The 57,342-nt window shown below is 67.6% G+C and carries 47 protein-coding genes (1 of these 47 only partly in view); 29 read left to right on the plus strand and 18 right to left on the minus strand.

Annotated features, from left to right (window positions below):
• Together AC3WQZ_RS10795 and AC3WQZ_RS10800 are read left to right on the plus strand one after the other, a co-directional pair.
• Positions 1-2,186 (plus strand): VCBS domain-containing protein (locus AC3WQZ_RS10795; RefSeq protein WP_492300529.1); only part of this gene is annotated, 2,186 nt, incomplete at its 5' end.
• A gap of 166 nt (positions 2,187-2,352) precedes the next feature.
• Positions 2,353-3,705 (plus strand): TolC family outer membrane protein, encoded by a 1,353-nt coding sequence (locus AC3WQZ_RS10800; protein ID WP_492300530.1) that lies wholly within the window; start codon positions 2,353-2,355, stop codon positions 3,703-3,705.
• A gap of 74 nt (positions 3,706-3,779) precedes the next feature.
• Here AC3WQZ_RS10800 and AC3WQZ_RS10805 read toward each other — a convergent pair whose 3' ends face one another.
• Positions 3,780-4,952, minus strand: a complete 1,173-nt coding sequence (locus AC3WQZ_RS10805; RefSeq protein ID WP_492300531.1) for an AraC family transcriptional regulator — start codon at positions 4,950-4,952, stop codon at positions 3,780-3,782.
• A gap of 321 nt (positions 4,953-5,273) precedes the next feature.
• Here AC3WQZ_RS10805 and AC3WQZ_RS10810 point away from each other — a divergent pair, with 321 nt between their 5' ends.
• The 8 genes from AC3WQZ_RS10810 (at position 5,274) to AC3WQZ_RS10845 (ending at position 16,511) form a co-directional block, all read left to right on the plus strand.
• Positions 5,274-6,281, plus strand: coding sequence for a tripartite tricarboxylate transporter substrate binding protein (locus AC3WQZ_RS10810; RefSeq protein ID WP_492300532.1), 1,008 nt, complete (start codon positions 5,274-5,276; stop codon positions 6,279-6,281).
• 34 nt (positions 6,282-6,315) lie between these two features.
• The gene (locus AC3WQZ_RS10815) at positions 6,316-8,028 is read left to right on the plus strand and encodes a long-chain fatty acid--CoA ligase (protein ID WP_492300534.1); all 1,713 of its coding nucleotides are present in this window, start codon (positions 6,316-6,318) and stop codon (positions 8,026-8,028) included.
• Positions 8,029-8,062: 34 nt separating this feature from the next.
• Complete coding sequence (locus AC3WQZ_RS10820) at positions 8,063-9,046, plus strand: Bug family tripartite tricarboxylate transporter substrate binding protein (protein WP_011616760.1); 984 nt, start codon at positions 8,063-8,065, stop codon at positions 9,044-9,046.
• A gap of 23 nt (positions 9,047-9,069) precedes the next feature.
• Positions 9,070-9,849, plus strand: coding sequence for an enoyl-CoA hydratase/isomerase family protein (locus AC3WQZ_RS10825; RefSeq protein ID WP_010811720.1), 780 nt, complete (start codon positions 9,070-9,072; stop codon positions 9,847-9,849).
• 136 nt (positions 9,850-9,985) lie between these two features.
• Positions 9,986-11,173 (plus strand): acyl-CoA dehydrogenase family protein, encoded by a 1,188-nt coding sequence (locus AC3WQZ_RS10830; RefSeq protein WP_037024190.1) that lies wholly within the window; start codon positions 9,986-9,988, stop codon positions 11,171-11,173.
• 426 nt (positions 11,174-11,599) lie between these two features.
• Complete coding sequence (locus AC3WQZ_RS10835; RefSeq protein WP_010811718.1) at positions 11,600-13,522, plus strand: PrkA family serine protein kinase; 1,923 nt, start codon at positions 11,600-11,602, stop codon at positions 13,520-13,522.
• 37 nt (positions 13,523-13,559) lie between these two features.
• Entirely contained in the window at positions 13,560-14,822 is a 1,263-nt protein-coding gene (locus tag AC3WQZ_RS10840) for a YeaH/YhbH family protein (RefSeq protein WP_010811717.1), read from the plus strand.
• A gap of 135 nt (positions 14,823-14,957) precedes the next feature.
• On the plus strand, positions 14,958-16,511 hold the full coding sequence (locus tag AC3WQZ_RS10845; RefSeq protein WP_010811716.1) for a SpoVR family protein: 1,554 nt from the start codon (positions 14,958-14,960) through the stop codon (positions 16,509-16,511).
• Between the two features lie 31 nt (positions 16,512-16,542).
• Here the strand turns inward: AC3WQZ_RS10845 and AC3WQZ_RS10850 are convergent, their stop codons facing one another.
• Genes AC3WQZ_RS10850 through AC3WQZ_RS10870 form a run of 5 tightly spaced genes read right to left on the minus strand, consistent with a single transcriptional unit; the run spans position 16,543 to position 21,503 of the window.
• Positions 16,543-17,541, minus strand: a complete 999-nt coding sequence (locus AC3WQZ_RS10850; RefSeq protein WP_010811715.1) for an acyl-CoA dehydrogenase family protein — start codon at positions 17,539-17,541, stop codon at positions 16,543-16,545.
• A 39-nt stretch (positions 17,542-17,580) separates the two neighbouring features.
• The gene (locus tag AC3WQZ_RS10855) at positions 17,581-18,741 is read right to left on the minus strand and encodes an acyl-CoA dehydrogenase family protein (RefSeq protein WP_010811714.1); all 1,161 of its coding nucleotides are present in this window, start codon (positions 18,739-18,741) and stop codon (positions 17,581-17,583) included.
• 40 nt (positions 18,742-18,781) lie between these two features.
• Positions 18,782-19,771, minus strand: coding sequence for a tripartite tricarboxylate transporter substrate binding protein (locus tag AC3WQZ_RS10860; RefSeq protein ID WP_010811713.1), 990 nt, complete (start codon positions 19,769-19,771; stop codon positions 18,782-18,784).
• A gap of 50 nt (positions 19,772-19,821) precedes the next feature.
• On the minus strand, positions 19,822-20,283 hold the full coding sequence (locus tag AC3WQZ_RS10865; protein WP_010811712.1) for a MaoC family dehydratase: 462 nt from the start codon (positions 20,281-20,283) through the stop codon (positions 19,822-19,824).
• Positions 20,280-21,503, minus strand: a complete 1,224-nt coding sequence (locus AC3WQZ_RS10870) for a CaiB/BaiF CoA transferase family protein (RefSeq protein WP_010811711.1) — start codon at positions 21,501-21,503, stop codon at positions 20,280-20,282. The genes AC3WQZ_RS10865 and AC3WQZ_RS10870 overlap by 4 nt, the downstream gene beginning before the upstream one ends.
• A gap of 106 nt (positions 21,504-21,609) precedes the next feature.
• Between AC3WQZ_RS10870 and AC3WQZ_RS10875 the strand changes: the two genes are divergently transcribed.
• Positions 21,610-22,500, plus strand: coding sequence for a LysR family transcriptional regulator (locus tag AC3WQZ_RS10875; protein WP_010811710.1), 891 nt, complete (start codon positions 21,610-21,612; stop codon positions 22,498-22,500).
• Between the two features lie 19 nt (positions 22,501-22,519).
• On the opposite strand, the gene AC3WQZ_RS10880 is transcribed toward AC3WQZ_RS10875, so the two are convergent.
• Complete coding sequence (locus AC3WQZ_RS10880) at positions 22,520-23,716, minus strand: helix-turn-helix transcriptional regulator (RefSeq protein ID WP_010811709.1); 1,197 nt, start codon at positions 23,714-23,716, stop codon at positions 22,520-22,522.
• 427 nt (positions 23,717-24,143) lie between these two features.
• On the opposite strand from AC3WQZ_RS10880, the gene AC3WQZ_RS10885 reads away from it, so the two are divergent.
• Both AC3WQZ_RS10885 and AC3WQZ_RS10890 read left to right on the plus strand, forming a co-directional pair.
• Positions 24,144-24,398 carry a FitA-like ribbon-helix-helix domain-containing protein gene (locus AC3WQZ_RS10885; protein ID WP_010811708.1) on the plus strand — a complete coding sequence of 85 codons (255 nt, stop codon included), beginning with the start codon at positions 24,144-24,146 and terminating at the stop codon, positions 24,396-24,398.
• A complete protein-coding gene (locus AC3WQZ_RS10890) occupies positions 24,395-24,829 on the plus strand; it encodes a type II toxin-antitoxin system VapC family toxin (protein ID WP_492300536.1) in 435 nt (144 codons plus the stop codon). Before AC3WQZ_RS10885 ends, AC3WQZ_RS10890 begins: the two co-directional genes overlap by 4 nt.
• Positions 24,830-24,856: 27 nt before the next feature.
• On the opposite strand, the gene AC3WQZ_RS10895 is transcribed toward AC3WQZ_RS10890, so the two are convergent.
• Complete coding sequence (locus AC3WQZ_RS10895; protein WP_492300538.1) at positions 24,857-27,226, minus strand: mechanosensitive ion channel domain-containing protein; 2,370 nt, start codon at positions 27,224-27,226, stop codon at positions 24,857-24,859.
• A gap of 264 nt (positions 27,227-27,490) precedes the next feature.
• Here AC3WQZ_RS10895 and AC3WQZ_RS10900 point away from each other — a divergent pair, with 264 nt between their 5' ends.
• The 3 genes from AC3WQZ_RS10900 to AC3WQZ_RS10910 all read left to right on the plus strand — a co-directional run bounded on the left by AC3WQZ_RS10900 (position 27,491) and on the right by AC3WQZ_RS10910 (position 31,319).
• A complete protein-coding gene (locus AC3WQZ_RS10900) occupies positions 27,491-28,273 on the plus strand; it encodes an SDR family NAD(P)-dependent oxidoreductase (RefSeq protein ID WP_011616767.1) in 783 nt (260 codons plus the stop codon).
• Positions 28,274-28,349: 76 nt separating this feature from the next.
• Positions 28,350-29,933, plus strand: a complete 1,584-nt coding sequence (locus AC3WQZ_RS10905; RefSeq protein ID WP_492300540.1) for a fatty acid--CoA ligase — start codon at positions 28,350-28,352, stop codon at positions 29,931-29,933.
• A 147-nt stretch (positions 29,934-30,080) separates the two neighbouring features.
• Positions 30,081-31,319, plus strand: coding sequence for a TetR/AcrR family transcriptional regulator (locus AC3WQZ_RS10910; protein ID WP_010811703.1), 1,239 nt, complete (start codon positions 30,081-30,083; stop codon positions 31,317-31,319).
• Positions 31,320-31,333: 14 nt separating this feature from the next.
• On the opposite strand, the gene AC3WQZ_RS10915 is transcribed toward AC3WQZ_RS10910, so the two are convergent.
• From AC3WQZ_RS10915 to AC3WQZ_RS10945, 7 genes are all read right to left on the minus strand, one after another.
• The gene (locus AC3WQZ_RS10915; RefSeq protein ID WP_037024202.1) at positions 31,334-32,344 is read right to left on the minus strand and encodes an ABC transporter ATP-binding protein; all 1,011 of its coding nucleotides are present in this window, start codon (positions 32,342-32,344) and stop codon (positions 31,334-31,336) included.
• 46 nt (positions 32,345-32,390) lie between these two features.
• Complete coding sequence (locus AC3WQZ_RS10920) at positions 32,391-33,392, minus strand: ABC transporter ATP-binding protein (RefSeq protein ID WP_058697848.1); 1,002 nt, start codon at positions 33,390-33,392, stop codon at positions 32,391-32,393.
• Between the two features lie 24 nt (positions 33,393-33,416).
• A complete protein-coding gene (locus AC3WQZ_RS10925) occupies positions 33,417-35,084 on the minus strand; it encodes an ABC transporter substrate-binding protein (protein ID WP_492300557.1) in 1,668 nt (555 codons plus the stop codon).
• A 127-nt stretch (positions 35,085-35,211) separates the two neighbouring features.
• A complete protein-coding gene (locus AC3WQZ_RS10930) occupies positions 35,212-36,129 on the minus strand; it encodes an ABC transporter permease (protein WP_010811699.1) in 918 nt (305 codons plus the stop codon).
• Complete coding sequence (locus tag AC3WQZ_RS10935; RefSeq protein WP_011616772.1) at positions 36,129-37,085, minus strand: ABC transporter permease; 957 nt, start codon at positions 37,083-37,085, stop codon at positions 36,129-36,131. The genes AC3WQZ_RS10930 and AC3WQZ_RS10935 overlap by 1 nt, the downstream gene beginning before the upstream one ends.
• Before the next feature lie 297 nt (positions 37,086-37,382).
• Positions 37,383-38,522, minus strand: coding sequence for an acyl-CoA dehydrogenase family protein (locus AC3WQZ_RS10940; protein ID WP_010811697.1), 1,140 nt, complete (start codon positions 38,520-38,522; stop codon positions 37,383-37,385).
• A gap of 54 nt (positions 38,523-38,576) precedes the next feature.
• Positions 38,577-39,761, minus strand: coding sequence for an acyl-CoA dehydrogenase family protein (locus tag AC3WQZ_RS10945; protein ID WP_011616773.1), 1,185 nt, complete (start codon positions 39,759-39,761; stop codon positions 38,577-38,579).
• A 533-nt stretch (positions 39,762-40,294) separates the two neighbouring features.
• Here AC3WQZ_RS10945 and AC3WQZ_RS10950 point away from each other — a divergent pair.
• Positions 40,295-41,680, plus strand: a complete 1,386-nt coding sequence (locus tag AC3WQZ_RS10950; protein WP_439669771.1) for an MFS transporter — start codon at positions 40,295-40,297, stop codon at positions 41,678-41,680.
• Positions 41,677-43,755 carry a 3-hydroxyacyl-CoA dehydrogenase NAD-binding domain-containing protein gene (locus AC3WQZ_RS10955; RefSeq protein ID WP_492300541.1) on the plus strand — a complete coding sequence of 693 codons (2,079 nt, stop codon included), beginning with the start codon at positions 41,677-41,679 and terminating at the stop codon, positions 43,753-43,755. Before AC3WQZ_RS10950 ends, AC3WQZ_RS10955 begins: the two co-directional genes overlap by 4 nt.
• A 49-nt stretch (positions 43,756-43,804) precedes the next feature.
• Here the strand turns inward: AC3WQZ_RS10955 and AC3WQZ_RS10960 are convergent, their stop codons facing one another.
• The 3 genes from AC3WQZ_RS10960 to AC3WQZ_RS10970 form a co-directional block, all read right to left on the minus strand.
• Entirely contained in the window at positions 43,805-44,296 is a 492-nt protein-coding gene (locus AC3WQZ_RS10960; protein WP_010811693.1) for a DUF421 domain-containing protein, read from the minus strand.
• A gap of 161 nt (positions 44,297-44,457) precedes the next feature.
• Positions 44,458-45,450 carry a Bug family tripartite tricarboxylate transporter substrate binding protein gene (locus tag AC3WQZ_RS10965; RefSeq protein WP_010811692.1) on the minus strand — a complete coding sequence of 331 codons (993 nt, stop codon included), beginning with the start codon at positions 45,448-45,450 and terminating at the stop codon, positions 44,458-44,460.
• Positions 45,451-45,562: 112 nt separating this feature from the next.
• Complete coding sequence (locus tag AC3WQZ_RS10970) at positions 45,563-46,657, minus strand: porin (RefSeq protein WP_010811691.1); 1,095 nt, start codon at positions 46,655-46,657, stop codon at positions 45,563-45,565.
• A gap of 314 nt (positions 46,658-46,971) precedes the next feature.
• On the opposite strand from AC3WQZ_RS10970, the gene AC3WQZ_RS10975 reads away from it, so the two are divergent.
• From AC3WQZ_RS10975 to AC3WQZ_RS11025, 11 genes are all read left to right on the plus strand, one after another.
• Positions 46,972-47,856 (plus strand): alpha/beta fold hydrolase, encoded by an 885-nt coding sequence (locus AC3WQZ_RS10975; protein ID WP_010811690.1) that lies wholly within the window; start codon positions 46,972-46,974, stop codon positions 47,854-47,856.
• A 250-nt stretch (positions 47,857-48,106) separates the two neighbouring features.
• Positions 48,107-48,412: a recombinase-like helix-turn-helix domain-containing protein gene (locus AC3WQZ_RS10980; RefSeq protein ID WP_010811689.1), complete on the plus strand. Its 306-nt coding sequence runs from the start codon at positions 48,107-48,109 to the stop codon at positions 48,410-48,412.
• Between the two features lie 40 nt (positions 48,413-48,452).
• Positions 48,453-49,514 (plus strand): aromatic ring-hydroxylating dioxygenase subunit alpha, encoded by a 1,062-nt coding sequence (locus AC3WQZ_RS10985; RefSeq protein ID WP_011616776.1) that lies wholly within the window; start codon positions 48,453-48,455, stop codon positions 49,512-49,514.
• Positions 49,507-50,280 carry an SDR family oxidoreductase gene (locus AC3WQZ_RS10990; protein ID WP_010811687.1) on the plus strand — a complete coding sequence of 258 codons (774 nt, stop codon included), beginning with the start codon at positions 49,507-49,509 and terminating at the stop codon, positions 50,278-50,280. The genes AC3WQZ_RS10985 and AC3WQZ_RS10990 overlap by 8 nt, the downstream gene beginning before the upstream one ends.
• A gap of 34 nt (positions 50,281-50,314) precedes the next feature.
• Positions 50,315-50,851 (plus strand): cupin domain-containing protein, encoded by a 537-nt coding sequence (locus tag AC3WQZ_RS10995; RefSeq protein ID WP_058697854.1) that lies wholly within the window; start codon positions 50,315-50,317, stop codon positions 50,849-50,851.
• 38 nt (positions 50,852-50,889) lie between these two features.
• Positions 50,890-51,744 carry an IclR family transcriptional regulator gene (locus AC3WQZ_RS11000; RefSeq protein ID WP_058697875.1) on the plus strand — a complete coding sequence of 285 codons (855 nt, stop codon included), beginning with the start codon at positions 50,890-50,892 and terminating at the stop codon, positions 51,742-51,744.
• Positions 51,745-51,749: 5 nt separating this feature from the next.
• Entirely contained in the window at positions 51,750-52,553 is an 804-nt protein-coding gene (locus tag AC3WQZ_RS11005) for an SDR family oxidoreductase (protein ID WP_011616778.1), read from the plus strand.
• Complete coding sequence (locus tag AC3WQZ_RS11010) at positions 52,546-54,261, plus strand: thiamine pyrophosphate-binding protein (protein WP_010811683.1); 1,716 nt, start codon at positions 52,546-52,548, stop codon at positions 54,259-54,261. Before AC3WQZ_RS11005 ends, AC3WQZ_RS11010 begins: the two co-directional genes overlap by 8 nt.
• Positions 54,262-54,273: 12 nt before the next feature.
• The gene (locus tag AC3WQZ_RS11015; RefSeq protein WP_010811682.1) at positions 54,274-55,074 is read left to right on the plus strand and encodes an aspartate dehydrogenase; all 801 of its coding nucleotides are present in this window, start codon (positions 54,274-54,276) and stop codon (positions 55,072-55,074) included.
• Positions 55,075-55,115: 41 nt separating this feature from the next.
• Positions 55,116-56,594 (plus strand): aldehyde dehydrogenase, encoded by a 1,479-nt coding sequence (locus tag AC3WQZ_RS11020; RefSeq protein ID WP_058697857.1) that lies wholly within the window; start codon positions 55,116-55,118, stop codon positions 56,592-56,594.
• A 23-nt stretch (positions 56,595-56,617) separates the two neighbouring features.
• On the plus strand, positions 56,618-57,342 hold the 5' portion of the coding sequence (locus AC3WQZ_RS11025; RefSeq protein ID WP_011616780.1) for a VOC family protein. It continues 250 nt past the right edge of the window; 725 of the gene's 975 nt are visible here — the first part of the coding sequence; it begins with the start codon at positions 56,618-56,620; its stop codon lies off the right edge, out of view.

Below are 57,342 nucleotides of genomic sequence, written 5' to 3' on the forward strand. Positions count from 1 at the left end.
ATGCGCTGATCGCGGGCCAGCAGGTCAGTGATTCGCTGACGGTGGCTTCGGCCGACCACACGGCGCAGCAGACCATCACCGTCAACATCACCGGCGCAAACGACTACGCTACGATCACGGCTTCAGCCAGCGAGGACACCTCAGTGACCGAAGCCGGCGGGGCAGGAAATGCCATTCCCGGCGACCCCTCCGCCCGCGGCACGTTGACGGTCAACGATGTCGATACCGGCGATGCGCACTTTGCCGCCGTGCCGCCAGCGAGCCTGGTCGGCCAATACGGCGCCTTCACCTTCGATAGCGGCACCGGCGCCTGGACCTACACGCTGGACAACAGCAAGGCGCAGTCCCTCGCCGCGGGCCAGCATGTGACCGACTCGCTGTCCGTACAGTCGGCCGATCTCAGTGCCACCCAGGCGATCACCGTCAACATCACAGGTGCCAACGATGCTGCGGTGAATGCCGTTCCCCTTGCGCAGGTGGTCAACGAAGATACGCCATTGGTGTTCCGTACGGCCAACGGCAATGCACTCAGCATCTCTGACGTGGACAACGCGAGCCACACCGTGACGCTGAGCGCAAGCCACGGCGCGATCACGCTGAATGGCGTTGCCGGGCTGCAGTTCCTGTCGGGCGACGGCACCGCGGACAGCACCATGACATTCACGGGCAGCGATGCGGCAATCAATGCTGCGCTGAATGGAATGAGCTTCCTTGGCGAGAAGGATTATGCGGGCGCCGCGTCGGTGCAGATCCAGACCAGCGATGGCGCTTTGGTCGATACCGATACGGTGGCGATTACGGTCAATCCCGTCAATGACGCGCCGGTGGCAGCCGAGGACGTTGTCTATGTTTCGACTAACACCGACAACATCCTGATTCCGGTGAGCGCGCTGCTCGGCAACGACGTCGATATCGACGGGCGGGCCTTGTCCATAAACCCGCTCAGTCTGACCTCAAGCACGCTTTCCGGCCTGAGGCTTGTCACCGAAAGCAATTACAGCTTCGTCGCGTTCGACAGTCCCAACAGCAAGGGGGTGGCAACCTTCAGCTATACCGTCGAAGACGGGGCAGGTGGCAGCAGCACGGCGACGGTGACCGTCAATGTCGTGGACAAAAACGGCTTTTCGCTTGATCAGGCCAGCTACCAGGCTTCCTATCTGGAGGGTGGCAGCAATCCCGACAGCATGACTGGTGCCGTTGCGGGTGACATCTTCATTGGCGGACGTGGTACCGACATCCTCAACGGCGGGAACGGCGACGACGTCTTGAGAGGGGGCGCCGACAACGACACCCTCAACGGCGGGATCGGCGACGACGTCTTGAGAGGTGGCGCCGACAACGACACCATCGACGGGGGGGTGGGCATAGATATGCTGGATTTCTCCGATGCCACCGGCGCGGTCTCCTTCACGTTGATCCAAAGTAGCACCCTCGTCAAGGTGCTTGTGGGCGCGACGCCCGGACTAGGTACCGACAGCTACGCGAACATGGAGGGCGTGATCGGCTCGGCGTTTGTCGACACGCTGACCGGCAGCTCCGCCAACGACGTCATTCGCGGTGGCGCGGGCGATGACACCATCAACGGCGGCGACGGCATCGACCTGCTTGATTTCTCCGATGCCACCGGCGGGGTTGTGTTCACGCTGACGCAGAGCGGCAGCCCCACCACGGCAGGCCCGGGCGTGACTGGCCTCGGTGCCGACAGCTACAGCAACATGGAAGGCGTCATCGGCTCCGCCTTCAACGACAACCTCACCGGCTCTGCCGGCAACGACGTGCTGCGTGGCGGCGCGGGCAACGACGTGTTGGTCGGAGGCGCCGGCAACGACGTATTGACCGGCGGCGCCGGCGCCGACACACTGACCGGCGGCAATGGCAGCGACACCTTTCGCTTTCTGCGCGCGGACCCCGCTTCGGTCGACACCATCACCGACTTCGGTGCGGCTCCCGTGGCTTCCGGTGGCGATGTGCTGGATCTTTCCGATCTGCTTTCCGGTGTTGGCGTGAACCCTGCCAATGCGGCGCAGTTCGTCCGCCTTTCGGAGGTGGGTGGCAACACCGTGGTCAGCCTGGATCGTGACGGCAGTGGCACGGCGGCTGCATTCCAGGACGTGGCGGTGCTGCAGGGCGTGGTCGGGCTCGATCTCAACACGCTGCTGAGCAACGGCAATCTCCACACCGCCTGAGGCGGGCGATCGGTGGCGGATTCAGAGAGGGAAATGCAGGGCGGCAGTAAAGCCGGAATCCGGCGCAGTTGAAAACCATAATAAACGGGTAGCGCACCGCTTCCCGTATCGCGCAGGCGCCGGCCAGCGCGATGCGCGGCAGCGGGTGCGCCCGAGCGGGGGAAGCATGACAACGACATGGTGCCGGCTGGCACATGTACTGCTATGGGCCGCCATGGTGGTGCCGCATCACGCGGCAGCCCAGGTGCTGCGCCAGGCAGTCGAGCAAGCCGTGCATACCAATCCCGAAGTGCTGGCGGCGGGCAGCCGCCGGCTGGCCGCGGACGAGGGGCTGACGCAGGCGCGCGCCGGTTACCTGCCGCGGGTCGATGTCAATGCCGCCACCGGTCGCGTACGCCTGGACAGCCACAGCACCCGGCTGATGGGCCTGTCCGACTCTTCCTATGCCAGCCACGCCGCCGGCGTGACGATCTCGCAGATGCTGTTCGACGGCTTTGCCACCAGCAGCGATGTGGAGCGCCAGGGCGCACGGATCGACGGCGCGGCCTATCGGGTCGGCGCGACTGCCGAAGACATCGCGCTGCGCACGGTCGGCGTTTATGTGGAGGTCCTGCGGCGTCAGGAAACCGTGGCCATCGGCCTGGCCAATCTGGAAGCGCACCAGCACATCTATGACCAGATCCGGCTTGGCGCCGACAACGGGGTGCTGCGCCGCGCCGATCTCTATCAGGTCGAAAGCCGCCTGGCGCTGGCCAAGGCCAGCCTGCGGGCGGAGCAGGGCAGCTTGCAGGACGCCATGACAGCCTATTTACGCGTGGTCGGCGCGCCGCCGGAGGTCTTGTCCAGGCCGGACTCGCTGTCGACGCTGCTGCCTGCCACCGAACGGGAGGCGCAGCAGGTGGCAAACGCCAATCACCCCGCGCTGGGTGCCGGGCAGGCCGATATCGCCGAAGCCCAGGCCGGGCGTTCGCTGGCCAAGGCCGCGTTGTGGCCAAGGCTGGATCTCGAGGTCGGCGTGGCGCGCGACCGCGACCGCGTGCTCGGCACCACCGACGAGCGCAGCGTGATGCTGCGCGTGCGCTACAACCTGTTTCGCGGCAACGCCGACAAGGCGCGCATCAACGAGGCCGGCTACCAGGTCCAGGAAGCAGAGCAGAATCTGGACCGTCTGCGCAGACAGGTGCAGGAGGCCGTATCGCAGGCCTATAACGCCCACCTGACGGCGAAGGACCGTCTGGTGAGCCTCAAGCAATACGTGGAGGCCAGCGATGCCACGCGCGTCAGCTACGGCAAGCAATTCCGGATTGGGCAGCGCAGCCTGCTTGACCTGCTGAATGCCGAGAACGAGTACTTCAGCGCCAGCACGGCCTACGTGACCGGCAAGTACAACGAACTGGCCAGCCAGTACCGCATCCTTGCCGGCATGGGCTTGCTATTGGCGACCCTGCAGGTGCCGCCGCCCCAGACGGGGATGGTGCAGGTAGGGCAGCGGGCAGCGCCGCCGGTGGCACAGAGGTAGCGGGGGGACGGTGCCGGGCAAGCCGGCAGCCATGCTTCAGCCGCCGGCCACTGGAGATCCTGACCCGGCCCGCATCAGCGCGGCAAAGCCTTTCCCCGCAATCCCCGCATCCGATACTCTCCCGGCGCCACGCCCGTCCATTTCTTGAAGGCCCGGTGGAACGTGCTCGGTTCTGAGAAGCCAAGCCGCAGCGCCACGTCCTGCAGCGTCATGCCGGGGCGCTCCATCATGCCGATGGCCACGTCGCGGCGCAGGCTGTCCTTGATGCTCTGGTAGCCGCTGCCCTCGTCGCGCAGCCGGCGGCGCAGGGTCTGGGGCGTGAGCCGCAGCATCTGCGCCATCTGCTCCAGCGACGGCAGTTCGTCATCCAGGTGGGAGCGCAAGTGCTGCCGGATGCGCTCGGCCAGGCAGCTGTTGTCGCGGTAGCGGATCAGCAGGTTGCGCGGCGTCTCGCGCAGGAACTCGCGCAGGCTGGCGGCGTCCTGCATCACCGGCAGGCGCAGGCTGGCGCCATCGAAATGCAGCACGGAGACAGGCTGGCCGTAATGCACGGCGGCCTTGAAGACGCGCTCGGTCTCGGGGCCGCCCTGCGACGGCGCCGCGCTCAGGTCGACCCGCGCCAGCGGGATATGGCCGGCCACCAGCCAGCTGAGCAGCGCGTAGGCATGGAACACGAAAGTCGATTCGGCAAAGCTGCGGCAGGCCGAGGCCGGCGCACGCGGATGCAGCACCACGGAGGCGGCCTTGCCGTCGGCGCTGACATGCAGGCGTGGCGCGAAGGCGTCGATATGGAGCCGGTACAGCCGCAAGCCGGCTCGGATGGCGTCTTCCAGCGTGGCGCAATGGATCAGGTTGCGGCACGCCTGCGCAAACACGCCCGGGGTCACGGGCCGGTCCAGCAGCCCCCATAGTTCATCGCGCATGACGCGGCGCAGCGTGCGGATCAGCGCCGCGTACTGGCCCTGGGTGACGCGCGCATTGGGCGAGGCCAGCAGCGCCGGCGAAATCCCGGCCCGGCGCAGCAGCGCGGCAATGTCGTGGCCCAGCCGGCGCGGGCCCAGCAGGATGTGATCCACATGCTGGATCGCAATGGTGTGGCGCGCCGAGGCCTGCGGCGCCGTGCCGGCCGGGGCCTCGGTGCGGCCCGGGACACGGCCGTGCCCGGGCGCCGGCGGCAGTGCGCTGCCGGCGAGGTGCAGCTTGCCTGGCACGGGCGGGCGCGGCGATGACAGGACAGCGGTATGCATGGGTCTCCTCATCACGGTGGCGCGTCGGCGCCGGCACCGCGGAACGGCTGGCTCCGCGGGCGTTCCAGGACGTTTCGCCACATCGTCCCGGCACCTTAGCAAGCCGCGGCCGCACCGCACAATCGGGATTTGCCAAAGGCTGCCTTCCATCTGAGCGATTCGGCCAATCATTTTGGCTTGTCTGGTCATTGTCCACGCACCGCAGCATCGCGCACTCTCCGGCTGATACCGATACAAGGCCGGCGCACCGGCCCGGACGGGACCAGAAACGGGGCAACCACCCGTTCCCCGCCTCAGGAAAAACAATGGAGACAACAACACATGCAGGCAGATCGTCGTAGTGCGCTGTGGCGCTTTGGGGCCGGATTGCTGGCGTGGAGCGGCGTTGCCGCCGGGATGCTGGGGGCGGGCGCCGCGCTCGCGCAGAGCGAATTCCCGGCGCGCACCGTGCGCATGGTCGTGCCCTTCCCGGCAGGTGGCGCCACCGATGTGCTGGCCCGCGCCATTGCCGAAGGGCTGGGCAAGGCCTGGAAGCGCCCGGTGGTGGTGGAAAACCGCCCGGGTGCGAGCGGCATGCTCGGCGCCGAGGTGGTCGCCCGTGCCGAGGCCGACGGCTACACCGCGCTGCTGACGATCACGCCGCTGGTGCAGGCGCCAAGCCTGTATGCCCGGGCGCCCTATGACCCGGTGAAGGATTTCGCCGCGGTGTCCGAGCTCGGCACGACCAACCTGGTGTTCGCCGTCAACAGCAATGCGGTGCCTGCCACCAACCTGAAACACTTCATCGCGCAGGTTCGCGCCAAGCCGAAGCAGTTCTCCTACGGCTCGTTCGGGGCCGGCTCGAGCGGCCACCTGTACGGCGAGGTCTTCAACGAGGCCGCCAAGATCGACATGCTCCATGTCTCATACAAGGGCGAGGCTCCGGAGCTGAACGACCTGCTGGGCGGCCAGGTGCCGGCGGCGGTGATCTCGGTGATGGGCGCCAAGCCCCACGTCGCCACCGGCCGCCTGCGCGCCCTCGCGGTGACTGGCCCCGCGCGCGCGCCGCAACTGCCGGATGTGCCGACTTTCCGCGAAGCCGGCATTGAAGGCATGGATGCGATGGGCTGGTTCGGGCTGCTGCTGCCGGCCGCCACGCCGCGGCCGATCGTTGAGAAGTTCTCGGCGGACGTCAACCGCGTGCTGGCCCAGCCCGACGTGCGCAAGCGCATGAACGAGCTTGGCGTGATCCTGACCGGCAGCACGCCGGACGCGTTTGCCCAGACCATCCAGGCCGACTATGTCCGCTGGGGCAAGGTGATCCGCACCAGGAACATCCGCCTGGATTAAGTCATTCCCGTTTGACCTGCATCGATTGCTGCATATGAAGCCTGCTACAAGTACCCGCGAGCCGTTCCGCTCCCCCGCCTGGCCGCCCGGCCTGCCGGCCACGCTGCAAACGCCTCGCACCAGCCTGTTTTATAACGTCGAGGCGGCGGCGCACCGCTATCCGGACAAGACCGCGATCCAGTATTTCGGCACCGCGATTTCCTACGGCCAGCTGCAGGACGAGATCGAACGGATGGCCGGCTACCTGCAGCAGGCCTGCGGCATCGAGCCGGGCGACCGGGTGCTGCTGTTCAGCCAGAACTGCCCGCAGTTCATCATTGCCTACTACGCGATCCTGCGCGCCGAAGGCGTGGTGGTCCCGGCCAACCCGATGTGGCTGGAGGCCGAACTTGCCCACGTGGTCCAGGACAGCGGCGCGGTCGCCGCCTTTGCCGGCAGCGAGCTGTACCAGCGCGTGGCACCGCTGCACGGCCCGGCGCTGCGCCATGTGATCCTGCACGACTACGCCGGCATGCTGCGCGACGACGGCGGCCTGGCGGTGCCGGCCTGGCTGCGCGAAGCGCCGCCCGCGCCGCAGGCCGCGCCCTCCGGCGCCATGCCGGTGGCCTGGGACGCGGCCAGCGCCGCCGGGCACCGGCCGCTGCCGCACCAGGCCGGCTACGACACGCTGTGCATGCTGGCCTATACCTCCGGCACCACCGGCCATCCCAAGGGCTGCATGCATAGCCACGGCACGCTGATGACCGCGGCGGCCGGTGCGGTGATCTGGCGCGGCGCCACGCCCGAATCCGTGGTGCTGGCCGTGGCGCCGATGTTCCACCTGCTGGGCATGCAGAACTGCATGAACTCGCCGCTCTACCTGGGCGCCACCGTGGTGCTGATGCCGCGCTGGGACCGCGCGCTGGCCGCGGACCTGCTCGAGCGCTACCGCGTCTCGGTCTGGGGCGCGCCGCCGGCGATGATGGTGGACTTCTTCTCGCAGCCGGGAATCGACGCGCGCGACCTGTCGAGCCTGGCCTACGTCGGCGGCGGCGGCGCGGCCATGCCCGAAGCGGTGGCGAATATGCTGCAGGAACGCTTCGGCCTGCCCTACGTCGAGGCCTACGGCATGACCGAGACCGCGGCCTTCATCCTGTCCAACCCGCGCAACCAGCCCAAGCGCGAATGCCTGGGCATCGCCACCTTCGGCGTGGACGCACGCGTGGTCGATCCCGAGACGCTGCAGGAACTGCCTTGCGGCGAGACCGGCGAGATCGTGGTCCACGGCGGCCAGGTGATGCTGGGCTACTGGAACAACCCGGAAGCCAACGCGGCCACCTTCATCGAGCTTGGCGGCAAGCGCTTCCTGCGCACCGGCGACCTCGGCTTCATGGACGAGCAAGGCTACTTCTTCATGCGCGACCGCCTCAAGCGCATGATCAACGCGTCCGGCTACAAGGTCTGGCCGGCCGAGGTGGAGAACCTGCTGTACGGGCACCCGGCCATCCACGAAGCCTGCGTGATCGCCGCCCGCGACCAGCGCCGCGGCGAGACCGTCAAGGCCGTGGTGGCGCTGCGCCCGGAAGCACGCGGCACGGCCGACGCCGACCCCGAACGCATCATGGCCTGGTGCCGTGAGCATATGGCCGCGTACAAGGTGCCGCGCATCGTCGACGTGGTCGATGCGTTGCCAAAGTCGGCCACCGGCAAGATCCTGTGGCGCGCCCTGCAGGAGCGCGAGATGCAGGCGGACCACCCGAGCGCCTGACACCAGCGGCGAATTCAGCAAAGAGAGAGACAGCATGCAGCAAAGCAGACGCAACTGGCTGGCACAGGCCGGCACCCTGGCCGGCGCGGCCATCCTCGGCGGCGCGGGCAGCGCCTTCGCGCAGCAATCGTATCCGAGCAAGCCGATCCGCATGATCGTGCCGTACCCGGCCGGCGGCGGCACCGACACCGTGGGCCGCCTGATCGGCCAGCGCCTGGCCGAAAGCCTGGGCCAGCCGGTGGTGGTCGAAAACAAGCCCGGCGCCAGCGGCATGCTGGGCAACGACACCGTCGCCAAGGCGCCGGCCGACGGCTACACCATCCTGCTGGCGATCACGGCCCTGATCCAGGCGCCGGCCCTGTACAAGCGCACGCCATACGACGTGGCCAGGGACTTCACGCCGGTCTCGCAGATCGCCAAGTCGTCCGACCTGTTCGTGGTGCCCAACCGCGTGCCCGCCAGCAATATGCGCGAGTTCCTGGCGCTGGCCAAGGCGGGCAAGCTCAGCTATGGCTCCTACGGCAACGGCACCTCGTCGCACCTGCACGGCGAGCTGCTCAAGCAGCAGGCAGGCATCGAGCTCGCGCATATCCCTTACAAGGGTGCGGCGCCGCTGATGAGCGACCTGCTCGGCGGCCAGGTGGACAGCGCCTTTGTCGACGTGACCTCGGCCAACGCCTACCTGGGCAGCAACAAGTTCAAGATCCTCGGCATCACCGGCACCCAGCGCTACAAGGCGCTGCCCAATGTGGCGACCTTCACTGAACTGGGCCTGCCGGGGTTCGAGCCCAACGGCTGGTACGGGCTGTTCCTGCCGGCCAATGCGCCCAAGGATGTGACGGCGAAGCTGGCGGCAGAGACCGCGCGCATCGTGCGCCTGCCCGAAGTGACGCAGAAGCTGGCCGGCATGGGCCTGCAGCCGGTCGGGTCCACGCCGCAGGAACTGGCGGCCGTGGTCGCCGGCGACACACCCAAGTGGGCCAGGATCGTGCGCGACGCCAATATCCAGCTCGACTGAAACCCGCCTCCCGGAGCCTACCGATGGAAACCATCCGCTTCGCCGTCGAGGACGGCATCGCCACGCTGACGCTGGACTCGCCGGCGCGCAAGAACGCGCTGTCCTTGCCGATGCGCGACGAGATCGGCGAAGTGATTCGCCGGGTACGCGCCGACGACAGCGTGCGCGCGCTGATCCTGACCGCCGCCGGCACCGATTTCTCGTCGGGCGGCGACATCAGCTCGATGCAGGTCGAGATCAATGCCGAGCAGGGCCGCAAGCGCCTGCACAAGGTGCACGGCTGGCTGGAAGACCTGATCCAGCTCGACGTGCCGGTCATCGCCGCGGTGGACGGCGCGGCCTATGGCGCGGGCTTCAGCCTGGCGCTGACGGCCGACATCATCCTGGCCACGCCGCGCGCGCGCTTCGGGCTCCCGTTCCTGCGCATGGGGCTGGTCCCCGACTGTGGCGTGTTCTACACGCTGCCGCGGATGATCGGCCTGCAGCGGGCCAAGGCGCTGATGTTCTCGATGCGCGAGCTGAACGCCCAGGCCGCGCAAGACCTTGGCATCGTCATGGAAATCGTGCCGGCGGACAGCCTGCAGGAACGTGCGCGGACGCTGGCGCAGGCCTTCACCGAGGCCTCGCCGGTGGCGGTGGGCCTGACCAAGCAGGCGTTGAACGCCTCGCTGAACCAGGACCTGCACACCATGCTGGCGATGGAAGCGGACGGGCAGGGCATTGCCTTCTCCACTGCCTATCGCCGCGAGGCTGCCGACCGCTTCATGGCCAAGCAGCCGCTGCGCTACCGCTGGCCGGACTGAGCGGCGGCGCCGGTCATGCTGCCCCGCAGCATCCGGCTGCCTCGCCAGTCTGTCGTTTACGTATACAGGCGGGTGCTGGCCGGACAGTACCGGTCGCCTGTTCATTTTCTCGTTTACCCTGATACCAGCACACCATATGGGATCCCACGACCAGCACACGGCGCCCGCCGTACGCCAGACCCCCTGGATGACCGAAGACCTGGGGATGTTCCAGGAAACCGTGCGCCGCTTCATCGAGCGCGAACTGGCGCCCAACGAGGCCCGCTGGGCCGACCAGGGCTATATCGACCGCGAGGTCTGGCGCCGCGCCGGCCAGATCGGGCTGCTGTGCGCCAGCATCCCCGAGGAATACGGCGGCGGTGGCGGCACCTTTGCCCACGAGGCCGTCATCACCCAGGAAATGTCGCGCGCCGTCTGCACCAGCCTTGGCAATAATGTGCACAGCGGCATCGTGGCACATTACCTGCTCAACTACGGCACGGAAGCGCAGAAGAAGAAATGGCTGCCGCAAATGGCCAGCGGCGAAATGGTGGCGGCCATTGCCATGTCGGAACCTGGCGCCGGTTCCGACCTCAAAGCGATACGCACCCGCGCGGTGCGCGAACAGACCGAAAACGGAGACTGCTATCGCATAAACGGTGCAAAGACCTTCATCACGAACGGGTATCACGCCGACCTGGTCTGCGTGGTGGCCAAGACCGATCCGGAAGCCGGTTCGCGCGGCGTGTCGCTGGTCATGGTGGAGACGCGCGACCTGCCGGGTTTCCGTCGTGGCCGCATTCTCGAGAAGATCGGGCAGAAAGGGCAAGACACCGCCGAGCTCTTCTTCGACGACGTGCTGGTGCCGTGCGACAACCTGCTGGGCACGCAGGAAGGTCAGGGTTTCTACCAGCTTATGCAGCAGCTGCCGCAAGAGCGCATGATCATTGCGCTCGGGGCCGTGGCGACCATGCAGCGCGCCATCGAGCTGACCACCGAATACGTGCGCGAGCGCAAGGTGTTTGGCCAGCCGCTGGCCGATCTGCAGAACACGCGCTTCAAGCTGGCGGAGTGCAAGACGGTCGCCACCATTGCCGCGACCTTCGTCGACGATTGCATGCTGCGCCTGATGGACGGCAAGCTCGACGCTGCCACGGCCGCCATGGCCAAGTGGTGGTGCACGCAGCAGAACTGCCAGGTCATCGACGAGTGCCTCCAGTTGCACGGCGGCTACGGCTACATGCTTGAATACCCGATCGCGCGTATGTATGCGAATGCACGCGTGAGCAAGATCTTCGGCGGCTCCAACGAGATCATGAAGGAGCTGGTCGCGCGCACGCTTTGACGCGCCTGCTATCAGCAGTGTGCGCGTGCTAGTGCGCGCAAACGCGTAAGAAAATGCGGAAAAACGAAAGCCGACACCAGTGCCGGCCTTCGTGCGTATGGTTACAAAACCGGATGTGCACGGATGGCGGGAAAGGTGTAAGGTGTTTCACAAGCATGGTCAATGGCCCGTCGCGTGCGGGGGCAAGGCCCGAGCGGAATGCAGCCAAAAGCTGAAGCGAATTCATGCAGAAAATGCAGCAACGAAACAGACGTTGCATCGATGCGAGATTTGTCAACTCGGATTCCACCATCGCCGTTATTTGACTATGATGAAGTAAAGACTTCGCAACATGACAGGTCGCCAGGCCGGGGTGGTGTGCCGCGAACGTTGCGCGAAGCCTTAGGGGTAGCACGCCTCGGACGTGAACTCTGACGGGAGTGAGGTATGGACATTTTTGGCCATTACGCTACGCGCTTCGAAGCTCGCAAGGAAGAGGAATACAGCATCCAGGAGTACCTGGAGATCTGCAAGAAGGATCCGACTGCCTACGCGACTGCTGCAGAGCGCATGCTTGCCGCCATCGGCCAGCCTGAGCTGGTGGATACCCACCATGACCCCAGGCTGTCCCGCCTGTTCTTCAACAAGGTCATCCGCATCTATCCGGCCTTCCGCGACTTCTATGGCATGGAGGACACGATCGAACAGATCGTCTCGTTCTTCAAGCACGCGGCGCAGGGCCTGGAAGAGCGCAAGCAGATCCTCTACCTGCTCGGGCCTCCGGGTGGTGGCAAGTCCTCGCTCGCTGAAAAGCTCAAGGCGCTGATGGAGGAGATCCCCATCTACGCGCTCAAGGGTTCGCCGATCCATGAGTCGCCGCTGGGGCTGTTCGCGCCAGAGGAGGACGGCAAGATCCTGGAAGAGGACTACGGCATTCCGGTCCGGTATCTGAACACCATTGCCTCGCCATGGGCGGTCAAGCGCCTGCACGAGTTCAACGGCGATATCACCAGGTTCCGGGTGGTCAAGCTGCGCCCTTCGGTGCTGTCGCAGATTGCGATCTCGAAGACCGAGCCTGGCGACGAAAACAACCAGGATATTTCCTCGCTGGTCGGCAAGGTCGACATCCGCAAGCTGGAAGATTTTCCGCAGGACGATCCGGACGCGTACTCCTATTCCGGCGGGCTCTGCCTGGCCAACCGCGGCCTGCTCGAGTTCGTTGAAATGTTCAAGGCGCCGATCAAGGTCCTGCACCCGCTGCTGACGGCAACACAGGAAGGCAACTACAAGGGCACCGAAGGCTTCGGCGCGATCCCGTTCGACGGCATCATCCTGGCGCACTCGAACGAGGCCGAGTGGACGACCTTCAAGTCGGACAAGAACAACGAGGCTTTCCTGGACCGGATCTATATCGTCAAGGTGCCGTACGTGCTGCGCGTGTCCGACGAGGTGAAGATCTACGACAAGCTCTTGCGCAGCAGTTCGCTGTCGGCCGCGCCGTGCGCGCCCAACACGCTGAAGATGATGGCGCAGTTCGCGGTGCTTACGCGCATCAAGGAGCCCGAGAACTCCAATGTCTTCTCGAAGATGCGCGTCTATGACGGCGAAAGCCTGAAGGACGTGGATCCGAAAGCGAAGTCGTACCAGGAATACCGCGACTACGCCGGCATCGACGAAGGCATGAACGGGCTGTCGACGCGCTTTGCGTTCAAGGTTCTGTCCAAGGTCTTCAACTTCGACAACACCGAAGTGGCGGCCAACCCGGTGCACCTGCTGTACGTGCTCGAACAGCAGATCGAGCGCGAGCAGTTCCCGCCGGAACAGGAAGCCAAGCTGCTGTCGTACATCAAGGAGTACCTGACCACTCCGTTCGTGGAGTTCATCGGCAAGGAGATCCAGACCGCCTACCTGGAGTCGTATTCGGAGTATGGGCAGAACATCTTCGACCGCTATGTGGTGTTCGCCGACCTGTGGATCCAGGACCAGGAGTACCGCGATCCCAATACCGGCGAGATCCTCGACCGCAACGCGCTGAACGACGAGCTTGAGAAAGTGGAGAAGCCCGCGGGTATCTCGAACCCGAAGGACTTCCGCAACGAGATCGTCAACTTCGTGCTGCGGGCGCGAGCCAACAACAGTGGCAAGAATCCGGTCTGGACCAGCTATGAAAAGCTGCGGATGGTGATCGAGAAGCGCATGTTCTCCACCACGGAGGACCTGCTGCCGGTGATCTCGTTCAATGCCAAGTCTTCGCGCGAAGACCAGGATAAGCACGAGAACTTCGTCAACCGCATGGTCGAGAAGGGGTACACGCCCAAGCAAGTGAGACTTCTGGTGGAGTGGTATCTGCGCGTAAGAAAGTCATCGTAACGGCGCCGCGGAACAGGTCTCTCAACGAGGGCAACATATGGCTACGGTCATCGATCGGCGCGAGAACGGCGGCAACAAGAGTGCCGTCAACCAGCAACGTTTCATCAAGCGCTACCGCGAGCAGATCCGGCAAGCGGTGGCAAAGGCGGTGTCCGGCCGGAAGATCATGGACATCGAGCAGAGCGGCCAGGTGTCCATTCCGGTCAAGGACATCTCCGAACCGATCTTCCACCACGGCCCGGGCGGGCGGCGCGAGTGGATTCACCCTGGCAACAAGAAATTCGTCAAGGGTGATTCCTTCGACCGCCAGCAGCAGGGCGGTGGCGGGACCGGTTCGCGCGCCAGCGACAGCGGCGAAGGCGAAGACGATTTCGTCTTCACGCTGTCGCGCGAGGATTTCCTGAACTTCTTCTTCGAGGACATGGCGCTGCCGGACCTGGCCAAGCGCCACCTCGCCAAGATCGCCGAGGTGCGCAAGGTGCGCGCCGGCTTTTCCATCGACGGCACGCCGTCCAACCTGTCGATCCTGCGCACCATGCGCAGTTCGCTGGGGCGGCGCATCGCCTTGTCCAGCCCTTACCAGAAGCGCCTGCGCGAGCTGGAGCTGGACTACAGCGAGGCGCTGGAAAAGGACGGCCCCTACGCCGAAGGCACGCTCGAGCTGATGGAGAAGATGCGGCACCTGCGTGCCTGCATCGACCGCGTGCCGTTTATCGAGAAGCTCGACCTGCGCTACAACAACCGCGTGCTGAAGAAGCGCCCCCAGGCCCAGGCGGTGATGTTCTGCCTGATGGACGTGTCCGGCTCGATGGACGAGAGCCGCAAGGACCTGGCCAAGCGCTTCTTCATGCTGCTGTACCTGTTCCTGAAGCGCAACTACGAGCGCATCGACGTGGTGTTCATTCGCCATCACACGGTGGCGAAGGAAGTCGATGAGGAAGACTTCTTCCACTCGCGCGAGTCCGGTGGTACCGTGGTATCCAGTGCGCTGAAGCTGATGGTGGAAGTGATCCACGACCGCTATCCGCCCAGCCAGTGGAATATCTACTGCGCGCAGGCGTCAGACGGCGATAACTGGGCCGGTGATTCCGAGTTGTGCGGACGCCTGCTGCGCGATTCGATCCTGCCACTGGTCCAGTACTATGCATATGTTGAAGTCGCATCGGAAGAGCCGCAGAACCTCTGGGAAGAGTATCTGACGGTCAAGGGACAGTTCGATCACTTTGCGATGCAGCGCATCATCGGTGCGGACGAGATCTACCCGGTGCTGCACGACCTGTTCCAGAAGCGCGCAGCATAGGTTGGCGCCGATCCTGGCCTTCCTCGCGGGGGGCCACAGTGAAGGCAAATGGCGAGGCAACGCGGACCACGCGGCGCGGCGATGCCGTGCGCGCCGGACGGGTCTGGCGCCTTGCCCGGGCAACAAGGGGCGAAGATGGCTTATCTCTCCACGGGTTCGGAATGGACCTTCGAGCTGATCAAACGGTATGACCGCGAGATCGCCCGCATCGCCGGCGAATTCGGGCTGGATACCTATCCCAACCAGATCGAGATCATCACCGCCGAGCAGATGCTCGACGCCTACGCGTCGGCGGGGCTGCCGGTCGGCTACAGCCACTGGTCCTACGGCAAGCACTTCCTGGCGTCCGAGCGCAGCTACCAGCGCGGCCACATGGGGCTGGCCTACGAGATCGTCATCAACTCCAATCCCTGCATCGCCTACCTGATGGAGGAGAACACCATGCCGATGCAGGCGCTGACGATCGCGCACGCCTGCTACGGCCACAACTCCTTCTTCAAGGGCAACTACCTGTTCCGCACCTGGACCAACGCGGACGCCATCGTGGATTACCTGCTGTTTGCCAAGAACTACGTGGCCGAGTGCGAGCAGCGTTACGGCGAGCGTGAGGTTGAACTGCTGCTGGACTCTTGCCACGCCTTGCAGAACTATGGCGTGGACCGCTACAAGCGGCCCAAGAAGCTGTCCATCACCGAGGAAAAGGCGCGCCAGGCCGATCGCGAGAACTACCTGCAGATGCAGGTCAACGACCTGTGGCGCACCCTGCCCAAGCACCGGCCGCATGCGCTGGCGTCGGAGGACGAGGCGTCCGAGGGGGAAATCATCTTCCCGCCCGAGCCGCAGGAGAATCTGCTGTACTTCATCGAGAAGAACGCGCCCAAGCTGGCCTCGTGGCAGCGCGAGATCGTGCGCATCGTGCGCAAGATCGCGCAGTATTTCTATCCGCAGCGCCAGACCAAGGTCATGAACGAAGGCTGGGCCACGTTCTGGCACTACACCATCATCAACCAGCTGTACGAGGAAAAGCTGGTCAACGATGCGTTCATGATGGAGCTGCTGCAGGCGCATACCAACGTGATTTACCAACCGCCGTACAACAGCCCCTATTACAGCGGCATGAACCCCTACACGGTCGGTTTCCTGATGTTCCAGGACCTGCGCCGCATGTGCGAGAACCCGACCGAAGAGGACTACCGCTGGGCCCCGGAGTTTGCCGGCAGCGACTGGCGCAAGACGCTGGACTTTGCCATGCGCAACTTCAAGGACGAGAGCTTCCTGCTGCAGTTCCTGTCGCCGCGCGTGATCCGCGAGCTGAAGCTGTTCTCGGTGCTGGACGATGACCGCGAAGGCAAGCTGCGCGTCACCGCGATCCACAACGATGAAGGCTACCGCGCGATCCGCCAGCTGATGGCGGCGCAATATGACCTCTCCAGCATGGAGCCCAATATCCAGGTCACCAATGTCGACGTGGGCGGCGACCGCTCGCTGACGCTGCGGCACCTGCAGAACGACCGCCGGCCGCTGGCGCACAACTTCGACGAGGTGATCCGGCACGTGACCCGGCTGTGGGGCTTCACCGTGCGGCTCGAGGTCGCCTACGAGGACGGCCGCACCGAGCTGAAATATGAGTGCAAGCCGGAGCGGCGCCACCGCCGCCCGCACGGCGGCGGCCTCAGCCTGGCCGCCTGATCCCGCGATTGCCGGGGTTAGGCCCGGCCGCTCAGGCGGCGGGCGCGGGCTCGCACCATTCGCGCACCAGCTCCACCGCGTTGCGGCCGGCGCTGGCGCATACCTGCTCGCCCAGCATCCGGCTCCACCAGCGCTCTGACCCGTCCGCCACGCGCCACGCATGCAGCCGGCGCGTATAGAGTTGCAGGTCGTATTCCTCAGTGATCCCGATGGCGCCGTGCACGGCGTGAGCGATGGCGGCCACCGGCGTGACCGCGTCGCTGGCGCGCAGCTTGCCGATGGCCGCGCGCAGCCGGTCGGGCGTGCCGGTGCCGCTGTCGCAGGCCAGCTGTGCGGCCACGCGTGCGGCGGCGACATGCTCGGCCATCTCGCTGACCTGGTGCTGGATCGCCTGGAACTTGCCGATGGCGCGCCCGAACTGCTGGCGGTCGTTGGCGTACTGCAGGGTCAGGTCGAGCACGTGCGACAGCGCGCCGGCCAGCTGCGCCGTGTGCAGGCAGGCGCCCAGCGTGCGCAGGGTGCCGGCGGGCAGTGAAAACGCCGCTGGCGCCGAGGCGTCAGGGCGCGGCACGCGCAGCGTCAGGTCGTGATGGGCGCCGGTCGCTTCGGCGCGGGCATCGGCCGCCGACAGCAGCAGGCAACGCTCGCCGTCCTGCAGCAGGAACCACTGCGCATGGCGGGCGTCGGCCATCAGCGCCGCGCCGGCGCCGTCTTCAAAGCCGGCGAGTGCGACCGGGCCGGCGGGCAGGGCGATGCCATGCGCCTGCAGCAGCGCGCGCGCAAAGATGGTCTGCGCCAGCGGCAACGGCAAGGCGTGGCGGCCGGTGGCAAAGAGCACCGGCGCCAGCTCGCGCAGCGGCAGCGCGGCACCGCCGGCTGATTCGGGCAGCAGGCAATCGGCAAAGCCGCTTTCCAGCAGCGCTTGCCACAGCGGCTGCGGGTCGGCCTGCTGTTCCAGCGCGCGCACGGTGGCGGGTGGGCAGCAGTCGCGCAGCAGCGCGTCGAGGGCGTCGGAATAGGCGTTATGCATGGGGTATCTCGTTCAGGATGGCGGTCGACGGGGGCGGATTCAGCGCAGGCCGAGCCCGCGCGCGATCATGCCGCGCAGGATTTCGCGGGTGCCGCCGCGCAGCGAGTACGACGGCGCGATCTGCGTGACATAGGCCAGGGTGCGGTACAGCGCCCCATCGGCCGCCAGGGCGGGTTCATCACCGAGCGCGGCTTCCACCAGCGCGGGGATCGACTGCTCGAAGGTCGTGCCCAGGTCCTTCACCAGCGCGGCCTCCACCACCGGGCTTTCACCGGCGGCCAGCCGCGACGTGACGGCCAGCGACATGGCGCGCAGCACCGCCAGGTGGCCGGCGAGCCGGCCCGCGGTCACCGTGTCGCGGCGTGCCGGCGGCAGCCGGCGCATGGCGTCGAGCCAGGTGTCGAGCAGCACCACGCTGGAGTAGAGGCGCTCCGGGCCGCTGCGCTCGAACGCCAACTCGGCGTTGACCTGCTCCCAGCCGCTGCCTTCCTGGCCGACCAGCGCGTCCGGGGCCAGCGCCGCGTCGTCGAAGGTGACTTCGGAGAAGTGCGCGTCGCCCGCCAGGTCGTGGATCGGCCGCACCGTCACGCCCGGTGCGTGCAGATCGACGATGAACTGCGACAGTCCGGCCTGCCGGTCCTGCGGCGTGCCCGAGGTGCGCACCAGCGCGATCATGAAGTGGCAGCGGTCGGCATTGGTAGTCCAGATCTTGCGGCCGTTCAGGCGCCAGCTGCCGTCCGCCTGGCGCACCGCGCGCGTGGCCACGCTGGCCAGGTCCGAGCCGGAGTTGGGCTCGCTCATGCCGATGCAGAAGAAGGCCTCGCCGCGGCTGATCGCGGGCAGGTAGCGCGCCTTCTGCGCGTCGTTGCCGTAGCGCAGGATCAGCGGGCCGCTCTGGCGGTCGGCGATCCAGTGCGCCGACACCGGCGCGCCGCAGGCCAGCAGTTCTTCCACCAGCACGAAACGCGAAAACGGGTCCAGGCCCGCGCCGCCGAACTGCGCCGGCAGCGTGATGCCGACCCAGCCGCGCGCGGCCAGCGCCCGGCTGAAGGCGGCGTCAAAGCCCATCCACGAGCGCGCGCGCGTTTCCGGCGGCAGCGCGGGCAGGTGTTCATCGAGAAAGGCCCGCACCTCGCCGCGGAACGCCACGGCGTGCGGCGGCAGGGAGGTCAGGCCGAAAGTGGAAAGCAATGCGGTCACGGTGAAATCCTGTGTCTGGTATTGGCTGGTGCCAGCGGTCTCAGTCCAGCGTCGCGCCTGAATCCTTCACGACCTTCTGCCAGCGCGTCATTTCCGCGCTGAGGTAGGCGGCGTAGGCCTCCGGGGTCGATCCGCGCGGCTCCGCCCCCTGCGCGGCCAGGCTTGCGCGCGTCTCGGGGTGGGCCAGCGCCTTGGTGGCGGCGGCATTGAGCTTGCGCACGATCTCGGCCGGTGTCCTGGCCGGCACCATCATGCCCTGCCAGGCGCCGACCTCGAAGCCCGGCTGCACGGTTTCGGCAAGGGTGGGCACGTCCGGCAACTGGGCGCTGCGCGTGGTGCTGGTGACGGCCAGCGCGCGCATGCGCTTGTCGCGGATGAAGGGCAGCGATGAATTGATGGTGTCGGCCATGAACTGCACCTGTCCGCTGGCCAGGTCGGTCAGTGCCGGCGCGCTGCCCTTGTAGGGCGCATGCACTGCCGACAGACCGTTGGCCTGCAGGAACATGAAGGCCGCCAGGTGCGTCACGTTGCCGTTGCCGGCCGAGCCGTAGGTGAGCTTGTCGGGGTTGGCCTTCAGGTACTGGATGAACTCTTTCACGTTCTGTACCGGCAGCTGCGCGTTGACCTCCAGCACCAGCGGCACCATTGCCGTCAGCGCCACCGGCGCGAAATCGCGTTTCACGTCGTAGCTGAGCTTGCGGTAGAGCGCCGGGCTCAGCGCGATCGACGAGGTGTTGTACAGCACCGTATAGCCGTCGGCCGGCGCCTTGGCGACGATCTCCGCGCCGATATTGCCGTTGGCGCCGGGCCGGTTGTCGACCAGCACCTGCTGGCCGAGCGTCTCGCTCATGCGCCGTGCGATCACGCGCGACACCAGGTCGGTCGGGCCGCCCGGCGGGAACGGCACCACCATGCGGATCGGGTGCGACGGGTAGGCGGCATCGGCCGCCGCCGCCGGCTGCGCCAGCATCGCCGGCAATACGATGGCTGCCGCGGCAGCCAGTGTCGTGATGAAAGTCTTTGCCTTCATGTGCTTGTCTCCTCCATCCATGCAGCCACGCGGCGGATGCCGCCGTGGGTTCAGCGTCCCGCCAGCAACCGGCGCGCGGTGTAGGTCATGACCTGCTCCCCGCGCTGGTTGAACACCTCGATGCGCGAATCCACCACCGCCCGGCCGTTGCGCGAAGTGGGGCGGATGCCGGTCACGGTCACGGTGGCGTGGATGGTGTCGCCCACCACCACCGGGGCGTGGATCTGCTGCGTGAGTTCCAGCATGGCCAGCCCGGTGCCCTGGATCATGGTCTGCAGGATGAAGCCCTCGATCAGCGTGTAGGTCAGCGCCGCCGGCACCGGCCGGCCCTGGATGGCGCCACCGTCATAGCCGGCTTCGATGAAGATGGCCTCGACCATGCCGGTGACGGAGATGAAATTGACCAGGTCGGTCTCGGTCACGGTACGGGCGAAGGTGCGGAAGGCCTGGCCCTCCTGCAGGTCCTGCCAGTAGAAGCCCTGGCCGAGGCGGGGCAGTTCTGCATGCTTCATGGTGTCTCCTTGGCGGGTGCGCAGCGTGCGGCACCGCTTAGTTGCAATTGCGCGATCGCTTCTGCGGACAGTCCCGCCTGGGCCAGCACGCTCGCGGTGTGCTCGCCCAGCCGCGGCGGGATGCCCAGCGGCGCGCGCTGGCTGTCGAAACGCACCGGCGCGCCGGGAAAACGCAGCGTGCCCATGGCCGGGTCTTCGACGGTTTCGAAGAAGCCAGTGGCGGCCAGGTGCGGATCGGCCGGCAGGTCGTCGAGTTCATTGATGCGCGCCACCGGGATCTGCAGGCGTTCGCACAGCTCAACCCAGTGCGCGGTGGTCTGTCCGTGCACGATTTCGCCGGTGAGCTCGTACAGCGTCTCGATATGCCGCGTGCGTGCCGCGATGTCGGCAAAGCGCGCATCGGCGGCCAGCTCGGGGCGCCCGGCGGCGTGGAAGAAGTCGCACCAGTGCGCGTCGGTGTACGGCATCATGCAGACATAGCCGTCGGCGCTGCGGTACGGGCGGCGCAGCGGTGCCAGCACGCGCGGATAGCCGCTGGGGCCGCGCGGCGGCTCGAAATGGCGGCCGTAGAAGTGCTCGACCAGGTTGAAGGCGACCATGGATTCGAACATCGGCACTTCGACCAGCGTGCCGTGGCCGCTGCCGCCATCGGCATTGCGCCGCGCGCGCCCGGCCAGCGCCGCGCAGACCGACAGCGCGGCCACCAGCCCGCTGGTCTTGTCCGCGGCGATGGTAGGGAAGTAGCGGCTGTCGCCGGTTTGCGCCGCCATCAGCGCGGCATTGCCCGACAGGCCCTGGATGATGTCGTCGTACGCCGGGCGGCCGCCATAGGGGCCTTCCTCGGCAAAGCCGAGCAGGCTGACAAAGACCAGCTCCGGGTGGCGCGCCCGCACGTCGTCGGGTGCCAGCCCCAGTGCGGCCAGCTTTTGTGGGCGCATGCTGTGCATCAGCACGTCGGCGCCGGCCAGCACGCGGTCCAGCGCGGCCTGCGCGGCCGGCTGCTTCAGGTCCAGCACCACGCTGCGCTTGCTGCGGTTCACGCCCAGGAAAATGGCCGCCATGCCGGGCTCGGCGGCGGGGCCGGTGCGGCGGGTGGAATCGCCTTCGGGCGGCTCGACCTTGATCACCTCGGCGCCAAGGTCGGCCAGCCACTGGCTGGCATACGGCCCCATCACCACGGTGGACAGGTCGACCACGCGGATGCCTGCAAGCGGCAGCATGTTGTCTCCGATCTTGTTGACTGTGGGGCACAGGGTAGATCAGCAGGCGAGGCTTGGTCTAATATTAGTTTTTTAGAAATCGATATTCACAGGATATTAACGAGCCATGGACTTCCGCCAGCTGCAGCAGTTCGTCGCCCTGGCCGAGACGGGCAACTTCCACCGCGCCGCTGAACGCCTGCACATGGCGCAGCCGCCGCTTTCCATTTCCATCCGCAAGCTCGAAGGCCAGCTTGGCACGGCGCTGTTCGTGCGCACCTCGCGCGGGGTGAGGCTGACGCAGGCGGGCGAGGCTGCGCTGCACGATGCGCGCCGTGCACTGTTCCATGCGCAGCAGGCACGTGCCGCCGCGATCGCCGCGGGGCAGGGCGAGCGCGGCGCGCTGCGCATCGGCTTTATCGGCTCGGCGACGTATGCGCTGCTGCCCAAGCTGATCCCGGCGTTCCGCGCGGCGCATCCCGGCATCGAACTGATCCTGCATGAATCCACCACCGCCGCGATCCTGGACCGCCTGGAAAAGCACCAGATCGACGCCGGCCTGGTGCGCTTTCCGATCCTGAACACCGGCAACTATTCGCTGACGCCGCTGGAAAACGACGTCTTTGTCGCGGCAGTCCCGGCTGACAGTCCGCTGGCAGGCGCAGACGCCATCCCGCTGCGCGCGCTTGCGGACGAGCCCTTCATCATGTATCCGGCGGCGCAGGTGCCCAACCTGCACGCGGTGGCAATGCTGCTGTGCCAGCAGGCGGGCTTTGTGCCGCGTGTCACGCAGGAGGCGGTGCAGGTGCAGACCCAGGTCAGCCTGGTCGAGAGCGGGCTTGGCGTGGCCCTGGTGCCGAGCGTGGCGGCGCGCTACGCCAACCGGCGCGTGCGCTTCCTGCCATTGTCCAGCCCGCGGCCGGCCGGGCGCATCGGCATTGCGCTGGCGGCGCGGCCCGATGACGGCGACCGCCAGGTGCAGCGCTTCCTGGCGGCGGCGCAGGCGGCAGTGAACTGATGCGGGGTGGTGCGGCGCCTCAGGCGGCGCGCGGGCGCGGCGCGCGCGGCCGCACAGCCGGGGTCACGCTGGCGCGCTCCAGGTTCACGCCCGGCAGCAGGTGCAGCAGCCGCACCAGCTCTGACTGGCGATGCGTGCCGGTCTTGCGCAGCGTGTCGCGGATATGCACGCGCACGGTGTGGGGAGAGAGAAATTCGCGCTCGGCAATCTCGTTGAGGGTTTCGCCGGCAGCCAGGCGGACCGCGATAATGCTCTCCTTGCGCGACAGCCCGAACAGCGAGGTCAGCACGCCGGCATCCAGCACCGAGCGCGATTCCGAGTTGCCGAACAGCATCATCGCGGCCGGCAGCTGCCACGGGCCCTCCACCGGCTGGCGCGAGACCAGCGGCGTGACGATGATCGGCACCGGCTGTCCGCCGGAGGTGATGTGCATCCACGAGCCGGAGGCCGCCTCAGTGCCGCGCGCGCGCATGGCACCGTCAAGCAGCTTGCGCAGCACCGCCTGCAGGGTCTCGCTGTGGGCGCGCAGCACGCCGCCCTGCAGCGACAGGTGGCCGTCGGCCTGCACCAGCGCCTCGGCCCAGCTGTTGGCATAGCGCACGCGCAGGTCGGCCTGCAGCACCATCACGCCGAAGTCCAGCGTATCCAGCCCGGCCAGTCCCAGGCTGGCCAGTCCGCTCAGCTCGAAGTTGCGCTGCTGCATCCGTGCCGCGCGCACCCAGTGCGGCATCACGTGGGCCAGGCGCCGCTCGCGCTGGCCCACGCTGATGCTGCCCGCGCTGGTGCCGCTCATCAGCACGCAAACCTCGGCGTTCTCGATCAGGCGGATGCCTTGTTCCAGTCCGCTGCAGGCCAGCGCAGCCGTGGCCGCATCCGCCATGCCGCCATGGTGCGAGGCCACCAGCGCGGCGGCACCGTCGCAGGCCAGCGCGGGGGCGTCATTGGGGGCGCAGCAAGCGCCCGCATGGGGCAGGTCGAGCGGACCGGGCAGCCAGTCGGGCATGCTGGCGCCGCTGGTGAAGCAGCCGTGCGGGGTCACGCCAAGGCGGGCGTGGCCGGCCAGCTTGTCCCAGATCAGGTAACGCGGGCTGCCTGTGCAGGTGTATCGGGAAAATAGGTCGAGGGCGGCGGGCATGGCCGCAACGTCCAGCGCGGACTCGTAGATTGAGTCGACCAGACGATGGAAGTCCTCGTCCGTAGTCGGGTGTTCGCCCATGTTCAGATCCCCCCGGTGGCAAACGCCTATTGCTCTGTGCCACGGCAAGTGGCTACATCTTTTTGTGTTATCGGTTCCGTTCTGGCGTTCTGTATCTGCGCCGATACGGATGCTGCTGGCGGCGCGCATTGTCCCGTCATGTCCGCCGTAACGCAATCATGCCAAACAATGTTGTTTGTTTTATCCCCCGCATCGGGGGGGAAAATACGGATTGCACGGCGTAACTCCCCGCCAGGCCAGGCAGGGACGTGATCATGCCGCAGCGCGATGGTAGCGCCCCGGAAAAAAGGAATTTTCAGCACTGAAATAGTGCGCGACGTTCCACATGCGCCACGATTCTGTTGGCGCTTGTGCCACAGGTTCAACGCAGCAAGAGCACAGTACTTGCTTGGGTGACAGCGTTGGCACTGCATTAATGAGGGCAATCATGCCGATCCTGACCGTTAGAAATGTGCCCGACGACGTGCATCGTGCGCTGCGGGTCCGTGCCGCCCGGAACGGACGCAGTACCGAGGCTGAGGTGCGTCAGATCCTGGCCAGCGCGGTGATGCCGCAGAAGCGCGTGCGCCTGGGCGATGCGCTGGCGATGCTTGGCCGCGAGATCGGCCTGTCGAATGCGGACGTTGAAGCGATCGGGCAGGGCAAGGACAAGGCAGCGGCCGAGCCGGTGAGGTTTGAATGATCGTCCTGGATACCAACGTTATTTCCGAGGCCATGAAGCCGGAACCGGCCGACGCCGTGCGCGGCTGGCTCAACGACCAGGCCGCCGAGACCTTGTACCTGTCCAGTGTGACGCTGGCCGAACTGCTTTTCGGCATCGGCGCGCTGCCGGCGGACAGGCGCCGCGCCATGCTGGCCGCTGCGCTGGACGGCCTGGTGACGCTGTTCGAAGGGCGCATCTTGCCGTTCGACACGAATGCGGCCCGGCACTATGCGGAACTCGCCGTTGCCGCCAGAAGCCGTGGCCGCGGCCGCGGCCTTCCCACGCCGGATGGCTACATCGCCGCGATTGCCGCGGCCAACGGCATGATGGTCGCGACACGGGACGTGTCGCCCTTTGAAGCGGCCGGGCTGCAGGTGCTCAATCCGTGGCAGGCGCCGCCTCCGTCGTGAAGAGGAACGCCTGCGCCAACCGCGTTGCTACTGTCCCTGAATTGTCGGATCAGCCGCCCGTTGGGTGGCTTTTTCGTTGGCGGTTTCCGGATCCAGCAGTTGCGCCGCGCCGCCATCCACCTGGATCGTCAGGCTCGGCGATGCCATGCGGATGTCGTTGGCGTCGAAATTGCGCTTGAGCCGCGCATTGAAGGCGCGCGTGATCTCGGCCTGCATCAGCGGCCGGGTCTTGAACTGTGCCATCACCACCGGGCCGTTCGGGTCGAACCGGTCCAGCCCCAGGACGTCCAGCCCCGACATCAGGTTGCGCGCGTAGCGATGGTCACGCGCCAGTTCGGCGCCGGTGGTGCGGATCAGCTCCAGCGCCTGGTCCAGGTCGCTCTGGTAGGTGATGCCGATGTTGAACACCGCGTAGCCATAGCCGCGCGACAGGTTCTTGACTGCCTTGATCTGGCTGTACGGCAGCGTGTGCAGCGCGCCGCGGCCGTCGCGCAGCTTGACCGTGCGGATGGTCATGGCTTCGACCACGCCGGCGTGGTCCGGCAGCTCGATCGAGTCGCCGATGGCGATGGAGTCCTCGACCACGATGAACAGCCCCGTGATCAGGTCCTGCACCAGGCTTTGCGCGCCGAAGCCGATGGCCAGGCCGACCACGCCCGCGCCGGCCAGCAGCGGCGTCACGTTGACGCCCAGGTTGGCCAGCACCGCGATCACCGTGATCACCAGCAGGCCGATGAACGAGGCGTTGCGCACCAGCGGCAGGATGGTCTTGGCCCGCAGGCTGGGCTGCGCGCCGCGCCCGTGTGCCGGCGACAGTGATTGCATGATGGCGGTGTCGATCAGCAGCCAGACCAGCCAGGCCAGCAGCACGGTGCTGGTGACGCTGAAGACCGTCTCGGTGAGATGGCGGCCCGCGGCGGACGACTCGGCCAGGCGCACCAGCGACGTGCCCCAGACGCGCATCACCATCTCGATGAAGACCGCCCAGATCAGCACGCGCACCAGCGCCAGCGCAAAGCGCCCGAAGCGCTGCAGGTAGGCCGAGCGGCGGCGGTCGCGGATGCGCGGCGCGCGCGCGGTGGCCTTGGGCGAGTGCCCCACCACCATCGTCAGTAGCAGCCCGGCGAGGAACAGCGCCACCGACGCCACCGTGCGGCGCAGGAACACATCCGCATTGCCGGTGGCCAGGATGGTGCCGACCACCGATGCCACCACCACTGCCAGCACCGGCAGGTGCCAGGCCTGGCCGGCCAGCCGCAGCAGGTCGGTCACGGCCGGGCGCGCCTGGCGGAAGGCCAGCGGCCGCAGCCCGATCAGCTGGCCAATCTGCCGGCGGAAACACAGCGCGAACGCGCCGATGCCCAGGGCCGTGGCGATATTGGCCACGGTGGCCACCAGCGCGCACAGGTTGGTGCCGAGCACGGCGATCACGCGGCTGTCGGTGGCGCCGTCGCCCAGTGCTGCCAGCGCCCCTGTGCAGAACAGCAGCCACGGTGAGTGCGCCAGCAGTTGCCGCACCGCCAGCTGCCGGTGCGCGGTGCGGAACAGCGTGAAGATGACCTGGCACACCGCTGCCGCGATCGCACCGGCCACGATCGCATACGCCACCAGCACGGCGGCGACGCTGGCTGGCGATTGGGCAAACATGTGTTGGGCCAGCAGCAACGTCAGCCCGAATGCCACCACCCACGGCCCGATATGGCGCAGCATGAAGACGCCGACGTCGACCCACGATGGCAGCTCGGGCAGCTTGCCGCGCTCGGCGCGCGTGGGTTTGCCCGCGCGCCGGCGCCGGATGCGGTGGCCGATCTCCCACAAGGCCCCGCCGCTCACCGCCCAGACTGCCAGCACCAGCGCGAATTCACGCAGCGAGGCCAGCGTCGTGCCGATGCCGTTGTGGGTGAGCGCGGCGTGCCATTCCTCGCCCGCGAAGCGCGTGCGCCAGCGCCAGAACTGCCACGGGCCGCGATCCTCGCGCAGATGGGAATCGACCTCGTCCAGCACTTCAGCGACGGCACCGATCAGGCCGGGCGCGGAGGCGCCGGCTGGGGCTGTCGCGGCGGAGGCCGGCGCGGCCCCGGAGGCTCCCAGCCCCTGGCGCATGGTTTGCAGCTGGCCCACCAGGGCGCGCCGCTCGCCGTCGTTCTGCAGCGTGGCGATCACCTGGTCCAGCGACTGCGCCAGCGGCACGCTGGCGGCGGGTGCGCTGGCCGGCGCCGCGGGTTTCTCCGCCTTGCCCAGCAGTGCCGCGAGGGAGCCGGCCGGGGCGGCGTGCGCCGGGATGGCGCACAGCAGCGTCAACAGCGCGGCCAGCATGGCGAGCGCACGCAGCACCGGCTGCAAGGCGGCATGCCAGCGGGGCGCAGGGGTGGGGGCGTGGTGTTCGGGTTTGTGCATGGTCCGTAGTCGGTTGCCGGTGCCGGGCGGCGCCGGAATGGCCGTCGATCGCGTCACTGTAGCGCATCGGTCGCGCCGGGTGCCGGAGCGCGCCGCAGGCCCGCGCCATCCTCATTCGTCGCTTCGGACGATGCGTGGCAACGGCCGATCCACGAATCTCGACCCCACTCCGGTACAGGCGATTCTTGCGCCTGCCGGCTTTATCAGACCGCGGGGCCGCGCTGGATCCGGCCGGACCAGGAACAAGAGACAAGGGAAAGACATATGGAACTCAATGCATCGGTATCGGCAGTGGTGACGGGGGGCGCTTCGGGCCTGGGCGCGGCGACGGCACGTGCGCTGGCAGCGCAGGGCGTGCGCGTGGCGCTGTTCGACCTCAACGTGGAGAAGGGCGAAGCGCTGGCGCGTGAACTGGGCGGCGTGTTCTGCCAGGTCAACGTCACCTCAGAGGCCGAGGTCGAGGCCGGCTTTGCCAGGGCGCGCGCCGCCATCGGCCAGGAACGCATCCTGGTCAACTGCGCCGGCACCGGCAACGCCATCAAGACCGCCTCGCGTTCCAAGGAAGCGCCGGACCAGATCAAGCATTTCCCGACCGATGCCTTCGAGCGCATCATCCAGATCAACCTGATCGGGACCTTCCGCTGCATCGCGCGCTCGGCCGCGGGCATGCTGACGCTGGACAGCGCCGGCGGCGAGCGCGGCGTGATCATCAATACCGCGTCGGTGGCGGCGCAGGACGGCCAGATGGGCCAGGCCGCGTACTCGGCATCGAAGGCCGGCGTGGTCGGCATGACGCTGCCGATCGCGCGCGACCTGGCGGGCGAAGGCATCCGCGTCAACACCATCCTGCCGGGCATCTTCAATACCCCGCTGCTGCAGGGCGCGGCAGAGAACGTCAAGGCCGCGCTGGCGGCTTCGGTGCCGTTCCCCAAGCGCCTGGGGCAGCCGGAAGAGTTCGCCTCGCTGGCCGTCGAGATGTGTCGCAACGGCTATTTCAACGGCGAGTCGGTGCGCCTCGACGGCGCCATCCGCATGGCGCCGCGCTGAGCGTAGCGCCAGCACATCGTCGTGTCCGGGCCCCGCGCACCGCTGGTCCGGACACTCTCAAAATCAGGAGACGCGGATGGACTTCAGCTATCTGACGACACTGCCCCACGCGGTACGCCACTTCGCGCGCCTGCGGCCCGAGGCGGTGGCGTATGCGTTCGAAGGCCGGCAGACCACCTATGCCGGGTTCGAGCGGAACACCAATCGCGTGGCCCAGGCCCTGCTGGCTGAAGGCGCCGGGGTCGGCGAGCGCATTGGCTATATCGGCAAGAACAGCGACCACTATTTCGAGCTGCTGCTTGGCGCGTCCAAGATCGGCGCGGTGATGACGCCGGCCAGCTGGCGCCTGGCGCCGCCCGAGGTGGAATTCATCCTCGGCCATTGCGATGCCGTGGTGCTCTTCGTCGGGGCGGAATCGGCGGCAATGGTCCGGAACCTGCTGCCCGCGCTGCCGATGGTGCGCAAGGTGGTGGTGATGGAGCTGTGCGCCGGGCAAGGCGAGTGGCAGTGCTACACCGACTGGCGCGACGCGCAGCCGGACACGCCGCCCGCGCACCAGCCAGCCGCGCATGACGTGCTGCTGCAGCTGTACACATCCGGCACCACCGGCCGGCCCAAGGGCGCGATGCTCACGCACCGCAACCTGACCATCGGCACCGAAGTCAGCGAGCGCGAGAACCTGCTCTGGTCGCACTGGGTCGCCGACGATGTTTCGCTGGTGGCGATGCCGGTGGCGCATATCGGCGGCTCCGGCTGGGGCCTGCGCAACCTGCTGTCCGGTGCCAAGGGCGTGGTCGCGCGCGAGTTCGATCCGCGCGCGGTGCTCGACTTTATCGAGAAGGAACGCATCAGCAAGCTGTTCCTGGTGCCGGCCGCGATGCAGATCGTGCTGCGCGACCCGCGCGCGCGCCAGGTGGACTACTCGCGCCTGAAGTACCTGCTGTACGGCGCCGCGCCGATTCCCGCGGCGCTGCTGCGCGAGGGCATCGAGGTGTTCGGCTGCGGCTTCGTGCAGCAGTACGGCATGACCGAGACCACCGGCACCATCGTGGCGCTGCCGCCCGAGGACCACACCACCGAGGAAGTGCCGCGCATGCGTGCCGCGGGCAAGCCGCTGCCTGGCGTGGAGATCAAGGTGGTCGACTATGAAGGCCGCCAGCTCGCGCCCGGCGAGGTCGGCGAGCTCGTGGTGCGCTCGCAGCACAACATGGCCGGCTACTGGAAGCAGCCCGAAGAGACCGCGCGCACCATCGACGCCGAAGGCTGGCTGCGCACCGGCGACGCGGGCTACTTGGATGCCGAGGGCTACCTGTACATCCATGACCGCGTCAAGGACATGATCATCAGCGGCGGCGAGAACGTCTATCCGGCCGAGGTCGAAAGCGCGATCTACGGCCACCCGCAGGTGGCCGACGTGGCGGTGGTTGGTGTGCCGGACGAGAAGTGGGGCGAGGCGGTCAAGGCCATCGTCGTGCTCAAGCCGGGACAGGCGCCGGACCAGGCCGGCATCATCGCGTGGACGCGCCAGCGGCTGGCGGGCTTCAAGGTGCCCAAGAGCATCGAGTTTGTCGAGGCGTTGCCGCGCAACCCATCGGGCAAGCTGCTGCGGCGCAAGCTGCGCGAGCCGTTCTGGGAAGGGATGAACCGGCGGGTGAACTGACGCCGGCAAGCAGCAAGCACGAGCCCGCCGTCACTGGCGGGCTTTTGCATTGGCGGGCAGGGAGCGGGGCGCCCGCTATAATCCGCGCAGGCACTGTGCCGCCTCACCACGTCCACTCGCAATATTGCGCGACCACATCTCCCAGCCATGTCCAAGGACCCCGCGCAAGCCCGCCTGACCCGCCGCTATGTCGAAAAGCGCGAGGCCATCCTGGACGCCGCCGCGCGGCGCTTCAACCACCAGGGCGTACGGGGCACCACCTTGTCGGATGTGGCGGAGGACGTGGGCCTGAGCACCAACAGCATCACGTACTACTACCGCAAGAAGGAAGACCTGGTGGTGGCGTGCCTGCTGCGCGCCATCGGCGAGATGGTGGACATCGCCAGTGCGGCCCAGCAGCAGCCGGCGCCGCGCGAACGGGTAAAGGCCTTCATCGCGCTGTTCTTCGAGCGCCTGGCGCGCACCGCCACCGGCGAGCGGCCTGAACTGATGAGTTTTCGCGAGATCCGGGCGCTGCCGGACAGCCATGCCGATATCGCATTCGACGCCTACACCGACATGTTCCGCCGCATCCGCCAGCTGCTGCGCGAGCGCCCGCCCGCCGATCCGGCGCAGCGCAGTGCGCTGAGCGCGCGCGCTCACCTGCTGCTGTCGCTGGCGACCGGCGCGATGTCGTGGGTGGAGCGCTATGAGCCCGAGGACTATCCGAAGGTGGCGCAGACCGTGGTCGACGTGCTGCTGCACGGCATTGCCGCGCCGTCGGCCCGCTGGCATGCGCAGATGGACGTATCCGCGCTGCTGCCTGCGCCGGACAGGCCCGAGACCACGCAGGAGGCGTTCCTGCGCGCCGCGACCGAGCTGCTCAACGAGCAGGGCTATCGCGGCGCGTCGGCCGACCGCATCTCGGCGCGGCTGAACCTGACCAAGGGCGCGTTCTATCACCACAACGAGAACAAGGACGACCTGATCTCGGCCTGCGTCGACCGCATGTTTGCAGTGATCCGCAATACCCAGACGCTGGTGGAGAACGGCCCGGGCACTGGCTGGGACAAGCTGTGCGCGGTGTCGCGGGCGCTGGTGCAATACCAGTTCTCCAGCCAGGGGCCGCTGCTGCGCCTGACCATCTATGGCGCGCTGCCCGAGGACATGCGCAAGGAGAAGATGCTGACCATGAGCCGGCTGTCGGCGCGGATCGTGCGCTTCCTGGTGCTGGGCATGCAGGATGGCTCGATCCGGGCACTGGACCAGTCCATTGCCGCGCTGCAGGTCAACGGCATGATCAATGCCGCGGTGGAGTTGTCCCGCTGGGTGCGCGATGCCCATGCGGACAACGCCGCTGACCTGTTCGTGCGGCCGTTGCTGATGGGGATCCTCTCGGAGCCCTGAGCGCTAGCACACGCTCAAGTGTAGAGGTGGCAGGCCACCATCTGGCCATCCGGCTGCGCCTGCAGCGCCGGGTCTTCGCTGCGGCAACGCGCCATCGCCACCGGGCAGCGGGTATGGAAGCGGCATCCCGACGGCGGATTCATCGGGCTCGGCACCTCGCCCTGCAGCACGATGCGCTTGCGGCTGCGCTCGCCTTCCACGCTGGCCACCGGCACCGCCGACAGCAGCGCCTGGGTGTAGGGATGGCGGGGGCGGGCGTAGAGCGCCTCGCGGCTCGCGATCTCGACGATGCGGCCCAGGTACATCACCGCGATGCGGTCGCTGATATGCCGCACCACGGCCAGGTCGTGCGCGATGAACAGGTAGGACAGGCCAAGCCGCCGCTGCAGCGACATCAGCACGTTGACCACCTGCGCCTGGATCGAAACGTCGAGCGCCGACACCGGCTCATCGCAGACGATGACGCTGGGCCCGAGCGCCAGCGCGCGGGCGATGCCGATGCGCTGGCGCTGCCCGCCGGAGAACTCGTGCGGGTAGCGGTCCGCCATATAGGGCAGCAGCCCGACCATGTCCAGCAACTCCGCCACGCGCGCGCGGCGGGCGCTGCGACCGCCGGGGAAATCATGCACCTCCAGCGGTTCGCTGATGATGTCGCTGACCTTCATGCGCGGGTTCAGGGAGCCGAAGGGATCCTGGTAGACCATCTGCACGCTGCGCCGGAATTGCTGCTCCTGCGCCCGCGTGAAGCTGGCCAGGTCGGCGCCGCGGAAGGCGATGCGTCCGGCGCTGGCGGCCAGCATCTTGAGGATGGCAAGCCCGGTGGTGGACTTGCCGCAGCCGCTTTCGCCGACCAGGCCCAGGGTCTCGCCACGGCGCAGCGTGAATGACACGCCGTCGACCGCCCTGACCGAGCCCACCTGGCGCTTGAGCAGCACGCCGCGCGTGACCGGGAAATGCACCTTGAGGTCGTCGACGCGCAGGATCTCATCGCCACTCTGCACGTCGGCCCGCACGTCATGCTGCATGCCCGCCTGCACACCGCCGTTGCCCGTTGCCGGCTCCGCTATCGCTTCAATGGAGTTCATGGAGGAAGCACGCCTTGAAATGTTGGTCGGAAAGCTGCCGCGTGGCCGCGTCCGGCACGCCGAGCAACGGCGGCCGGGCGCTGCGGCACTGGTCGATCGCCTGCTTGCAGCGCGGCAGGAAGGCGCAGCCCGGGCCCAGCGCAGTCAGGTCGGGCGGCTGGCCTTCGATGGGAACCAGCGGCTCCCGGGTGTCGCCGTCAATGCGCGGCACGGAGGCCATCAGCCCGCGTGTGTAGGGGTGGGCGGGCTGCCGGTACAGGGCCTCGGCGGAGGCGGTTTCCACCAGCCTGCCGCCGTACATCACGGCAACCCGGTCGGCATAGCGCGCCACCACGCCCAGGTCATGCGTGATCAGGATCAGTGCCGTGCCCATGCGCTCGGCCAGGTCCTTCAGCAGGTCCAGGATCTGGGCCTGCACGGTGACGTCGAGCGCGGTGGTGGGCTCGTCGGCGATGATCAGCCGCGGCTCGCAGGCCAGCGCCATGGCAATCATCGCGCGCTGCCGCATGCCGCCCGAAAACTGGTGCGGATAGGCTGAAAGCCGGCTCTGGGGCTCGGGGATCTGGACCTTGCCGAGCAGCTCGCCGGCCATCCCCAGCGCGGTCTTCCAGGGCAGTCCGCGATGCAGGTGGATGGGCTCGGCAATCTGCTTGCCGATGGTGAGCGCCGGGTTCATCGATGACATCGGCTCCTGGAAGATCATCGCGATCCGGTTGCCGCGGATGGCACGCATGCCGCGGGGGCCGAGCCTGAGCAAGTCCTGGCCCTCGAACACGATCTCGCCGGAGTCGATCGAACCGCCCGGGGCGGGGATCAGGCCCAGTATCGACAGCGCCGTCACGCTCTTGCCCGAGCCGGATTCGCCGACGATGGCCAGGGTCTCGCCCGGGGCCACGTCGAACGAGACCTGGTCGACCGCGGTCACCACGCCGCGATCGGTGCGAAAGCGCGTGGTGAGGTCCCTGACCTGCAGGATGGGCTGCGTCATGCGTGTCTCCTCGGGTGGCGCGGCTCAGAAGCCAAGCTTCTTCTTCATGTCCTGGTCGATCCACATGCGTGCATAGATCGGCCCGGGCCGCACCGCGCCCGCGCGCAGCTCGCCGCCGTAGTTGCGCACCCACGGCCACCAGGCGGTGTACATATAGGGCGTGGGCAGCCAGATATAGGGCGCCTCGGCCAGGATGTCGCGCGTGAGCCCGCGCAGCGCTTCCTGCCGCTTGCCGAGATCGCGCAGCTCAAAGGCGGCTTCGACCCGCTTCGTGTAAGCGTCGTTGCCCCACTGCGCGGCGTTCCATACCTGTCCCGGCACGAAGCTCTTGCGGATCGTGGTGGTGGGATTGGTATGGCCGTTGGCCATCATGTAGCCGGGCGCATTGGTCCGCGTCGTCATCGCGGACAGGAATGCGCCGTACTCCATCGGCTGGATCTCGATGCGCACATTGACCTGTTCCAGGTACGCGGCAATCAGCGGCAGCAGCTCCATATGGTCCGGCGCGCAGGCGCATACCTGCACCTTGAACTTGAAGCCCTTGGGGTAGCCGGCCTCGGCCAGCAGCTTGCGGGCCTTGTCGGGGTTGTAGGTGAAGAGCTCCTTCACGTTCTCAGGCATGGCGCTGAGCGGCTCGAAGTAGCCCTCGTAGTCCGGGTGCTGCGGATAGGCAAACAGCTCCGCGTTGCCGCCGTAGTACTGCTTGACGATCTCCTGCTTGTTGACCGCCATGTTGAGCGCGCGGCGCACGCGGATATCGTTGAAGGGCTTGGTGTCCACGCGCATGGCCAGGTATTGCCCGGTGAAGGACAGCCAGCGCGACCACTGCAGCTGCGGCGCGCTCTTCTTCAGCTCTTCCACCGAGGTCCAGCGTATGCCTTCCATGACGTCGAGCTTGCCCGTGCGCAGCATGGTGTTGCGCGTGGCTTCGTCCTTGATGGTGCGCAGCACCATCTTGTCGACGAAGGGCAGCTTGAAATCCTTGCTGCCCACCTTCTCGGTATCCCAGTACAAGGCGTTGCGCGTATAGGTGCTGGCGTTGCCCTGCACGAACTGGGTCAGCTGGAACGGGCCGCTGCCATTGACGTGCTTCCAGTTGCCGGCGCCGGCGCTGGCCACCTCCTTCGGCATGATGCCGGAGTAGTAGCCCCAGCCGAAGCGGTAGTCCCACTCGGCGTTGTACTTGCTGAAGCGGAACAGCACCGTATGCTTGTCCTTCGCCTCCACCTTGGCCAGGTGGTCGAAATAGGTGGGGATCTTCTTCGCGCTTTCGGCCTGGCGCGTGTAGCTGAAGACCACGTCGTCCGCCACCAGTTCGCGCTCTTCCATCACGCCGGGCTTGGCCGGGAACCTGACGCCCTTGCGCAGCCTGACTTCCAGCGTCTGCGGATCGAGCCACTTCCAGCTTTCGGCCAGCTCGCCGCGGATGGCGTCCTCGGGCAGCCACGCGTCGGCCTGGAAGCTGTACTTGCCGCCGAGGCGCCTGGACTTGGACAGGTCGGCCACGAACAGCTGCTCGTAGACCTGGCCGGTGTCGTAGTTCTGCTTCCAGTTCCAGTCGGCCAGGTCCCATGACAGGGCCGAGATGGTCGGGTAGACCGAGCCGATCTCCAGCGTGCCGCCGTACTTGGGCGCGTCGCTCTGCGCGCCCGCCGTGGCTGCGCACAATGCGAGCACCACGCCCGCCAACATCGAGGATGCCTGTGTGTTCAAACCGAAGCCCTCCGTGGTCGACTGCCGTTGGCCCGGCGGCATGGCCGCGCGGGAAATCCATGCCCCGCCGCGCCAGCGCGGCAGGGGACTGCTATTCGGGCGGGCGCTAGCGCGTGCCGCGCATGCGTGGGTCCAGCAGGTCGCGCAGGGCGTCGCCGTAGATATTGATCGCGTAGACCACGATGGTGAGGCAGATGCCCGGCGCCAGCGCCAGCCAGGGGCCCTGGAACATGAAGGTGCGCCCATCGCCGGACAGCATGCCGCCCCACGTCGGCGCGGGCGGCGGCACGCCCAGGCCCAGGAAGGACAGGCCCGATTCCGCCAGGATTGCCGTGCCGACCCGGGTGGTGAACAGCACGATCACCGGGGGCAGCACATTGGGCAGGATATGGCGCCACAGGATGCGCGTGGTGGACGCGCCCATCGACTGCGCGGCGTGGACATACATGTTCTCGCGCACCGAGACCACCGCGCTGCGCACGATGCGCGAGCCGCCGATGCCAAGCAGCAGCCCCAGCGTGCAGACGATCTGCCAGCTGCCCGGGCCCAGCACCGAGACCACCACGATCAGGATCACGAGGTCCGGGAAGCTCATCCAGGCATCGACCATGCGCTGCACGATCAGGTCCAGCTTGCCGCCGAGGTAGCCGGTCAGGATGCCGAGCAGCACCGAGATCGCCGTGGCCAGCGTGGCCGCGCTCAGGCCGATCACCACCGACAGCTGCGCGCCGTACAGGCAGCGCGACAGCATGTCGCGGCCAAGGTTGTCGGTGCCGAACGGATGCGCCCAGGAGGGCGCCTGCAGCCGCTGCAGCATGCTGATCTCGTTCATGCCGTACGGCGCCAGCAGGTCGGCGAACACGCCGCAGAACAGGAAGATGGCGCAGATGACGGCGCCGGCGGCGCCCAGCGGCTTGTCGCGGAACAGCCGCCTGAGCAGCCCGCGGCCGGGCACGGCGCGCCGGACCGGTGCGGCAGCGGCCGCGGGGGCGGCGGGATTGGGGTGCAGGGCGGGCTTGGCCATCAGCGGTGCCTCACTTTCGGATCGAACAGCCCGTAGCTCAGGTCGACGAGCAGGTTGATCAGCATCACCGCGACACCCACTACCAGGAATACGCCGGTGATGACCGGATAGTCGCGCTGGTGCACGGCGTCGAGCAGCAGCAGGCCCATGCCGGGCAGCGCGAAGATCTGCTCGATGATGACCGCGCCGCCGATCAGCAGCGGCGCCTGCAGCCCGATCAGCGTCACCACCGGGATCAGCGCATTGCGCAAGGCGTGGCGCAGCACCACCAGGCGCTCGCTCAGGCCCTTGGCCCAGGCCGTGCGGATATAGTCCTGGCGCAGCACCTCCAGCATCATGGTGCGCGTCATGCGCATGGTGATGGCGGACAGCGCCATGCCCAGCACGATGGCGGGGATCAGCATGTTGCGCACATGCTGCACCGGGTCTTCATGGAAGGGCACGTAGCGGGCCTCGGGCGACCAGCCCCACCAGACCGACGGGAACACCATCACCATGGTGCCTAGCCAGAAGCTGGGGATGGCCAGCATCAGGATGGAGAACGAGCGCGCGATATAGTCGGCGGCGCTGTCCTGGCGGATGGCCGACAGCACGCCGATCGGCAGCGCCACCGACAGCGCCACCACCAGCGCGATCACGCCCAGCGAGAACGTGGCGGGAATGCGCGCGGTCACCATCGACAACACCGGCTCGCCCTGCCACAGCGACTGGCCCAGGTCGCCGCGCAGCACGATGCCGCCGACCCAATGCACATACTGCTGCCACATCGGGCGGTCCATGCCGAGGGCGCGGACCAGGTCTTCACGGGTACGGGTATCGGCGCTGATGTCGTTCTGGCTCAGCATCAGGTCGACCACATCGCCCGGCACCATGCGCACGATGGTGAAGACGATCAGGCTGGCAAACAAGAGCGTGGGAATCAGCGCCAGCAGCCGGCGCAGCACGTAGGCGCTCATCGCAGCCCTGCCTTGGCGCGGCTAGCCGAAACGGAAGATACCGGCAACACGAATCTGCATGATGCTTGGTACATGTCGTCTCCTGTCTCCCGATCCCCTTGCATCCGCCAGCACCGGATCATGCTGCTGAAGGGGAGTGATTTTTTGATATTGCGCCAGTGGCGAAATACCGTTGCGGGTGGTCTTGCGAGGCCGTGATCCCAGCATACTGATCGTTCGAAACGAAAACAACCCGATCGCCGCGCGGAAAAGCTAGTGGTTTTCCATGGTCCCGCGGCGGTATGCGGGACGCGCCGGCTAGTAGCCGCGCAGCGTCGCCCAGCGCTGCAACTGGACGTTGGTATCGCCGAGCAGTTCCTGGGCGGTGCGTGCCCGCTTCATGAAGAAGCCGATCTCCAGCGCGTCGGTCATGCCGATGCCGCCATGCATCTGCACGCCCTCCTGCACGGCCAGAGTCGCGGTGGTGCCAGCGCGCGCCTTGGCCACGCAGACCAGGCCGGCGGCGTCGTCCGTGCCGGCATCGAGCCGCTGCTGGCACTGCAGCACGGCGGCGCGGGTGATCTCGATCTCGGTGAACAGGTGCGCGGCGCGGTGCTGCAGCGCCTGGTACTCGCCGATGATGCGGCCGAACTGGCGGCGCTCCTTCAGGTAGGCAAGCGTGCGGTCGAAGGTTTCGTCGGCGATGCCGAGCAGTTCGGATGCCAGCACGGCGCGGCCCACGTCCAGCACGCGCTCCAGCATGGCGGCGCCATTGCCGGGGGTGCCCAGCACAGCGGCGGCCGGCAGCCGGACCTCGCGCAGGGTCACGCGCGCCGCATTGGTGGCGTCGGCCATGACCGTGCGCTCGATCGAGAGGCCGGCGCTGCCGGCGGGCACCAGGAAGAGCGTGATGCCGTCGCGGTCGTCGCGCGCGCCGGCGGTGCGCGCCGCCACGATCAGGGTGTCGGCGACGTGGCCATCGACGACAAAGACCTTGTCGCCATCGAGGCGGAAGCCGTCGCCGTCGGCGCTTGCGCGCAGGGCATGGCGCGTGGGCCGGTGCCTGGCGCTCTCTTCCAGTGCCAGCGCGGTCAGGTGCTGGCCGGCGGCGATGGCGGGCAGCATCGCCGTGCGCTGCGCATCGCTGCCGTAGTGGCTGAGCAGCGCCGCGCCCAGCACGGCGGTGGACAGGAACGGCGAGGGCGCCAGCGTGCGCCCGATCGCTTCCATGATGACGCCGGCCTCCACTACGCCCAGGCCGCTGCCGCCATATTGCTCGGGCACCAGCACGCCGGCGAAGCCGAGTTCAGCGAGCTGCTGCCACAAGGCGCGGGAGAAGCCGGTCTCGTCGCGGGTATCGCGCAGCATGCGCAGCGCGGAGATCGGGGCGGATTCGCGCAGGAAGGTCAGGGCGCTGTCGCGCAGCATTTCCTGCGTCTGGTTCAGTACGATGGGCATGGGCGGACTCGTGTCTGGGTACGGGGCAGCGGGGGGAAGCGCACAGGGCCGGGCTCAGGCGCCCGGCAGGCCGAGCAGGCGCTTGGCGACGATGTTGAGCTGGACCTCGCTGGTGCCGCCCTCGATCGAGTTCGCCTTGCTGCGCAGCCACGCGCGTGCCAGCGCGCCCTGCTGGCTGCGCTCGCTTTCCCATTCCAGCGCGTCGCTGCCGCCGATCGACATCAGCAGCTCGTAGCGGCGCTTGTTCAGTTCCGCGCCGTAGTACTTGAGCACCGACGAGAACGCCGCGATGCCCTCGCCCTGGCGGGCCAGGTCGCGCACCCGCTCGCCGGCCGCGGCAAAGGCGGCTTCGTCGATCTCGAACTGCGCGACGCGTGCGCGCAGCATCGGCTCGTCGAGCCGGCCGGCGGCGTCCAGCCCGATGGCCTTTGCCGCATGCGCGCCAAGCGGCTGCCGCATGCCGCGGCTGCCGATGGCGCTGATCATCTCGCGCTCGTGGGTGAGCAGGTACTTGGCAATCTCCCAGCCGCCGTTGAGCTCGCCGACCAGCTGTGCGCGCGGCACCGCGACGTCGTCGAAGAAGGTCTCGCAGAAGGGGGATTTGCCGGAGATCAGCAGGATGGGCCGGGTCGTCACACCCGGCGTTTCCATGTCGAACAGCAGGAAGCTGATGCCGGTGTGCTTTTGCGCCGCAGCATCGGTGCGCACCAGGCAGAAGATCCAGTCGGCCTGGTCGGCATAGGACGTCCACACCTTCTGGCCGTTGACCAGGAAATGATCGCCGCGGTCCTCGGCGCGGGTCTGCAGCGCGGCCAGGTCGGAACCGGCGTTGGGCTCGGAGTAGCCCTGGCACCAGCGGATTTCGCCGCGGGCGATGCGGGGCAGGTGCTCGCGCTTCTGGGCTTCGGTGCCGTACCTGAGCAGGGCGGGGCCAAGCATGGAGATGCCGAAACTCTGCAGCGGCACGCGGCAGCCGAGCCGGGCCATTTCCTCGCGCAGCACCTTGGCCTGCTCGCGCGCCAGGCCGGCGCCGCCGTATTCCGTGGGCCATTCGGGCACGGTCCAGCCCTTGTCGGCCATGCGGCCAAGCCACTGGCGCTGGGCCTCGGACTGGAAGCGGAACCTGCGCCCGCCCCAGCAGATGTCGTCTTCGTTGCGCACCGGCTGCCGCATCTCGGCCGGACAGTTCTGCTCCAGCCAGGCGCGCGCCTGCTGCCGGAAGGTCTCCAACTCGTCCACGCGTGTCTCCTTGTGCTCAGGTGCCTTTCGCTGGACGCCTCTTTCTCTGGCGCGCTGCCGGTGAGGTCGCCCGCACCTGGCTGGTCGGCCAGGCGGCGTATCCCGTTATACAAGTCGCATCTGGCAGCGTCAATACTCAATTACCTAAAATGGATGTGGTGGGAGCAGCGGCCGGATCTCCTATGTGCGTGCATTGCAGGCCATGGGTCATGTCTGAGGTTGCGCTGCAGCACGAAAAATCCGAGGAAATAAGCGGTAATTCGACGTAATCACCCAGTGAAAGGAAGGCCGGGCGTTGAAGATGTTTCCTGTGGTAGCATCCATTCAAAACATACTGCTATCACTAAAAAACGGGATGCGCCGGTTGCGTGCGATGCCGGACAGGCAGCTTGCCAACGCAGACCGGTGCCATAGGGAGACCAAGCCGTGCCCGTCGTCATGCCTTCGCTCGACCAGCGAACCGTTTCGTATCCCGGTGCCCGGGCGCCGGACTGCGTGCGCTGGGTGGATTCAGGCGGCACAGGTCTCGGCGCATGACAGGCGAGCGGACCCCCGAGCGGGTAGCCGGCCCCGACGAGGGGCCTGACCTGAGCGCGCATGAACAGGCTGAGCGGTGCTATCTCCAGCATGTCGACCAGCACCTGCCGCGCAACGCCCGCGCCTACCTGGCGCACGGCATGCTGGGCATGACCGGGTTCCGGCTGGTGACCGCGCCCACCTTCGTGCCGGCCTACCTGTACCTGCTGTCCGGCTCCAAGCTGACTGTCGGCATCGTGCTGTCCGCGCAATATGCGGGCATGGCCGCGTCGTCGATCTGGGGCGCCACGCTGATCGAGCACCGCCCGCGCGTCTTGCCGCTGATCTATCTGGTGGGCTGGCTGGTGCGCGCGCAGATCCTGGGGCTGGCGCTGTCGGCGCTGTGGCTGTCGGGCGAGGCGGCGCTGGTCGCGGCGGGCATCTTCCTGCTGCTGTTCGGGCTGCTCAACGGCGTGCAGAACGTCAGCTTCAACTACCTGACCTCCAAGATCATCCCACTGGCGCGCCGCGGCCGGCTGACCGCGCTGCGCAATTTCTGCGGCGGGCTCACCGCGGCCGCGGTGGCGTGGCTGGGCGGGCGCTACCTGGTGGGCAACCAGGTGCTGGGCAACGGCTATGCCGCCACCTTCCTGGCGGCCTTTGTGCTGACCAGCATCGGCATTTCAGCGCTCACGCAGATGCGCGAGCCGACCCTGCACGACGTGCGCCTGCCGGCGGGCTTCCTGCGCCGCCTGGCCGAGGTGCCGGCGCTGCTGCGTGCGGACCGCGATTTCGTGCGTTTTTTCGTGGCGCGCGCGCTGGTGGCGTCCGGCATGATGGCGATGCCGTTCTATGCGATCTATGCCGGCACCCATATCGACCTGTCCGGTGCGGTGCTGGGCTACATGAGCCTGGCCTACCTGCTGGCGCAGACCACCAGCAGCCTGGCCTGGGGCCGCATCGCCGACCGCCACGGCTACCGGCTGGTGTTCCTGGCCAGCATCGCGCTGTGGGTGGCGGCAACGCTGCTGCTGTTGTGCGGCACCACGCTGCCCGGCTTCCTGCTTGCCTTCTGTGGGCTGGGGGCCGCCTTTGGCGGCTTCTTCATCTCGGCTGACAACCTCGTGATGGAGTTCGGCAGCCGCAAGGACCGGCCCATGCTGCTGGCGGTGTCCGATACCGCCACCTACGCGATGATGGCCATCGGCCCGGTCTGCGGCGGCCTGCTGGCCCAGGGCGTGCGCTTCTGGGTGGTGTTCGCGCTCGCCATCGTGGTCAAGTGCGCCGCCTTCGTGCTGGCCCTGCGCATTGTCGACCCGCGCCGGCGCAGGGCGGCGCTTGAGCATCCGCCGGGCCTGCACCGGCACCCCACACCGATTCAATCCAGGAGAACCGATCCATGACCGCCATCAACGCCGTGACCGACCTCACGGTGGACGCCGACATCGCCGTCCTGAGCCTCGACTCGCCCCCCGTCAATGCACTGTCCGCCGCCGTGCGCAGCGGCATCCGCGACGGCATGGCGCGCGCGCTCGCCGACGATGCCGTCAAGGCCGTGGTGCTGATCTGCGCCGGCAAGACCTTTGTCGCGGGCGCGGACATCACCGAGTTTGGCAAGCCGCCGGCGGGCCCGTCGCTGGCGGAGGTGCAGGCCATGATCGAGGACGCGCCCAAGCCGGTGGTGGCTGCCATCCACGGCACCGCGCTCGGCGGCGGGCTGGAGCTGGCGCTGGTGTGCCACTACCGCATTGCCACGCGCTCGGCAAAGTGCGGGCTGCCGGAAGTCAATCTCGGCCTGCTGCCGGGGGCGGGCGGCACCCAGCGGCTGCCGCGTATCGTGGGCCCGGAACAGGCGCTGGAGATGGTCACCTCGGGCACGCACGTGGCGGCCAGCGCAGCGGCGGAGACGGGTCTGGTCGACCTGCTGACCGATGACGCCTCGTTGCGTGCCGACGCGGTGGCGTTCGCACGCAAGGTGGTGGCCGAGAAGCGGCCCCTGCGCAAGGTGCGCGAATCCGATGACAAGGTGGCGGCCGCTCGCGGCAAGCCGGAACTGTTCGCAGCCTTCCGCAAGGCCAATGCGCGGCGCTTTCGCGGCTTCGATGCGCCCGAGTTCAATATCCGCTGCATCGAGGCGGCGGTGGAGCTGCCATTCGAAGCCGGCCTGAAGCGCGAGCGCGAGCTGTTCACCGAACTGCTCAACGGCACGCAGTCGGCGGCCCAGCGCTACTACTTCTTTGCCTCGCGCCAGGTATGGAACGTGCCGGATGTGGGAGCCGACACGCCCGCCCTTGCGGTCAGGCGCATCGGCATCGTCGGCGCGGGCACCATGGGCGGCGGCATCGCCATGAACTTCCTCAACGCCGGCTATCCGGTGACCATCGTCGAGTCCTCGCAGCAGGCGCTGGACCGCGGCCTGAAGACGATCCGGGCCAACTACGACAACACCGCGCGCAAGGGGCGCCTGAGCGCGGCCGATGTCGAGGCCCGCATGGCGCTGCTCACGCCCACGCTGGACCTGCAGCTGCTGGCCGATGCCGACCTGATCATCGAAGCGGTGTTCGAGAACATGGAGGTCAAGCAGGAGCTGTTCGGCAAGCTGGACCGGATCGCCAAAGCGGGCGCCATCCTTGCCACCAATACCTCGGCGCTGGACGTGAACGTGATCGCGGCCGCGAGCTCGCGCCCGGAGGCGGTCATCGGCCTGCATTTCTTCTCGCCCGCCAACGTGATGAAGCTGCTGGAAGTGGTGCGCGGCGACAAGACCGCAAAGCCGGTGATCCGCACCGCGATGGAACTCGCGCGCAAGATCGGCAAGGTCGCGGCGCTGGTCGGGGTATGCCCGGGTTTTGTCGGCAACCGCATGCTGGCCCAGCGCCAGCGCGAGGCCCAGAAGCTGGTGCTGGACGGGGCGCTGCCGTGGGACGTGGACCGCGTGCTGTACGACTTCGGCTTTCCGATGGGCCCCTTCGCCATGAGCGATCTCGCCGGGCTTGACCTTGGCTGGGTGCGCGAGAAGTCCAGCGGCTCGACGCTGCGCGAGGTGCTGTGCGAGATGGACCGCCGCGGGCAGAAGGCCGGCGCCGGCTACTACGACTACGACGAACAGCGCAACGCGAAGCCGTCGCCGGTGGTCGAGCAGGTCATTCGCGACTTCGCCGCGAAACAGGGCAGGAACAGCCGCGTGGTGTCGGAGCAGGAGATCCTGGAGCGCTGCATCTATCCGATGATCAACGAAGGCGCGAAGATCCTGCAGGAAGGCAAGGCGATCCGCGCCTCGGACATCGACGTGATCTGGGTGAACGGCTACGGCTGGCCGGTGTATCGCGGCGGCCCGATGTTCTATGCCGACACCATCGGGCTGGACAAGGTGCTGGCGGCGATGCGGCGCTATGAGGCGCTGTATGGCGCGGACTTCGCGCCGGCGCCACTGCTGGAGGAACTGGCGGCGCAGGGGCGCAGGTTCGCCGATCTCTAAGGCAGCAAGGGCTGCCTCGGCCGGCCGGTGCCATGCGCCGGCCAGGCGCTTACTTCTTCTTGACCACGCTGACCTTGCCGTCGGCCTCCAGGTACAGCGCCTTGACCTCGTCGATCGATTCCAGTCCCTCCTGCCGGTACTTGGCTTCGAGCTCTTCGTCGGTGATGGATTCGCGCCGCATGTTCTCGCGCAGCTTGGTGCCATTGCGCACCAGCAGCACCTTCCTGGGTTCGGCAAAGCGCTGGAAAGCGGGGGAGTGGTAGGCCAGCAGGTCGATCAGCCGGTTCCAGGCGATCAGCGTGACCACCAGCAGCACGGCATCGGCGACGCTCTCGCCGTTGCCTGCCATGCCGTTCTGCGCGGCGTCGGCGACGATCACCACCAACAGCAGGTCGGCGATGCCCAGCGAGCCGATGTCGCGCCGGACCACGAAGCGGAACAGCAGGAACAGCACCCAGTACATCAACGTGCCGCGCACGATGATCTCGAGCGGGGACAGGGTCAGGAGGAGGGCTTCGCGCCAGTCGAACGACAGGTCCATGCGCGCTACCCAGCAACTTCCGGGCCACTTTGCAACGATGGCGGCTGTGGCGCGGGAGTCGCCGCGCCGCGGGTAATTCTTACACCTGGCGCGTACGGTTTGCTGCGCTGAAAGCCAGGCGTCCCGCACGCGGCGGGGACGCCTGGCGGTCCGGCCTCAGGCTAGTCCGCCTGGATGCCGAACTCCTTGACCACCTTGGTGTAGCGGGCGGTGTCGGCGGCGATCAGCTTCGACAGCACCGCCGGCTCGCCGCCCGCAGGCGTGACCGCGATGGTGGCCATGCGCGCCACCACGTCGGGCATCTTCAGGATCTCGTTGACGTGCGTGTTGAGCGTGCGCACCAGGTCGGCCGGCATGCCCTTGGGTCCGAGCAGGGCCTGCCAGGCGCCGATTTCCACGTCCTTGTAGCCCAGCTCGGCCAGCGTCGGCACGTTGGGCGCGAACGGCGAGCGCTTCTGGTCCGCAACCGCCAGCGGCACCAGGCTGCCGTTGCCGACATACTGCGAGATTGCGCCATAGGTGATGTAGGTCACCGGCACCTGCCCGCCGATCACGTCGACGATGGCCGGCGCCAAGCCGCGGTAGGGCACCTGGCTGATCTTGATGCCGGCGGACTTGTTGAACATTTCGCCCATGATGTGCATCGGCGAGCCATTGCCGGGCGTGGCATAGGTTTCCACCTTGCCGGCCTTGGCGCGCGCCACCAGCTCGCTGACCTTGGTGATGCCGCTGCCCTTGTTGACGACCACGAACAGCGACTGCGTGCCGATCTGGCTGATGGGAGTGAGGTCGTGCTGCACGTCATAGCTGGCGCCGGTGCCGGCCTTGAGCACCAGCGGCGCGAGGGCGACGGTGTTGGGGGCCAGCAGCAGGGTGTAGCCGTCCGGGTTGGCGCGCGCCACGTAGGCGCTGCCGATGGTGCCGGCGGCGCCGGTGCGGTTTTCCACCACCACCGACTGCTTCAGGCGCGGGGCGAGCTTTTCCGCGAACAGGCGCGCCAGCACGTCGACGTCGCCGCCGGCCGGATAGGCTACAACGATGGTGATGGGCTTGTTCGGGTACGCACCCTGGGCCAGGGCGGTGCCGCCGGTGGCAGCGACCAGGGCGGTCGCGGCGGCCAGCGTGGCGAGTACTTTGCGGCGTACGGACTTCATGATGTTCAGACCTCTGTAAGACGTGGCGCCCGGACGGGCCGGGGCCAATGGCTGTGTTGGCGTCCGGCGCCTTGCATGCGCCGGACGGTACCGCCGGGGGGCGCGGAGGAAATCAGAAAACGTGCTTGATGCCGATCATCGAGCCCCACTGGTTCTCGCCCGGGCGCGGGTTCGAGCCAGGCGAGCCGCCGCTGACCGACATGGCCAGCTGGCCGCCGTTGTTGATGAAGCCGGCGGTGGCGTACACCGAGGTGCGCTTGCTGAAGCTGTACATCGCGCGCAGCGTATACAGCATGGCCTGGTTGTCGCTGCCGTGGTAGTTCAGGAAGTAGACCTGGCCGGCCAGGTTGACCGCGGGGGTGATGTCGTAGGACGCGCCGGCGTAGTACAGGTCGCTGATCGGGGTGGGGCTGCCCTCGTTGTCGCGGCGGATCCAGCCGGCGCCGATCTTGGTGCGCTGGAACAGCATGTAGCCGCCGAGCGACAGGCGGTCGTCGGTCAGGTTGCTGTTGGTCAGGCCGCCGAAGGCGCCCGGGCCGCCGCGCTGCGAGTCATACGCGGCGGTGACGCCCCAGGTCTTGTTGTCGTAGCCGAGCATGGCCGACCACTGGCGGCACGCCTTCTTGTCGGTGGCGTTCTCGCCGGCGCAGTTGGTGCCCGAGGGGCTGGGGCCGGCGTTGACCGCATCGCGCCCGAAGCTGTAGGTGGCGCCCACCACGAAACCGCTGAAGTTGGCCTTGTACGACACCGCGTTGTCGGCGCGCGTATTGGGCAGGTAGCTGTCGAGCGAGCCCGAGCCGTACACGTTGGGCCCCAGGACATCGCTGTCGAGCGTGGCCCAGAACAGCATGGTGTACTGGCGGCCGAACGACAGCTGCCCGTACTGGTTGCTCAGCCCGACCAGCGCCTGGCGCCCGAACAGGCGGCCGCCCTGGTTGGAGGTGCCCGAATCCGGCGAGAAGCCCGACTCCAGCACGAAGATGCTCTTCAGGCCGCCGCCAAGGTCTTCAGTGCCGCGGATGCCCCAGCGCGAGGGCACGGTCGCGGTCAGGTTGGGCATGCGCACCAGGCCGTCGCCGTTGGCGCCGACATTGCTCACATACTCGACGCCCGTGTCGATGACCCCGTACAGGGTGACCGAGGATTGTGCCGAGGCCAGCAGGGGGAAAGCCGCGGCCAGGCCTGCGGCGATTCGTGCAAGTTTCATCTACCAGTTTCCTTCCGTTTTCCGTTTTGTCGTCTTGTCGTCCGCTGCCACTGCGGATGGCGGCTGCGGATGCTGTTTCGGTCTCTTTTGTGTTTTATATATGAAACATCAAACAACATAAGAAACGTCAAGCAAAATATAGCTGCGAGTTTCCACAAGATGTGAGGAGGGTTATCCCTAGTGAGGCGACGCCGCGACGGCTAACGCCGGCTCTGCGCGGAGGTTTCCGATCTTTCTATCGTTAACCCTCATCCCGGCTGGGCCCCGACACGCCTATGCTTTAAAAGTTTTATTCTCAAACCTAAGTTTTATATATGGAACAAAATCAGCCCCACATCCTGGCCGAGCCAGACCGGCAGTTGCTGGAAGCCCTCGACAGCGGGTTTGCCCAGCGCGTGGTGCAGGTGGGCGCGGACGGCGAGCGCGTGGCTTACCGCAGCGGCGGGAGCACGGGCCCGGCGGTCGTGCTGCTGCACGGCATCAGTTCCGGGGCGGCGTCGTGGCTGCCGTGCGCGAGCCTGCTGGCCGCGCACGCGCGGGTGATCGCCTGGGATGCGCCGGGCTATGGCGATTCGTCGCCGCTGCCGCAGGCGCGGCCGCTGGCGTCGGACTACGCGCAGCGGCTGGACCGGCTGCTGCAGGCACTGGGCGTGCAGCCGGCGTTGATCGTCGGGCATTCGCTGGGCGCGCTGATGGCGGCGGCCTATGTTGCCAACGCGCGCCAGCTGCCCGCGCGCCTGCTGTTGCTCAGCGTGGCGCAAGGCTACGGCGGCGCGGGCAGGGAGGCGCAGGCAAGGGAAGTGGCGCGGCAGCGGCTGGAGGCGCTGGAATCCCTGGGCGTCGATGGCCTGGCGCAACGCGGCCCGGCCCGGCTGCTGAGCGAGGAAGCCGACCCCGGCGCCCAGGCATGGGTGCGCTGGAACATGCAGCGGCTGAACCCGGACGGCTACCGCCAGGCGGTGGCGATGCTGTGCGGCGACGACATCCACGCCTACCTGGCGCGGCGCCCCGATGCCTTGCCCACGCAGATCGCCTGCGGCAGCCGCGATGTCGTCACCACGCCGCCAGCCTGCGGCACGCTGGCCGAACGCTTCGGCCTGCCGTTCTCGCTGATCCCCGATGCCGGCCACGCCTGCTATATCGACCAGGCCGCCGCCACCGCGCGGCTGATCCGCTCGGTGCTGGACGACGCCACCTGAAGCCACCGCGGCGGCGCCTGCCGCCGCATCCCGAGCGGTGTCGCGCAGCTTGCGCCACCCGTTCCAGATTTCGTATGCCGATCGCGGGTTAACCCCAGTCAATTTTTGCGGCCGCGTTGTCTATAGTCGTACCTGTGTTCAATATCTAAACCAGTGTTTCATTAGTAAAACGTAGCCAGGCGATCGCAAGACCGGTCGGCGAGGCACGCGGAACACGGTCCCCCCGCTGCAAGACATGGAGCAAAGCGCAATGGAAAGCCTCTCGTACAACCCGAACCTGGTGCCCTGGGAGCGTCCGGCGCCGAACAACGTGGCAGGCAAGGGCCATATCGAGCAGCCCGGCAAGGTCGCCAACATCGTCTGGCAGACCCGCGCCGCCGCGCCGACCGCCTATGAGAACGCGCTGGGCGATGCCCTCGAAGCCGCGTTCGAAGGCGGCGCGCAGAACCCGCAGGACATCGTGCGCGCCTTCAATGACGCCGGCTTCCTGGGCGTGGACGGCCAGCCCTGGACCGAAGAGCGCTTCCTGTCCGAAATGCGCCGGCTGGGTGCCTGAGCCCGCCCCAGTCCAAGTCCAGCCTCGAAGCGAGAAAACCATGGAATCGAACAAGCAAGCCCGCACCGAAGCCCGCCTGAACACCGGCCTGCGCAACTACTGGTACCCGGTCGCCGCCTCGTGGGCGGTGTCCCATGCCCCGATCGGCATTACCCGCCTGAGCCAGAACATCGTGCTGTGGCGCGACGGCGAAGGCCAGGTCCACGCCCTGGAAGACCGCTGCCCGCACCGCGGCGCGCGCCTGTCGATGGGCTGGAACCTGGGCGACCGCGTTGCCTGCTGGTACCACGGCGTCGAGGTCGGCGGCGATGGCCAGGTCAAGAGCGTGCCGGCGGTGGAAAGCTGCCCGCTGGAAGGCCGCACCTGCGTGCGCAGCTACCCGGTGCAGGAGAAGGCCGGCGCCATCTTCCTGTGGTTCGGGGACCAGGCCCCGCAAGGCGAGGGCAGCCCCGACGAACTGCGCCTGCCGGAAGAACTGGTCAGCGAGGAACACAGCAACTTCCTGTGCGTGGCGCACTGGGACTGCAACTATCGCTACGCCATCGACAACGTGATGGACCCGATGCACGGCGCCTACCTGCATGCGGTGTCGCACTCGATGGCCAGCGGCGAGAAGTCCGCCGTGATGCAGGTGCGCGAGACCGAGCACGGCCTGGTGTTCGAGAAGACCGGCCAGCGCGGCGTCAATTTCGACTGGGTGGAATTTGGCGAGACCGGCACGCTGTGGCTGCGCCTGGCGATTCCGTACCGCGCCAGCGTCGGCCCCGGCGGCCCGTTCGGCATCGTCGGCATGGCCACGCCGGTGGATGAAGACCACTGCATGGTGTTCTTCTGGCGTACCCGCCACGTGCAGGGCTGGGAGCGCGACGTGTGGCGCTTCCTGTACCGCAACCGCCTGGAGCAGCTGCACTGGGACGTGCTGGAGCAGGACCGCGTGGTGCTGGAAATGATGGCCCCGAACGCGCGCGACCACGAGATGCTGTACCAGCACGACGCCGGCATTACCCGCGTGCGCCGCCTGCTCAAGCGCCGCGCCGAGCAGGAAGTGGCCGACGAGCCCGTCGCCATGCTGCAACCCGCCGGAGCCGCCAGCCATGCCTGAGGCAAACACCAACAACACGCTGCTGGCCGGGCGCAAGGTGCTGGTCACCGGCGCCGCGCGCGGACTGGGCCTGGCCTTCGTCAAGGCGCTGGCCGAAGCCGGCGCCACTGTGGCCATGGCCGACATCCTGGCCGAGCGCCTGCAGCAGGAAGCCGACGCCCTGCGCGCCCGCGGCCTGAAGGTGGTGCCGGTCACGCTGGACCTGTCCGATCCGGCCTCGGTGCAGGCTTGCGCCGAGGCCGCGGTCAAGGCGCTGGGCGGGCTCGACGGCCTGGTCAACAACGCCGCCGTGACGGATTCCGGCGGCCGTGACGCCGCCGCCATCGACATCGCCACCTGGGACCGCGTGATGAACGTCAACGTGCGCGGCACCTGGCTGATGACCACCGCCTGCCTGCCGGCGCTGCGCGCCAGCGGCCGCGGCGCCATCGTCAACCTGGCTTCGGACACGCCGCTGTGGGGCGCGCCCAACCTGCTTGCCTACGTGGCGAGCAAGAGCGCCATCATCGGCATGACCCGTTCGCTGGCGCGTGAACTGGGCAAGGACCAGATCACGGTGAACGCCGTGGCCCCGGGCCTGACGCTGGTGGAAGCCACCGAATACGTGCCGCAGCACCGGCACGACCTGTACCGCGAGCAGCGCGCGATCACGCGCGAGCAACTGCCCGACGATGTTTGCGGCGCGGTGCTGTTTGCACTGTCCGACCTCGCCCGTTTCGTGACCGGCCAGACGCTGGCGGTCAACGGCGGCTTTGTCATGCATTGATCCAACCGATCCACTGAAAACAGAAGGAATCCAAATGAGCGATCTTTCTCAACCGCAAAACATCAAGCGTTCCTGGGACCAGCCGGAGAACGCTTCGTTCGACCAATGGATGGAAAGCCGCGTGGCGCGCTTCTCCACGCGCAAGTACGACTGGGACGCGCTGAAGTTCCAGGCCGACTACGACCCCAAGTACCGCCGCGCGCAGATGCGCTACCTGGGCACCGGCGGCACCGGCGTGGCCGCCGACACCAACACCGTGCCGAGCGAGCATTTCACCTTCTCCACCATGATCATCCCGGCCGGCCATGAAGGCCCGTCGCATATCCACACCGACGTGGAAGAGGTGTTCTTCATCCTGCGCGGCAAGGTCAAGCTGATCCTGGAAAAGGACGGCGAGCGCTACGAGACCATCCTGACCGACCGCGACCTGGTCTCGGTGCCGCCGGGCGTCTACCGCGAGGAAATCAACATCGGCGAGGAAGACGCGCTGATGTGCGTGATGCTGGGCGCGAGGAAGCCGATCACGCCGACCTACCCGCCCGAGCATCCGCTGACGAAGATCAAGCGCTGATGCCGGCGAACGTCCGTCAGCACGCATCCACCGAAGCCATGAGCAGCAACCCCATCCCGGCCACGCCCGCCGCCAGCGAAACCCCGGACAAGTACATCGTCCCGGGCCTGGAGCGCGGCCTGCGCCTGCTGAGCGAGTTCAGCAGCAAGGACCGCACCATGTCGGCAGCGGAACTGGCGCGCCGCCTGAAGGTGCCGCGCTCGACCGTGTTCCGCCTGCTGGCCACGCTGGAAATGCTGGGCTTTGTCGAGCGCGCCGATGGCGGCCGGGATTTCCGGCTGGGCATGGCCGTGCTGCGCCTGGGGTTTGAATACCTGGCGTCGCTGGAGCTGACCGAGCTGGGCCGCCCGCTGCTGGAGCGGCTGCGCGACGAGATCGGCTATCCCAGCAACCTGGTGGTGCGCGACGGGCGTTCGATCGTCTACGTGGCCAAGGCGGTGTCGCCGCGGCCGTTTGCCAGCTCGGTCAACGTCGGCACGCGCCTGCCCGCGCATGCCACGGTGCTGGGGCGCGTGCTGCTGGAAGACCTGTCGCTGGCGGAGCTGCGCACGCTGTACCCGGAGACGCAGCTTGCGGTGTTTTCCGAGAGCACGCCGCGCACCGTCGACGAGCTGCACGAGATCGTGCAGCGCGACCGCGAGCGCGGCTACGTGCTGCAGGAAGGCTTTTTCGAAGCCAGCATTTCCACCATCGCCGCGCCCGTGCGCGACCGCACCGGCAAGGTGGTGGCGGCGTTGGGCGCCACCATCCCCGCCGCGCATATCGATCCGGCGCAACTGGATGCGATGGTGGAGAAGGTCAGGGATACCGCGGGCGAGTTGTCGCGCCTGCTCGACTACCGCCCGTCGCTGCGCAGCAGCGGCGCCAAGGTGGTGAATCTGTATCGGGAGTGAGGACAATGTCCATGATTGAACTCGGCGGCAAGGTTGCCGTCGTCACCGGCGGGTCCTCCGGCATCGGGCTGGCGACCGTCGAGCTGCTGCTCGAAGCGGGCGCCGCCGTGGCCATGTGCGGCCGCGACGAGAACCGACTGCGCAGCGCCGAAGCGCAGCTGCGCGAGAAATTCCCCGGGTGCCGGCTCCATGCCGCCACCTGCGACGTGCTCAAGCCTGAACAGGTCGCCGCCTTTGCCGCTGCCGTGCAGGCCACGCTGGGCAACGTCGACATGCTGGTCAACAACGCCGGCCAGGGCCGTGTCTCCACCTTCGCCAACACCGAGGACGCGGCCTGGATGGAAGAACTGCAGCTCAAGTTCTTCTCCGTGATCCACCCGACGCGCGCGTTCCTGCCGCAGCTTGAGAAGTCAGGCCAGGGCGCCATCGTCTGCGTCAACTCGCTGCTGGCGCAGCAGCCGGAGCCGCACATGGTGGCGACTTCCGCCGCGCGTGCCGGCGTGCTCAACCTGGTGCGCTCGATGGCCACCGAGTTTGCGCCCAAGGGCGTCCGCGTCAACGGCATCCTGATCGGCCTGGTCGAATCGGGCCAGTGGCGCCGCCGCTTCGAGGCGCGCCCTGAAGCAGACCGCCACCTGGACTGGGCCGCATGGACCGCGCGCCTGGCCCAGCAGAAACATATTCCCCTTGGCCGCCTGGGCCTGCCGGTCGAGGCAGCCCGCGCCATCCTGTTCCTTGCCTCGCCGTTGTCTTCGTACACCACGGGCAGCCATATCGATATCTCCGGAGGACACTCCCGTCATGCCTAATCAACAACAGTACGAGCAACAGCAGGTCACCGTCGGTTGCGCCATCACGGCGTTTCTCGAGCAGTGCGGCGTCAAGGCCGCCTTCGGCGTGATCTCGATCCACAATATGCCGATCCTCGACGCCATGGGCGAGCGCGGCAAGATCCGCTTCGTGCCGGCGCGCGGCGAAGCGGGCGGCACCAATATGGCCGATGCCTATGCCCGCACCACCGGTGGCCTGGGCGTGTGCCTGACCAGCACCGGCACCGCCGCGGGCAACGCCGCCGGCGCCATGGTCGAAGCGCTGACCGCCGGCACGCCGATGCTGCATATCACCGGCCAGATCGAAACGCCTTACCTGGACCAGAGCCTCGCCTACATCCACGAAGCGCCGGACCAGCTCACCATGCTCAAGGCCGTGTCCAAGGCCGCCTTCCGCATCCGCAGCGCCGACACCGCCATCAGCACCATCAAGCTGGCCGTGCAGACCGCGCTGACGGCGCCGACCGGCCCGGTCAGCGTGGAGATCCCCATCGACATCCAGGCCGCGCTGATCGAGATGCCGGCCGACCTGCAGCCGCTGACGGTGCCGCAGCACGTGCCGTCGGCACATGCGCTGGACGCGCTGGCCGAGCGCCTGGCCAAGGCCAAGCGCCCGCTGCTGTGGCTGGGCGGCGGTGCGCGCCACGCCAGCAAGCAGGTGCAGCGCCTGCTGGACCTGGGCTTCGGCGTGGTCACCAGCACGCAAGGCCGCGGCATCGTGCCGGAAGACGATCCCCGTTCGCTGGGCGCCTACAACCTGCATAAGCCGGTCGAGGCCTTCTACCAGACCTGCGACGCGATGCTGGTGGTGGGCTCGCGCCTGCGCGGCAATGAAACCCTGAAGTACGAACTGAAGCTGCCGCGCCCGCTGCTGCGCATCGACGCCGACCCGGCCGCCGAAGGCCGCTGCTACCTGAGCGACTACTTTGTCAGCGGCGACGCCGCGCTGGCGCTGGACGCCCTGGCGGATCGGCTTGAAAAGCGCATGCAGATCGACCCGGCCTTCGCCGCCGACCTGCGCCGCGCCCATGACACCGCCGTCAACAGCCTGGTCGACGGCCTGGGCCCGTACTCGGCGCTGGTGCAGGCGCTGCAGGGCGCGGTCGGCCGCAGCTTCAACTGGGTGCGCGACGTGACCGTGTCGAACAGCACCTGGGGCAACCGCCATCTGCGCATCTTCGATTCGCGTGCCGGCGTGCATGCGCTGGGCGGCGGCATCGGCCAGGGTCTGGCGATGGGCATCGGCGCCGCGATCGGTGCTGCGGCGACCGCTTCGGGCAAGAAGACCTTCACGCTGGCCGGCGACGGCGGTTTTATCCTGAACCTGGGCGAACTGGCCACCGCGGTGCAGGAACGCGCCGACATGGTGATCGTGCTGATGAACGACAAGGGCTACGGCGTGATCAAGAACATCCAGGACGCCCAGTACGGCGGCCGCCGCCACTACGTGGACCTGCATACCCCGGACTACGCCACGCTGGCCAAGTCGCTGTCGCTGCGCCATGCGCGCGTGAGCAACCTGGCCGAGGTCGGCGCCGCGCTGGAAGCGGCCACGGTCGAGTCGGGCCCGTTCCTGCTGGAGATCGACATGCTGTCGATCGGTTCCTTCAAGACCATCTTCGCCGGCCCCCCGGTGAACAAGGACAACGAAGAGCCGGCGCGCGAACAAACCACTGTCACCGCCTGAGGGAGACCGGAGATGCTGCATGTGTCCATGGTTGGCTGCGGCGCGATCGGCCGCGGCGTGATGGAATTGCTCAAGAGCGATCCCGAGGTGGTGTTCGACGTGGTGATCGTGCCGGAGCACACGATGGACGAGGCCCGCGACGCGGTCACCGCGCTGGCGCCGGGCGCCCGCGTGGCGACGCACCTGGACGACCAGCGTCCCGACCTGCTGGTCGAGTGCGCCGGCCACCATGCGCTGGAAGAGCACATCGTGCCGGCGCTGGAACGCGGCATCCCGTGCATGGTGGTGTCGGTGGGCGCGCTGTCCGAGCCCGGCATGGCCGAGCGGCTGGAAGCGGCCGCGCGCCGCGGCGGCACCCAGGTGCAGCTGTTGTCAGGTGCGATCGGCGCGATCGATGCGCTGGCCGCGGCGCGTGTCGGCGGGCTGGACGAAGTCATCTACACCGGCCGCAAGCCGGCTCGCGCCTGGGCCGGCACGCCGGCCGAGCAGCTCTTCGACCTGGATGCGCTGACCGAGGCGACCGTGATCTTCGAAGGCACGGCCCGCGACGCGGCGCGTCTGTATCCCAAGAACGCCAACGTGGCCGCCACGGTGTCGCTGGCAGGCTTGGGGCTGGACCGCACCTCGGTCAAGCTGCTGGCCGACCCGCATGCGGTGGAGAACGTGCACCACGTGGAAGCGCGCGGCGCCTTCGGCGGCTTCGAGCTGACGATGCGCGGCAAGCCGCTGGCGGCCAATCCCAAGACTTCCGCGCTGACCGTGTTCAGCGTGGTGCGCGCACTGGGAAACCGGGCGCACGCGGTATCGATCTAGTCCCGGCAGCCAACGCCCCACAGACTTAGCAGGCAACGACAATGAAGACGCAAGAAGTACTCCCCATCTGCATCGCGGGCGAATGGCGCCTGGGGACCGGCGACCGCTATGGCACCCGCTATCCGGCTACCGGCGAAGTGGTGGCAGAACTGAACGCCGCCAGCCTGGCGGACGTGGAAGAAGCGGTGCGGGGCGCCCATCAGGCCTTCCTCACCAGCGGCTGGGCCCAACGCAAGCCGCATGAGCGCGCCGCCGTGCTGTACCGCGTGGCCGAGCTGATCCGCGCCCAGGGCGAGCAGCTGGCCCAGCGCCAGCGCCTGGACAACGGCAAGCCGATCAGCGAGACGCGCGCCCTGGTGGCCAGCGCCGCCGGCACCTTCCAGTTCTTTGCCGCCGCCTGCGAGACGCTGGAAGAAACCATCACGCCGCAGCGCGGCGACTGCCTGACCATGAGCGTATACGAGCCGATGGGCGTGGTTGCGGCGATCACGCCGTGGAACTCGCCGATCGCCAGCGAGGCGCAGAAGATGGCGCCCGCGCTCGCCGCCGGCAACGCCGTGGTGGTCAAGCCCGCCGAGGTCACGCCGCTGATGGCGCTGGAGCTGGCGCGCATCTGCGAAGAGGCCGGCGTGCCCAAGGGCCTGCTCAGCGTGCTGCCCGGCAAGGGTTCGGTCATCGGCGACGCCATCACCAAGCATCCGCTGGTGCGCCGCGTGTCGTTCACCGGCGGCACCACCACCGGCAAGCACATCGCCCATATCGCCGCCGACAAGATGATGCCGGTGTCGCTGGAACTGGGCGGCAAGTCGCCGACCATGGTGTTCGACGATGCCGACCTGGACCACGCGGTCAACGGCGTGCTGTACGGCATCTTCAGCTCGTCGGGCGAGTCGTGCATCGCCGGCTCGCGCCTGTTCGTGGCGCGCTCGCAGTACGAGGCCTTTATCGACCGCCTGGCCGCGGGCGCCGCGCACCTGCGCGTGGGCGACCCCGCCGACGAGCGTACCCAGATGGGCCCGCTGATTACCGACCGCCACCGCGACAGCATCGAGTCGTACGTGGCCGCCGGCGTGGAAGAGGGCGGCCAGCTGCGCACCGGCGGCCTGCGCCCAGACGTGGCCGGCCTGCCCAACGGCTATTTCTACACGCCGACCATCATCGAAGGGCTGGATAACAACGCCCGCATCTGCCAGGAAGAGATCTTCGGGCCGGTGCTGGTCGCAATCCCGTTCGACGACGAGGATGACCTGATCGCGCAGGCCAACGACAGCGTCTATGCGCTTGCCGCGGGCATCTGGACGCGCGACTACAAGCGCGCCTGGCGCGTGGCACGCGCCGTGCAGGCGGGCAATGTGTGGATCAACACCTACAAGCAATTCTCGATCGCGACGCCGTTCGGCGGCTGGCGCGACAGCGGCCTGGGCCGCGAGAAGGGGCGGCTTGGCATCCTGCAGTACATGGAGCAGAAGAGCGTGTACTGGGGCCTGAACGAACAACCGCTGCCGTGGGCCAACCACTGAACCCGGCAGGCTGGAGAGAAGCAATGATCAAGGTATTGGGGATCGACGAGATCGTCTACGGCGCGGATGACTTTGACGCCTGCCGTGGCTTTTTCACCGACTGGGGCCTGGCCATCAAGCGCGACGATGCGCAGGGCCTGGATTTTGAAACGCTGAACGGCTGCCGCGTGCTGGTGCGCCGCATCGACGATGCCACGCTGCCGCCCGCGATCGAGGCCGGCCCGACGCTGCGCGAAGTGGTGTGGGGCGTCGAGTCACAGGCCTCGCTGGACCAGCTCGCCAAGGCAATCGCTGATGCACCGGGCTTCGTGAAGCAAGGCGAGGGCGATACGCTGCGCGTGGGCTGCACCGATCCGAACGGCCTGGCCGTGCGTTTCCAGGTCACCCGCAAGCATGACGTGCAGGTCGAATGCGCGCTGATGAACACGTGGAACGACAAGCCGCGCCTGAACCAGCGCAGCCCGATCTACGACCATGCCACCCCGATCGAAGTGGGCCACGTGGTGTTCTTCGTCAAGGACGTCAAGGCCACTGAGCGCTTCTATGTCGAGAAGTTCGGCTTCGTGCCGTCGGACCGCTACCCGGACCGCGGCGCCTTCCTGCGCTGCACGCCCGAAGGCGGCCACCACGACCTGTTCCTGCTGCAGCTGCCGGAACCGAAGAGCGGCCTGAATCACGTCGCCTTCACCGTGCGCGACATCCACGAAGTCTTCGGCGGCGGCATGCATGTCTCGCGCAAGGGCTGGGA

The sequence above is a fragment of the Cupriavidus sp. FW305-26 genome, from assembly GCF_058787975.1.

Excerpts from the sequence above, each read along its gene's own strand:
- AC3WQZ_RS10815 (WP_492300534.1), top strand. The coding sequence starts at position 6,316 with ATGAAGCCTGCTACAAGTACCCGCGAGCCGTTCCGCTCCCCCGCCTGG.
- AC3WQZ_RS10865 (WP_010811712.1), bottom strand. The coding sequence starts at position 20,283 with ATGAAGCATGCAGAACTGCCCCGCCTCGGCCAGGGCTTCTACTGGCAG.
- AC3WQZ_RS10875 (WP_010811710.1), top strand. The coding sequence starts at position 21,610 with ATGGACTTCCGCCAGCTGCAGCAGTTCGTCGCCCTGGCCGAGACGGGC.
- AC3WQZ_RS10940 (WP_010811697.1), bottom strand. The coding sequence starts at position 38,522 with ATGCCCATCGTACTGAACCAGACGCAGGAAATGCTGCGCGACAGCGCC.
- AC3WQZ_RS10980 (WP_010811689.1), top strand. The coding sequence starts at position 48,107 with ATGGAAAGCCTCTCGTACAACCCGAACCTGGTGCCCTGGGAGCGTCCG.
- AC3WQZ_RS10900 (WP_011616767.1), top strand. The coding sequence starts at position 27,491 with ATGGAACTCAATGCATCGGTATCGGCAGTGGTGACGGGGGGCGCTTCG.
- AC3WQZ_RS11020 (WP_058697857.1), top strand. The coding sequence starts at position 55,116 with ATGAAGACGCAAGAAGTACTCCCCATCTGCATCGCGGGCGAATGGCGC.
- AC3WQZ_RS10990 (WP_010811687.1), top strand. The coding sequence starts at position 49,507 with ATGCCTGAGGCAAACACCAACAACACGCTGCTGGCCGGGCGCAAGGTG.
- AC3WQZ_RS10885 (WP_010811708.1), top strand. The coding sequence starts at position 24,144 with ATGCCGATCCTGACCGTTAGAAATGTGCCCGACGACGTGCATCGTGCG.
- AC3WQZ_RS10920 (WP_058697848.1), bottom strand. The coding sequence starts at position 33,392 with ATGACGCAGCCCATCCTGCAGGTCAGGGACCTCACCACGCGCTTTCGC.
- AC3WQZ_RS10840 (WP_010811717.1), top strand. The coding sequence starts at position 13,560 with ATGGCTACGGTCATCGATCGGCGCGAGAACGGCGGCAACAAGAGTGCC.
- AC3WQZ_RS11015 (WP_010811682.1), top strand. The coding sequence starts at position 54,274 with ATGCTGCATGTGTCCATGGTTGGCTGCGGCGCGATCGGCCGCGGCGTG.
- AC3WQZ_RS11005 (WP_011616778.1), top strand. The coding sequence starts at position 51,750 with ATGTCCATGATTGAACTCGGCGGCAAGGTTGCCGTCGTCACCGGCGGG.
- AC3WQZ_RS10950 (WP_439669771.1), top strand. The coding sequence starts at position 40,295 with ATGACAGGCGAGCGGACCCCCGAGCGGGTAGCCGGCCCCGACGAGGGG.
- AC3WQZ_RS10835 (WP_010811718.1), top strand. The coding sequence starts at position 11,600 with ATGGACATTTTTGGCCATTACGCTACGCGCTTCGAAGCTCGCAAGGAA.
- AC3WQZ_RS10800 (WP_492300530.1), top strand. The coding sequence starts at position 2,353 with ATGACAACGACATGGTGCCGGCTGGCACATGTACTGCTATGGGCCGCC.
- AC3WQZ_RS10965 (WP_010811692.1), bottom strand. The coding sequence starts at position 45,450 with ATGAAGTCCGTACGCCGCAAAGTACTCGCCACGCTGGCCGCCGCGACC.
- AC3WQZ_RS10955 (WP_492300541.1), top strand. The coding sequence starts at position 41,677 with ATGACCGCCATCAACGCCGTGACCGACCTCACGGTGGACGCCGACATC.
- AC3WQZ_RS10820 (WP_011616760.1), top strand. The coding sequence starts at position 8,063 with ATGCAGCAAAGCAGACGCAACTGGCTGGCACAGGCCGGCACCCTGGCC.
- AC3WQZ_RS10930 (WP_010811699.1), bottom strand. The coding sequence starts at position 36,129 with ATGGCCAAGCCCGCCCTGCACCCCAATCCCGCCGCCCCCGCGGCCGCT.
- AC3WQZ_RS10825 (WP_010811720.1), top strand. The coding sequence starts at position 9,070 with ATGGAAACCATCCGCTTCGCCGTCGAGGACGGCATCGCCACGCTGACG.
- AC3WQZ_RS10895 (WP_492300538.1), bottom strand. The coding sequence starts at position 27,226 with ATGCACAAACCCGAACACCACGCCCCCACCCCTGCGCCCCGCTGGCAT.
- AC3WQZ_RS10975 (WP_010811690.1), top strand. The coding sequence starts at position 46,972 with ATGGAACAAAATCAGCCCCACATCCTGGCCGAGCCAGACCGGCAGTTG.
- AC3WQZ_RS10960 (WP_010811693.1), bottom strand. The coding sequence starts at position 44,296 with ATGGACCTGTCGTTCGACTGGCGCGAAGCCCTCCTCCTGACCCTGTCC.
- AC3WQZ_RS10925 (WP_492300557.1), bottom strand. The coding sequence starts at position 35,084 with ATGTTGGCGGGCGTGGTGCTCGCATTGTGCGCAGCCACGGCGGGCGCG.
- AC3WQZ_RS10915 (WP_037024202.1), bottom strand. The coding sequence starts at position 32,344 with ATGCAGCATGACGTGCGGGCCGACGTGCAGAGTGGCGATGAGATCCTG.
- AC3WQZ_RS10905 (WP_492300540.1), top strand. The coding sequence starts at position 28,350 with ATGGACTTCAGCTATCTGACGACACTGCCCCACGCGGTACGCCACTTC.
- AC3WQZ_RS10935 (WP_011616772.1), bottom strand. The coding sequence starts at position 37,085 with ATGAGCGCCTACGTGCTGCGCCGGCTGCTGGCGCTGATTCCCACGCTC.
- AC3WQZ_RS10805 (WP_492300531.1), bottom strand. The coding sequence starts at position 4,952 with ATGCATACCGCTGTCCTGTCATCGCCGCGCCCGCCCGTGCCAGGCAAG.
- AC3WQZ_RS10860 (WP_010811713.1), bottom strand. The coding sequence starts at position 19,771 with ATGAAGGCAAAGACTTTCATCACGACACTGGCTGCCGCGGCAGCCATC.
- AC3WQZ_RS10985 (WP_011616776.1), top strand. The coding sequence starts at position 48,453 with ATGGAATCGAACAAGCAAGCCCGCACCGAAGCCCGCCTGAACACCGGC.
- AC3WQZ_RS10890 (WP_492300536.1), top strand. The coding sequence starts at position 24,395 with ATGATCGTCCTGGATACCAACGTTATTTCCGAGGCCATGAAGCCGGAA.
- AC3WQZ_RS10845 (WP_010811716.1), top strand. The coding sequence starts at position 14,958 with ATGGCTTATCTCTCCACGGGTTCGGAATGGACCTTCGAGCTGATCAAA.
- AC3WQZ_RS10880 (WP_010811709.1), bottom strand. The coding sequence starts at position 23,716 with ATGGGCGAACACCCGACTACGGACGAGGACTTCCATCGTCTGGTCGAC.
- AC3WQZ_RS10970 (WP_010811691.1), bottom strand. The coding sequence starts at position 46,657 with ATGAAACTTGCACGAATCGCCGCAGGCCTGGCCGCGGCTTTCCCCCTG.
- AC3WQZ_RS10910 (WP_010811703.1), top strand. The coding sequence starts at position 30,081 with ATGTCCAAGGACCCCGCGCAAGCCCGCCTGACCCGCCGCTATGTCGAA.
- AC3WQZ_RS10810 (WP_492300532.1), top strand. The coding sequence starts at position 5,274 with ATGCAGGCAGATCGTCGTAGTGCGCTGTGGCGCTTTGGGGCCGGATTG.
- AC3WQZ_RS10830 (WP_037024190.1), top strand. The coding sequence starts at position 9,986 with ATGGGATCCCACGACCAGCACACGGCGCCCGCCGTACGCCAGACCCCC.
- AC3WQZ_RS11010 (WP_010811683.1), top strand. The coding sequence starts at position 52,546 with ATGCCTAATCAACAACAGTACGAGCAACAGCAGGTCACCGTCGGTTGC.
- AC3WQZ_RS10995 (WP_058697854.1), top strand. The coding sequence starts at position 50,315 with ATGAGCGATCTTTCTCAACCGCAAAACATCAAGCGTTCCTGGGACCAG.
- AC3WQZ_RS10850 (WP_010811715.1), bottom strand. The coding sequence starts at position 17,541 with ATGCATAACGCCTATTCCGACGCCCTCGACGCGCTGCTGCGCGACTGC.
- AC3WQZ_RS11000 (WP_058697875.1), top strand. The coding sequence starts at position 50,890 with ATGAGCAGCAACCCCATCCCGGCCACGCCCGCCGCCAGCGAAACCCCG.
- AC3WQZ_RS10870 (WP_010811711.1), bottom strand. The coding sequence starts at position 21,503 with ATGCTGCCGCTTGCAGGCATCCGCGTGGTCGACCTGTCCACCGTGGTG.